Here is a 57,326-nt window from a genome sequence, read left to right as displayed (position 1 = left end):
GCCGCCACCCACACCCGCACCAACATCACCAGCAAGCTCACGCCCTACGACCGCGTGCACACGGTGAAGACGACCTACGACGACGACGGCATGGCCGAGACCGTCGAGGACGAGGGCGACGACTCGATCACCGGCGACGAGAAGTGCACCCGCACCTGGTACGCCCGCAACACCAGCAATGGCATCAACTCCCTCGTCTCCCGCACCCGCACGGTCGCGGCCACCTGCGCGACCACGGACGGCTCGCTCGACCTGCCCACGGACTCCAAGCGCGCCGGAGATGTCATCTCGGACACCGCCACTGTCTACGACGACACCGCGGCCACCACCTGGTCGGCCTCGCAGACGCCGACCAAGGGCGAGGCCACCTGGACCGGCCGCGCCAAGGGGTACGGCAGTGACGGCGCTCCGGCGTGGCAGAAGGTCGCCAAGACCACGTACGACGCCCTCGGGCGTCCGCTGATCGTCGAGGACACCAACGGCCTGGCCGTGTCCTCGACCGCCTACACGCCGAAAACCACGGGCCCGCTGACGTCGACCGCGGTCTCCGACGCCAAGACGTACAAGACCACCACGGCCCTCGACTTCGCGACCGGCGCGACGGTGAAGGTCACCGACCCCAACAGCAAGGTGACCGAGAGCGAGTACGACAGCCTCGGCCGCATCACCAAGCTGTGGCTGCCCAACCGCAACAAGGTGCTGGGCAAGACCCCGAACTACGTCTACACCTACAACGTCACCAGCGCGGACATGTCCTGGGTCTCCACTGGGACCCTGAAGAACGACGGCTCCGGCTACAACACCTCGTACGAGTTCTACGACTCCCTGCTGCGCTCGCGTCAGACGCAGGCACCGACCCCGCAGGGCGGTCGGCTCATCTCCCTGACCCTCTACGACGCACGAGGCCTCGCGGTCGGCCAGGAGGGAGACATCTGGGACAGCACGTCAGTGCCCAGTTCGAAGGCCGCGGAGATCTCCGGCGGCCAGGCACCGATCCAGACCGACACCACGTACGACGGGGCAGGCCGCGCCATCAAGGCGGTGACGAAGGTCCACGGTGTCACCCGCTGGACGACCGACACCACCTATACCGGCGACACCGTCGCCACCACCGCCCCGTCCGGTGGCCAGGCTACTGCTGTGGTCACCAACGGGCTGGGTCAGACGACCCAGCGCCGCGAGTACGCCGGCCCGACACCGACCGGCACGAACTACACCACCACCGACTACACCTACACCCCTGCCGGCCAGCAGGACACGGTCACCGGACCCGACCAGACCAAGTGGTCCTACACGTATGACCTCTTCGGCCGGCAGGTCACGGCGACCGACCCCGACAAGGGCAAGACCAGCAGCGAGTACAACGACCTTGACCAGCTGGTCGGCACGACGCCGAACGATGACGCCTCGAAGAAGCTGCTCTACGAATACGACGATCTGGGCCGTAAGAAGGGCATGTGGCAGGCCGACAAGACCGACGCCAACAAGCTCGCCGCCTGGGGCTTCGACGCGGTGGCCAAGGGCCAGCAGGACACCGCCACCCGCTACGACGGCGGCGTGAGCGGTAAGGCCTACACCCAGAAGGTCACCTCCTTCGACGCGATGTACCACGTGACCGGCAGCCAGCTGATCCTGCCCAGCACCGAGCCGCTGGTGTCCGGCGGCTACATTTCCCAGACGCTGTCATTCAGCACGGGCTACAACCTGGACGGCTCGATCAGCCAGTACTCCGCACCGGCGGTGGGCGGCCTGGCCGCCGAAACCGTCTCCTACACCTCCGGAGCCCTGGGGCAACAGCTCACCGCGACTGGCACCACAGGCTATCTGCAAGGAGCCGCCTTCTCCCCGCAGGGCGACCTGCGCCAGCTCACCCTGGGCAAGGACGGGGCGTCCTCGGCGAAGAAGGCGTACCTCAACTGGGACTACGAAGAAGGCACCCGGCGCCTGACCCGCTCCTTCGTCACCGATGACGTGCACGGCTACATGCCGCAGGAGCTGAAGTTCACCCAGGACGACGCGGGCAACGTCACGTCGATCTTCGACGCCACCACCCAGGGCGGCACGGCCAAGGCCGACTACCAGTGCTTCGCCTACGACGGCAACCGCCGCATGACCGAGGCCTGGACCCCGAAGACCGCGGACTGCGCGACCTCCGGCCGCACGGTCGCCAACCTCGACGGGGCGGCCCCGTACTGGACCTCGTACACCTACACCGGCGCCGGCCAGCGCAAGACGGAGATCCAGCACACCACGTCCGGTGACAAGAGCACGGCGTACACCTACGACGACACCACGGACACCAAGCCGCACACCCTGGACAAGACGACCGGCGCCCGCACCGGCACCTACACCTACGACAAGAGCGGCAACACCATCACCCGCCCCGGCCCCACGGCTCAGCAGACGCTGGCCTGGAACACCGAGGGCGACCTGTCCAAGCTCACCGAGAGCACGAAGGAGACGAGCTACCTCTACGACGCGGGCGGCGAACTGCTGATCCGCCGGGCCAAGGGAGACGGCGACACGATCCTCTACCTGGGCGCCGGCACAGAATTCCGCCTGACGACCAAGGGCACCACGAAGACCACGTCCGGCACCCGCTACTACACGGCGAACGGCCAGACCATCGCGGTCCGCACGGCAACGTCCGGCGTCTCCGGAACGAAGCTGAGCTTCCTGGCCGCCGACCACCACGGCACCTCCAGCATCGCCCTGGACGCCACCACCTACGCGGTCACCAAGCGCTACAGCACCCCCTTCGGCGCCCCGCGGGGCACCAAGCCGACGTCCTGGCCCGACGACAAGACGTTCCTGGGCAAGCCGACCGACGACACGACCGGCCTGACCCATGTGGGGGCCCGCGAATACGACCCCGCCATCGGCCAGTTCACCAGCGTCGACCCCCTGCTCGAACTCGACAAGCACCAGACTCTCAACGGCTACAGCTACGGAGCCCAGAACCCCGCCACCCAGTCCGACCCCACGGGCATGGGACTCGCCTGCGATGGAGCGGGAGGCCAACAGGAAGCCTGCCCCCACCGCCCCGACGGAACCAAGGGCAACGGACGCCCCGGCGAAGGCGTCGACCCGAGCAAGCCGCGTCCATCGCGCCCGTGTAACAGCAGCTGCGGCACCTCCCACACCAGCAGCTCCGGCCACACCAGCAGCGGCGGTGGCGGTGGCTGGCTCGGCGCTGTCGTCAGCACCGTGGTCGACGAGGCAATAAACACCGGAACCTCCCTCATCCAAGGCTCTTACCAGCAGTACCTCACGGAAAAGGGTTGCGTCCTCCATGGCGACGGATGCGACGACGTGGTCGGTTTTCTGCTCGCCAGCAACCCGGCCGCCGCTGGGGATATGGGATTGACCTCCCGTGGTGCTGAAATATACAGCGACTACGCAAACGGCGAGAGTGCCAAAGGCACCGGAAAACTGCTATTCGACCTGGCCTTGCTTTTGGGGACGCGGGGTAGAGGGGCTGAAGCCGAGAGTGAAGTCAGTGCAATCACATCCTTGAAGGCGGGTTGCAGTTTTACCCCCTCCACCCCGGTCCTCATGGCCCACGGCAAGACCAAACCCATCGGCGAAATCAAGACCGGAGACAAAGTCGAGGCCGCAGACCCCGCCAACGGCAAACACAAGGGCCCGCGCAGCGTCACCGCCACCCTCACCAACCACGACTACGACCTCATCGACCTCCGTATCCAACGCGCCGACGGAACCACCGAAACCGTCCACACCAACGCCATACACCCCTTCTGGGACGACACCCTCCACACCTGGGTCCCCGCCGGCAAACTCCGCACCGGCCACGTCCTCACCACCGCGAGCAACCACCACGTCCACGTCGCCGCCGTCATCCCCCGTCCTGGCGATCGCGACATGTACAACCTCACCGTCGACGACCTCCACACGTACTATGTGCTGGCGGGGGCCACGCCGGTTCTCGTTCACAACTGCAATATTGAATACATATATCGCGGCATAAAGTATAGGCACTCGAAGTACGATCACGCCCTAGAAGGTCGGGCGGTTCCGCGTGGCGGCAACGCGGATGCCGCTTCACACAATGGTGGAAATACGGACAGTAATTACACCTCGTGGACCGAGGATTACGAGGGTGTTGCGCTTGACGCTGCCCGAGAGGGGAATGGTCCGGGAATCGTCATGAGGCACCGTCGGGCCGATGTGCAGGATCGTCTAATAGAGGGAACCCAAGACATCTATGGCGAAAGCGAGATTCTGATAGAAGGGGTGATTGAGGGGGCGGAGATCAGCATCAATGGCGGACCATGGCACGTACCTGGGGGGCGGCGTGAATAGAGCACTTCTATCCTCCGAGGCAAGGCGGCTAGGGATGCTTGAGCTTGCTGCCGAAGTCGACAACGAAGGGCTGGTTGTACTCAATGAGAGTACGGTCAGTTCGACGCACCTCATTGACGTATTCAAACGTCGCTTGATTCGGGCCGAAAGGCGCGGCGATATCGAAATCGCTCAATCGGTGCAAAACCTATTGCGCGCGCTGGACTCGGTTGGAGTTGAGGATGTGGCGCTTATTCATGTACGGGTGGGACGTTTCGACGTGATGGTTTATGCGGACAGAATCTCCGATCGACTCCTGGCGATAGTCCTCCTGGGGGAACAGGGTCTGCAGTAATGGCGACCACTCTCCAGCTCGGCGGTCCCGGCATGTTCGCTTCAGTGATCCTCTTTCATCCTGCCCCGGCCGGATGAAACGGGCTGGTCAGGTGGGGTGACGTGGCGAAGCCCTTCGTCGTTGGTGTGGTGATCTCACTCAACACGCCATCAGCCGGGGGGCTTCGTTGGTTCCATATCCTTCCATGCTCGACGTCCCGCACGAGCTGGTCGAGCACGTCTCCTGGCTCATCTACGCCCGAAGGCGTGAACTTCGTTCGGTCTGGCGGAGGTTGAGCTGCTTCAAGCAGGCCCTGCTGGTTCTCGCGCACCTGCGGAAGAACGAGACGCTGGCCCAGGTCGGCGCCGGGTTCGGAGTCTCCGAGGCGACGGCGTGGCGGTATGTGCACGAGACCGTCGAGGTCCTCGCCTCGTGGGCGCCCTGGCTCCACGAGGCCCTCGTCGGTCTGGGCGAAGGCGACTTCGTCATCCTCGACGGCACACTCATCCCCACCGACCGCATCAAGGCGGACGAGCCGTACTACTCGCAGAAACACAAGAAGCACGGCATGAACGTCCAGGTCATCGCGCGTCCCGACGGCACACCGCTGTGGTTCTCACCGGCAACTCCAGGACGGACACACGACCTGACCGCAGCCCGAGCTCACGGCATCGTCCAGGCCTGCCTCACCCGTCAGATCCTCGTCCTGGCCGACCGGGCCTACCAGGGCGCCGGCGCCACCATCCGCACGCCCTACTACGGCCGTGACCTGCCCGAGCAACACCAGCAGTACAACCGCGACCACGCCGGCCTGCGCGCCCCTGGCGAACGCGCCTTCGCCCGCCTCAAGTCCTGGAGACTGCTGCGACGAGCGCGCTGCTCAACCAACCGCATCGGCAGGACCGTGGCAGCCGTACACACCCTCTTGACCTGCCAATACTCAGGATGAAAGAGGTTCAGTGAACCGTTTTCATCCTGTCCTGCAGGGGTGAAGGTGCAGGTCAGCGGTGTGGGGTGACGAGACGAGGCTCCTGGTCGTTGCGGTGGTGTTCTCTACGCACCACGCATCGTCCGAGGAGCCTCGCTTGGTCCCGTATCGTGCCACGATCGATGTCCCTTATGAGCTGGTTGAGCATGTGTCCTGGCTCATCTATGCCCGAAGGTGTGAACGTCGCTCGCGATGGCGCAAGTTGGGTTGCTTCAAGCAGGCCCTGCTGGCGCTGGTACACCTGCGCAAGAACGAGACGCTGCCCCAGCTCGCGGCGGGGTTCGGTGTCTCCACCGCGACCGCGTGGCGGTACGTGCACGAAACTCTTGAGGTCCTGGCCTCCTGGGCGCCCGGCTTACACGAGGCCCTCGTCGGCTTGGGCGAAGGGGACTTCGTCATCGTCGACGGCACGCTCATCCCCATCGACCGCATCGCCGCGGACGAGCCGTACTACTCCCAGAAACACAAGCGGCACGGCATGAACATCCAGGTCATCGCACGTCCGGACGGCACACCGCTGTGGTTCTCCCGCGCAATGCCGGGCCGCACACACGACCTGACCGCAGCCCGCGCGCACGGCATCGTCCAAGCCTGCCTCACGAGACAGATTCTCGTGCTGGCAGACCGCGCCTACCAAGGCGCCGGCGCCACCGTCCGCACCCCGTACTACCACCACCGCGAACAACCCGCCCACTACCAGCAGTTCAACCGCGACCATGCCCGTCTCCGCGCCCCCGGCGAACGAGCTTTCGCCCAACTCAAGACCTGGCGGTTGCTACGGCGAGCACGCTGTTCCACCCGCCGCATCGGCACAGCAGTTCAAGCCGTCCACACCCTGATGACCTGCACATATTCAGGATGAAAACGGTTCAGTGACGGGGAGTGGTGATGCGTGCCCAGACGATCTTCCCGCCGGTGCGGGTCTTGGTGTAGCCCCATTGGCTGGTCAGGGCGTCCACGATGACCAGGCCGCGGCCTGCTGGGGCCAGGTGTTCGGGGAAGCGGTGTGTGGGGGGAGTGGGGCTGGGGTCGGTGACGGCGCAGACCACGGTGCCGTCGATATGGGCCATGCCCAGCCAGGCTTTGGCTTGTTCGTCGCGCTTGGGCAGGGCGTGCTGCACGGCGTTGGTGGTGAGTTCGTTGACCACGTTCGTGAGGTCGTCGGCGAACGCTCGCAGGCCCCAGCTGCCGATGGTCTCGCGGACGAAGCGGCGGATGCTCTCCACGCTTTTGGGGTCCTGGCTGAATGCGTGGGCTGCGAAATCAGCTGTGCTGATGCCCAGTGCAAGTCCCCAGTCCAATGGCCCGGAGTATGCCATAGGGGTATTTCTCAACGGTCCGTGAGTGGCGGGCGAAAGGCCCTTTCCGGGTTCGGCCGCCCGGATCGGTGCTGTCGCCGTGTGTGCTGCCACTGTTCATCCCCCCGGAAGACGTCCAGTTCATGGGGCGGTGGATCTCTGCCCTGACTGGTTAGTATCCGCCGCGTCGTGCTCCGGATGCAATTGCATCGGTGACTTGCATCCGAACGAGACGGGATGGGAACTCTTGTATCTGGCAAGAGGATCAGCGTCAGTCAGAGGTGAGCAAAATTCGGGCAGAATCGAAAGAGGGCGGACATGGTGCGGATAGTCAACGGTGTCTCGGCGGATGCGCTGCGCGGCGTGAGGTGGCTGAAAAGCCGTCACAGTACGGCGGACGGCAACTGTGTCGAGGTGGCGTTACTGGCTGGAGGTGATGTGGCGATGCGTAACTCCCGGGACCCGCACGGTCCTGCACTGGTGTACACGCAGGCGGAGATGGCCGCCTTCATCGCGGGGGTGAAGGAAGGCGAGTTCGACGTAATCGCCAGCTAACGCCAGGCAGAAACAGCCCAATTGGGGGCATGCCCGGGTGGCATCCTGCGAGACTGACGCTTGTCGTCCGTCCGTCACAGGAGACCCCATGCCCGCGTCCGCCCGCCCGGTCGATGCCCCCACGCTGGAGTACTACCTCGCCGTCTCCGCGCGCAGCCCGGTCGCGGTGCGCCTGGTGCTGGGGCACCTGCTGCGCACGCTGCGCAAGGAAGCCGGGATCGACGCGGAGACGGCGGGCCGCTACATCCGCGGTTCGGAAGCCAAGATCTCCCGGATGGAGCGCGCCCAGGTCACCTGCAAACCAGATGACGTGAGGGACCTGCTCACCTTCTACGACGTCACCGATCCCCAACTGCTCACCGAGTTCGGGGAGATGGTGCGCATCTCACGCCAGCCGGGCTGGTGGCAGCGCTTCGACGGTGTGCTGCCGGACTGGGCCGGAAAGCTGATCGGCCTGCAGGAGGCCGCTTCCGCCATCCGCACCTACGAGGTCCAGCTGGTGCCCGGACTGCTGCAGACGCCCGCCTACACCGAAGCGGTCATACGCCAGGCCTACCCCGAGGCCTCGCAGCACGAGGTCGACACCCGGGTGAAGCTGCGGATGCTCCGCCAGAACCTGCTCGCCCGCGACGACGCCCCCCACCTGTGGGCGATCCTGGACGAGGCTGTGCTGCGCCGGCCCATGGGCGGGGAGCACGTCATGCGCGAGCAGCTGCGCCATCTGATCTTCATGGCGGAGCTCGACCACATCACGCTGCAGGTCGCGCCCTTCAACCGTCCCGGCTGCATCGCGGGCGGCTTCCCGGTCACGCACCTGCGCTTCGAGCTGCCCGCCCTGCCGGACATCGTCTACCTCGAGCAGCTGCGGGACGCCGAATACCTCGACAAGCCCGACGAGACCGATCACTACCGCAGCGTCCTGGACGGCCTGGCCCAGGCCGCACTGTCCCCGCAGGAGAGCCTCGAACTGCTCGAGTACACCATCAGCTGAACAGCCAGGCCCCCTCCGGGACATCACCCGGCTGCACCATGGCCACGCCGCCGTACTCGGCCCACAGACGGCTGCCACCGCCCGCCGTGCGGTCGCCGCCCGGCCGCCAGCGACTCACATCGACCAGCCCCGGCGCAAGCGGCCGCAGCCCACCGAAGAAGGGCTCGACCTCGGCGCGCGAGCGCACCCGCCCCCACCACCCGCCCGCCGCCTCCCGCAGCAGCGCGCCGGCCCGCTGCCTCACAACGGGGTCCTCACTGACCAGATGGCTGCCCGCGATAAGACTTCCCGGCGCCAGCATCCCGGCCGTCCGCTCCAGCACCGCCCGGGGCCCGGCAGGTCCGGGAACCGTATGCAGCACGGACACGAACAACACCGCCATGGGCAGCGCAGGGTCGATCAGGGCACGCAACTGAGGGTCCAGCAGCAGCTGGGCCGCCTGTTCGGGCCCGGCCCGCACGACCAGGGTGCGCCGCGGCCGTTCCCACCGGGCCCGGGCGTGGGTCAGCACCAGCGGATCATCATCCGCGTAGACGATCCGGCAGCGCACATCGATGCTCTGCGCGATCTGGTGCACGCCCACCTGGGTGGGCAGCCCCGCACCGAAGACCACGAACTGGCGGATGCGGTGCTCACGTGCCAGATGACTGGTGGCCCGCAGCAGGAAGCGGTGCGCCGCCTGCGCGACCTCCCGCGCCTGCGGAGCAATCCTGAGGAGCCGCTCGCAGGCCTCCCGGTCGGCCGGGTAGTGGTCCTTGCCGCCCAGCAGGTAGTTGTTCATCCGGGCGAGGTTCGGTGCCGCGACATCGATGACGTCCGATCGCTGCACCTGCCCGCGCTCCAATGCGGCACCCCACCCCGTCCCGGCACCCGCAGCACACTGCGTGCTGCACGAACTCCATCGTAGAAACGCCGGCCCCATTCGCGGTAGTTGTTCGTGGAATCACTCACCCCATACCGGCGCACACGACAGAATGACCCACTGCCACCGGCGCATTCAGCCCCCAACCACTGCGCCCGCGCACAAACACCCGGGCGCAGCCGTCAGCTCACCGGGCAGCCAGCGCCCGCTGCGCCATCAGCAACTGAGAGGCGACCGCCGGCGCTTCCACCCCCATCAGCTCCGCCGCCCGCTGCTCACTCAGGCGCAGACGGCAGCGCAGAATCACCGCGTCCGCCTGCTCGTGCGGCAGCATCCGGTGCACGACATCGAGACTCTGTGCGGCGGGTGTGGCCTTGCGGTCCCGCATGGCCGAGGAGATCAACGCGTCCAGCAGCCGCCACGCCACGGCGGCAGGCCGGGGACTGCTGATGACGGTCGGCCAGATCGTGGCGAGATTCCCCAGAACGGCCTGCACCACCTGCCGGCTCATCCACGCATCCTGGACCCGCTCCCGGGTGTAGCGCAGGTAGTCGCCCTGATGCAGCTGGCAGAACGCCGTGTACTCCAGCGGCAGGGCAAGCTCGATCGCCGGTGACGGAGCATCGTCCGGGCCCAGCGGAGGCGACGTTGCCTGCACGGGCCGCTCGCCGCGCCGCCGTAACGACAAAAACATGGCACCCCCTCAAAGGTCAGGGCAGAGAACGTCAGGTTGTCCCGGGACGGGATGCAGGGAGCGGACGGGGCACCTCCTGCGGATCCAGGCAGAGCAGGAACGTGTAGTGGACGGCCTCCCACAGCGGCCGCACATCCGCGGGCCAGCCGCCCAGCGCGGTGACCAGCGCGGAGGTCTGCTCCCAGCCCGGGATCATCTCGCCGCCCAGGATCTCGCTGATCGCCTGGGTGCTCAGCGCGCCGTGCGAAGCCTTGCGGATGACCCCGGCCTGAGGGCGTCCCGCGGCCAGGTGCAGCCCGCGCAGCGCCGCCTGCAGACGCGCCACCGCATCACCCACCGCGTGCCGCGCCGGCGGCACCAGCCCGTGTGCGCTCTCGAACAGCACACTCAGTTCGGCCGCATCCCCGCCGAACAGCTCGGCCAGCGAGCACACCACCTGCCAGGTCGGCTTGCGCTCCCCGGAAAGGATGCGCGAGACGTACGACGGCGACAGCGAGGTCTGCTCCGCCACTTCCCTGATCGTCAGGTCACTGGCCCGGTGCAGATGGGACAGTGCCGAGGCCAGCTTCTGCGAGGCCCGCTCGGCAGCCTTCGACAGTGGACGCCCGCCCGCCGGATCCGGCCCCTCCGCCAGCGGCGCAGACGGCTGGCGCACCGCCGCCCGCTGCGCCGCCCGCTGCTCCAGACGCTCCTTCACCCGGTTCTCGGGCCAGCGTGTGCGCGCCGTCGTGGCACTCACCCGGGCGGCCTCGGCCACCTGATCCCAGCTCGCCCCACGGTTACGGGCATCGTGCACCGCGGCGGCCGCGTAGTGATCCAGTTCGCGGTTGAGTTCGCTCACGCAGTGCATCAGGTCCTTGAGGGCCCGCCCGTCGTACTCGGCCTCCAGTAACGCCGTGGACAGCGCCTGCACGTCCTCGGCGATCCCCCGGCCCAGCGGGAGCGCGCTGCGGACCTGCTGCCGCCCGAGCCGGCCGTCCCGCTCGCGTTGTGCCTTGCGCCGGCATTCGACGCCGCAGTACACCCTTTTCCGCCCTGGACCGCTCGTCTGGGCAAACCGCTCCTTGCAGTAGCGGCAGCTGTCGTAGCGGGGACTGGTGCCCGCCATCGTTCCTCCCACGTGCTGTGACGGTTTCTCCTCCCGACGCGCGCGAATTGTTGCGTGCCTGGAAGAGGAACTCGCTGTTCCCGAAGCCGCATCGGCGGCTGGTGCCCCGGGGCATGGCGGCACGCCAGCAGGCGTACCGCCATGCCCGGGAACCGCTCAGCTCAGCCGAAGGCGCTGGTAGCGGCACTGCGACTGGCGCATGGCCACCATCAGCCCGGCGACCAGCGCTGTGGTGGCCGGTGCCTGCCACCAGCCTCGGATCAGGATCATGGGCAACACGAGGACAGCCAGGAACGCGCCCGCCTGCACCGTGACAGTCCAGGCACTCGTGGTGCGGGTTTCGGGCCCGCGAAGGCGCGGAATGCTAGCGTCGTCGCGAGTTGCCGCCCTGGTGAGAGCGGCTACAGAAAATGGGTCAAGCACAGGGAGCCTGCCTTCCTTTTCTTGGTCTCGTCGGTAGAGGGGCCCCGGAGTTGGTAGCGAGCCTGCCCGGGGTTTCCTCGCGTCAACGGACCGTAGTGCCTCCATCACACCCCGCGCCATATAAACGGTTCATCGCGCAAAGTTCGAATGTCGCAGTGGTGACAAATTGCCGAGCGGCGACGATTCGAACAACTACCTTCTTTCATTTCCGGCGGGACGTGCCCGTAAATGAACGAGTCTGATCGGCCAAGCGATCTCCCTGCGTGAATACGCGGTAACGCCCCCCCCGACCCGTGGCAGGTGCATGTGGCCCAGCGCGCAGGCGCACACCTTCCCACTGCGCTCAAGGTGGTCCGGCGGCATGCGCGTCCTCGCCTTCGCACGGCGTTTGCGCAAACGTGAGCGGCCCTGCCGGCGCATCCGGGGCGGGGCGATCAAAGAGGGGCACGCAGACCGAAGCAGGGCATGACCTCGATCAGGTGAAGTCGCCGAGTAGCCGCACCTTTTCCACCCGACAGCACGTCGTCAAAGACATGAAGCACGTTCAGGACGTACATGTGGCAGAGCCGGGGCTGGTCGTCGTGGAAGTGGCGGCCGCTGACGATGACACCGCATTCGCCTTCCAGTCCGCGCTCGCTCAGCGATGGGCGACCGCCGCAGCCGAGAACACCACGCGGGAACCCGGCGAGCCAGGCGTCCGACTGCGCTGCTACCTGGACCTGCGTCAGGAACTCGACTGAGGCTCCTCGAGCAGACGTCCGTCTCGGACCACCCGCCCGGGTCATGACGGGAGACCTCGGCCATCCAGCGTCCGACGATCTGGCGGCGGCCGCAGATCGTCTTGATGTAAGTGAGGACGTCGCCGAGGGGGCCTGGGCGGCCCGAAGCGAAGCAATCTACTCGAGGAAAGCGGGACTGCCCCAGTCGAGCAGGGTCGGATCGCGGAAGTCGTCCAAGGCCTCGGCGATCTGGGCGCCGAGGCCGCGGTCGCCGAACCGGCGCGCGAGGCTAGGCCAGGTGTCCTGGAATCCCCGCAACGCCGCCTCGAAGGACTCGGCGAAGCCGGATCCGTCGGCCAGCTCGCACGCCAGCAGGGCCCCGAAGACGACGGCAGCTCCCCCGGGGACCGGCCACAGATGCCCGATGACAGCCTGCCGGGGACCGGCGACCGAACGGGCCAACCCGTGATCGTCGTAGGGTCCCTGGGCATTGGCCGCAGCGCTGTCGCATGTGTTGAGAACGAGCAGGCGTCGCTGCGCCGTGGACGGCAGGGGAGCGGCAGCCAGTTCCTGCAGTGGCACCTGCTCGGTGGAGGTCAGCAGGATCGATGCGTCATCGGGATCCATCAGCGGGTGCCGTCCGTGCGCAGCCACCCACAGCACGTCGTAGTCGTCGCGCTCGTACGAGGCCAGGAAGTTGGAGCGGGTCACCTCGTCGCCGTCCACGACATCGCACCGGATCCCCGCGTAGGAGAAGACCGTCTTCAGCACTTCGGCCTCTGCCTGGGCGAAGGGAGCGTCACCGCACCACAGTTGGACCGCCGCGACAGGGCGGTCCGGCAGCGGCTGGCGCAGACTGACGGCAATCGGCAGCACAGGGCCGTGCCGGCGTGCCAGCAGCGACTGGAGGGGTGTCAGAGAGGGCAGGGTCGACACGAACGCCTCAGCCTTCTCGCTAATCGCGTATTCCGCCAGGTTGGCCACGTCGAGGTACGCGAGCAGTGCTTCCTCCAGCTCGGCAACGTACTCGAAGGACTTGCGGCCAGTAGCCGGCGTCGTCAGCGCCGCATCACTCAGACCGTGCGTGACCAGGCTCTTGCCCAGGGCTGCGTTCATCGCCGCGGTCAGCCGTACCAGCGCGGCATCACCCTCGGATTCAGGGGCCGTCTGCGGCCGATACCAGGCGCGGCTGCCTCCGGCCGCGAGCACGATGCACCGACCGCTTCGTCGTTCACCTGGCTCGATGCCGTACCAGACCGACAACCACTGCATCAGCCGCTCAACGTCGCCGGCCTGCAGCAGCGTGTGCACCAGTGGCCCGGACATGGACCACACCCTGCCCCGGTCCCGCGACCGCTGCGCTGCATCCTCCTCCTGCTCGACGAGGGTGACCACCGTCTCCAGCTGGGACACGACCGTGGGAAAGAACGCAGCCAGCTCGGGAGCGCTCATTCGCACCGCCATGATCGTTCTCAAGGCCAGCACCGTGTATGGGTTCAACGTGAGGTGGCCGAGAGCCCAATGAGCGATCCGGTCCGGCTGACGATGGGTGATCGGGGGCTGTTCACCAGCCAGCAGGACAGCGATGGCACCCGCCATGGGATGGCCGGGACGCGCGTACAGCAGCTTCTCCAGCACGTGCCCCAGCTCACAGGCGTCGCTGCGTTGCTCCTGCCGGACCAGGTACTTCACCAGCTGCACGGCCGCCTCCACCACGGGCACGCTGCCACTGGCGATCTGGGCACGGCACAGGATGAGGACGGGCGGGCACAGTTGCCGGGCCAGCTCCTCGGCCGACTGAGCGATGGTGTTCAGATGGAACAGGATCGGGGTCAACATGATCAAGGCAGGCTGTGTCAGTGCAGTCCATGTGTCGCTTTGGAGCGCGCGATCCAACGGCGCCAGATCGAAATCGGCGGTGCCGGCCTCCCGGGTAACGGGATCGCCGAATGCACTGTGCAGCCACCGCCACATCTCCAGCGGCTGCGCGTACTCAAAGGCGCGCCGCGCCGGAGACCAGCACATCAGCATGGCCAGCACGACGCAGGCCGGCTCGGGCACGGCAGGGTCGGCTGCCTTCAGCCGCTGGACATCGCTCAACACCCCGAGAGTGAATTGCTCCAGTAGGAGAGGGGATTCCGCCAGCCGGTCCTGCTGCTCGCGCAGGATCAGCGCCATGGCCAGGACCGCGGGCGGGTCGCTGAGGTCCCCGGTCACTTCTATCCCTGCTGGCACATGCGCGGCCACCGATGGGAACAGCTCGTGAAGACGCATACCCCCCTGCAGCCCCCTTTGCCGTTGGATGCCCCCGTACCCCTAAGGCCTGGGCACATTCCGCCACATCTTCTCACCCCCGCCTGTCCATCCCGCTGCCGAGCCGCAGCGCATCAACATCAGCACGTCGCGGCTGTACTGCGCGCGGCCACCGATCAGGTCGGGCGTGCGATGGGATACCGGGACTCTGGCCGCCGCCCGCCTGCTGGTTGCAGTCAGGATGGACCCTGCGCTGCACGTGGCGTGGTGACCCGGGGGCGGGGAAAGAATTTGAGCTGCTCGGGTGCGAATTCTTCGAGGCCTGAGGCGCTGATGCGGTCGGCGTTGTAGAGGGACAGCTGCACGCTCGTGAGGGATCGGAGAGGGGCAACGTCGCAGGAGACGCGAGAGAGGGCGGAAATCCGAAGTTGTTCGAGGTTGGGGAACCGGTCCGGGATCAGGTCGAGGCGGGCGTCGACGCGGGACACGGAGATCCCAAGGCGCGTGATGCTCGGCATGGTGGCCGCGCAGGTGAGATCAGCGTCGGTTACCTGTAGGTCGGTCAGCCTGGGAAGAGCTGCCAATTCGGCCCATTCGACGGCATCCAGGACATGGTTGACGACGACGTCTTCAAGCGCCTCCCACCGGGTGATGCCGGTGACGGACGCCTCGATTCTGCTGCCGAGCCAGAGCTTCGTCAGGGTTGGCGGGGCGGGAAGCTCTTTGAGGGTTCTCCAGGGCAAGGCGCTGTAGAGGAACAGTTCGCGCAGCTGTGGGAGGTTGCTGAGCGCGGAGTAGGAGAAGCCGTCGGGCACGTCGAGGAGACCTAGGTGAAACAGCGGCAGCCTGGCAAGATCGCGCAGGCCGTCGACCGGTGTTGAGGCGCCGAGTTCCAGCGTACGGAGAGCGTCCAGCGGCCGGACGAAGGACAGATTGTGCAGCGCGGGGCCCGTCATGAGCTGGAGACGTTCTGTGTGTGCGGGGGAGAGATGCTCGGTGATCTCCTCCTGCGTGACTGTTGTCTCGAAAGCGATGTGCTTGAGCGGTGTCAGCAGGGAGAGGGCCTCAAACTGCGCACGGGTCCGGACGACGAGGTACAGACGGTCGCGCACAGGGGCAAGGATGTCGCGGGCGTAGTCGGCTGCCTCAAAGTTCGACCATCCCTGCACCAGCTCATGGACAGGCGCTGATGTGCCGAATGACGAGACGAAACGCTGCAGGTAGGCGTAGCCCTGATCGCCTCCCACGGATGCGGCGGTGCGGGTCACCGCTGAGATCTCGTCATTGTGCAGTCCGTCGGCGGTGGTCGGCAGCAGGTCCAGGACGCCGGGCCCCAGGGCGGACAAGGCATCGGCTTCCCGTTCGGATCGCGGCGGCATCAGAGAAGCAGCGCGCCCAGTGACCTTGCGGCGTACGTCGGGGGAGACCTCGGTGGCGTAGGGGAGGCTGGCTGCGGCCAGCAGATGCAGCCGCGCACGGTGCTCGGCTTCCTCGTCGCCGCGATCAACGAGATCTTCCAGCAGCGTGGCGCGTTCCGCGGGGCGGGCGTGGGCGACGGCCATGCGGATGACGTCTTCCCACTGGGTGTCGTGGGCGTGGTTGGCCAGCAGGGGAAGATCGGCTGCTTCGATGGCGGCCCGTGCGCCGAGGTAGTCCTGGAAGGTGCGGTGGACGAAGTCGACGGTGTCGGCGGTGGGCTGGCGCAGCAGCCCGCTGCGCGCGATGAGATGGGTCAGCACGTCGTCGGGCCCGCCCTGGTCGGTGAGGGCGGGCATGGCCGGCAGGAGGTCGGTGACGAGTTTGCGGGCGGTGGCGTAGCTCATTTCGGTCTGCTGGTTGCGGATCAGCCAGTACGCCAGATGCTGCAGCAGATGCAGTGTCTGGTGTTCGCCGAGGCGGATGCCTTCAGGGTCGGTGATGCTGCGTTCCCTATCGCGACGCACCATCAACATCGACAAGGCCGCCTCATACAGTTCCATGCGGCTGTGAGGCAGGTGACCTCGCCGGTCGCGGTGCAGCGCGCAGATCAGGGCACACAGCAGGGGAGTGGTGGACAGCTGCGCGAGGTCCCGCTGCGCGCGCAGGGTGGCCAGAAGGGATTCCTCGAGGCCATCGAGAAGGACCCGTTCGGTGTCGAAAGACGCGGTGGTTCTGGCCGCCGAGAACCAACGCCCGACGAACCGGCTGGTGTCGGCACCGCCCATGGGCCGGACGGTCAGTTCGCCAAAGCCCAGCCCGGCCAGCCAGCCCTCCGGCACAGCGGAGGGCCGCGTGGTGACGACGAAGGCCGCCGAGCGATACGCCGCGACCAGGCTCGTGAGCCACTCGCGGGCCGCCTGCCGCTGCTCTTGGGGGACTTCGTCGACTCCGTCCACCAGGATCAGCCCCCGGCCGGCCGCGAGTATCCTGTCGGCCCATTCGGCCGGCTGCCCGTGCGCTATAGGCGCGTCGACGGCCGTGAGGAACTCGTGCGGCTGGGGCAGACGTCCCTGGCGCACAAGGGTCCGCAGCGGCAGGACGAACGGGATGTGCCCGTGATACTGAGACAGCTCGGGCGGCAGACTGCCCCGGGCCGTGGAGACGGCCAGCCACTGCAACAGCGTCGTCTTTCCGCTGCCGGCCAGCCCCTTGAGCAGGATACGGCGATGCCCGGCAAGGGCCTGCTCCGCACGGCAGACCAGGATCGCGGCTGCTAGCGGCTCAGGCCCGCGCTCCCAGTCCTCGTTCTGCCCGGACAGCTCGAGACTGAGATACGCTGCGTCCAAAGGCCAGCAAGCCCGCTCGGGGCGGCTGAGATCCAAGCCGACCACCGTCAACTGCGCGTGTCGCGCGGCTACGTAGTCGAGGTAGCGGCCCGCGAAGTCCTGCCGCCCTGGGCGGCCGTCATCGGAGGCAACGGCAGGACCGGTACGTGCGGGACGGGCTTGCTCCCGCAGCGCGAGCAACGGTCCTGCATCCGTGCCCAGCGCTTCGGCGAGGGCGACCAGCGTGGCCTCGGAGGGCACTTTGCTCCCGCTCAGAGCCTGACTGATCGTGGTTCGCCCCAGCCCTGTCCGCTGCTGCAATCCGCCCATCTGCAGCCTGCGTTGGAGCCGCAGAGTGCGTAACCGCCGCGCGAGCTCGGCCAGCGGGTCCTCGCCGACGTCTGCCATATCCCCCCCATGGACCGGGTTGGTTCATTCTCGTTCGCCTGAACCCCGCCGAACACAAAAACCGCGAACTTCTCCTCGGACCGCCTGACGACATCCTGAGGAGACCTCATGACCTCGCCCGCCCTCCGCCTGATACTGCTGATGCTGGTTCTGGCCGTCACGACGCTGTTCGGTCTGCTCACCGCCGGAATGGCAGGCCTTCTGGCGCGGCACACCGGCGCAAGCTATGCCTCCGCTCTTCTGCGGGCCGGAGCTGCCTTCGCCGCCACCACCACGCTTGCCCTCGCCGTTCTCTCCCTTGCTGCCGGCGTGCTGTGAAGAGCGCGCTGCGGTGTGCCCGCACGCAGGACAGCGCAGCAGCCGACGACCCGTGTCGCGTCGGTCGAGCGACGGCCCTGTCCGCTCGCTGGACAGTTTGGCCAGGCGCGGGCAGCGGGAGAACGCCAGTCCCGCTGCCACAGCGCCGCAGCGGCTGGTGGTCGCGGAACATCGCGAATGCGCAGCAGGTCACACTGAATTACACCCCTCCTTCGAATGCGCGTGGCCTTCGCCGAGAAGACCGTCGAGGTGACGACCGTCATCGAGCCCGGCGTCGACAGCACCGAGAAGAAGGCGATCGCCTCGAAGGAGACGGTCACCGCCGCCTCCCCGTACACGAACGGGTGGGCGGTGGCCGTGATGTGCCCGGGAGGCGTCAGCCTCCAAGGAGGTCGAGGACGGCCCGCTGGTAGACCGCGTAGACCGTGGGGAGCTCGGCGAGGTGGGCGCGTTCGTCGATGCCGTGCAGCCCCTCGTACGGCACGCCGAAGCCGGCGGTGGCGGGGATCTGCTTCCCGGCGAGGAGGTTGCCGATGTTCGAGGGGCCCGCGGTCTTCGCCCGGACCGCGAGCCCTTCCTCGGCGGCGGCGCTCAGCAGCGCGGAGGCGGGCTGCTCGTCCTCGGCCAGACGGAACGGCGGCCAGACGGCGACCAAGGTGATCTCGGTGGGCTTCGGGGCGGGCCGTTCCGCGTCGAGCGCGACGACGGCCCTGTGGACCAGCGCCTCGGCGTCGTGCCCGTCGAAGCCGGGGGTGGTGCGCACGTCGATGTTGATCTCGCACCGGTCCGGGGTGATGGAGAAGCCCTGGCCGCCGTGGAAGGCGGTCACCGACAGCTTCGGCGGCAGCGGGAACCCCGAAGCCCCGTCTGCTCCGGGCAGTTCAGCCTCCTCCAGGAGATACACGAGGCGGGCGGCGCGGGAGATGGCACTGACCACGCTCTTGCTGGAGCCGGAGTGCCCGGCGCGGGCATGGACGGCGATCGACGCCCGCCACAGGCCCCGTCCGCCGACCACGACCTCGTCCAGGCCCGGGTAGCCGATCATCACTCCGGCGGGGCGGGCAGCGGACGGGTCGGCGAGGTAGGCGCGGGCGCCGCCGAAGCCGCCGGTGTGCTCGTCGACGTCCAGGAGCACGGCGAGTCCGCCGCGCAGGTGAGCGGCGCGAGTGTGAAGACCGGCGGCAATGTGGCAGAACATCGCGGCGGCCAGCTTGGAGTCGGCCGCGCCCCGGCCGCGCAGCCAGCCGTCCACGACGCCCCCGGAGTCCGGCGGGAAGGACCAGGCAGCCTCGTCGCCGTAGGGGGCGGTGTCCACACAGGCGTCCAGCGTCCACCACGGGCCCACATGCCCGCCGGAGATCTCCACCAGCAGCCCCACCGGATGCCCGGCCTCGTCGTGGAGGCGACGGTGCGGCAGGCCGCGGGCGGAAAGCCAGTCCTCCAGCACCCCGAGAACGGGCCCGTAGTCGTCGATGCCGGCCCGGCTCGGGCACCGGATCAGCTGTTGTGCCAGCTCCACCACGGACGCTGTAAGCGGCTTGTCCTGCTGAAAATTCGCGATCAACGGGTCTCCCCACTACCTCGGTTGTGCCGCACCGACAGTTGAGCCCCCAGCGACGCCAGGCCCTCGCCCAACTCGGCCTGTAAAAGCCGATCTCAGGCGGCGACGCCGAGTTCGGCGTGTGTGCGGCGGAGGAAGTCGCGGACGGCCGGCTCGCGCCGCCAGGGGGCGAGGGCTGTGTTGAACTCGCGTACGTAGTCCTTGGCCCGCGCGGACTGGACGCGGGCGAGGATGTCGACGGACCGGTTGCCCAGTGCCAGGCCGTGGTCGAGGTCGCGGGCCTGGAGATGGGCCGTTGCGACGATCGCGAGACGCATTCCTACCGAGCGGGTGAACACTCCCGGCGGCATGGCGGCGGCCTGCTGGTTCCAGGCGAGGGCCGCCTTGGGGTTCTTCAGGTCCCGGAAGACCTCGGCGGCGTCCGCCGAGAGGCGGGCATGGTGATAGAAGTCGATCCAGGCAGGCTCCAGATCACTGCCGGCGTGCGCCTGGCTCAGGAGGTCCTCCGAGGCGGCCAGGGCCCGTGAGGCGGCCCGTACGTCCCGTTCGCGGGCATGGGCACGGGCCTCGATGAGCTTGGTGAAGGCCAGCACCCTGGGGGCGGCCTGGCCCTTGGCCCGTTCGAAGGCGCCCTGGGCCATGTCGACGGCCTCGGAGGCGAAGCCCCGCATCAGGGCCTGCATCGCCATCGTGGTCAGGACATAGCAGCCGAGCTGCACGTCCCCTCCCGCGCGGGCGAGACGGAGGGCCTGGATGAAGTGCCGCTGGGCGACGTCGTGCTGGCCGACGTCGAACGCGGTCCAGCCGGCCAGCCGGGACAGCTCGGCGGTCACGGAGAACAGCTCCCGGCCGACGTCGTCGGTGAAGGAGCCCCGCAGCAGCGGGGCGGCCCGCTCCTGCAGGCAGACGGTGACGGAGTTGGCCTTCCAGTTTCCGCCACCGTACTTGGAGTCCCAGCGGCGCGCCTCGTCGGCCGCGTTGCGGAGTTCTTCCAGGTCGGCTCGGCCGACCTGCTTGCCGCCGTGGTGGTCGGCGGCGTCGTCGGTGGGGTTGACCAGCCAGCGGGTCACGGGGGTGGTGAATGCGGACACGGCGAAGCCGGATCCGGTCAGGAAGTCACGGCGGTTCACGGAACTCCAGAACGAAGTGGCCACTTGGACCGCCTCGGCACGGTCCCGCGGGAAATCCAACCCGACATTCGCGTCCGGTGTCTCCGCCTGAGCCATGCCGATCTCAGCGAGTGTCACAGGCCGGCCGAGCCGTTCGGCAAGGGCGGCGGCGATCAGCTTGGGCACCGGCCACTTCGGGGTCATCCCGCGCCGGCACCAGTTGGCGACGGAGGTATGCGAGTAGTCCGTGGTCAGCCCGGTGGCCTGCGCAAGCTGGTTGACCCGCAGAGCCAGAGACTTGTGGCTGGCTCCGCTGGCCTCGATGAGCCGGGCTAAATCCGCGTTCGGCGGCCTGCTCCGGCGGACGGTCGATGCCACGACCTGCCCCCCTGACCTTCTCCTTGGGAGCGTCACCCCAGGTCGAACCGGCGCTTGAGCACGAAAAGTTGCACTTCGCTGAGCGCGGAAAGCCGGACGTGACGCCCATTGTCGGTGCACCGAGGGTATTGCCTCGCGGCTCGCAGTGAACCGGATCCACGAGTTGTGAGCCCCCCTGCGAGCCCTCCCCGGCGCGGGGGGCCGGCGGGTGTGATGAGGAGCCCAGGGCGTCACCGGGCCGGGAGGAAGGCCCCCCGGCGGCGGCCGCCGCCAGGCACCACGACTTCACGCTCGGGGGTGAACCAGATGTGCGGAATCGCAGGACTGGCCGGAGGCGACGCCGTCCGGCACGAGGGAACCGTCGCGGCGATGGGCGATGCGCAGTACTACCGCGGCCCCGACGGCACCATGCACGCCGCCGCCCGGGACGGGCGGGCCGTGCTGGCCATGAACACCCTGCTGATCGTCGACCCGCACGCCATGCCCGGCCCCTACCTGGATGGAGGCACGGGGCTGCTCCTGGCCTTCAACGGGGAGATCTACAACTGGCGGCAGCAGGCCACGGCGTGGGGCATCGAGATAGGCGAGCGCGAGTCGGATGCCCACTTCCTGCTCCAGGCCTGGGCCAGGCTCGGCCCGTCCTGCCTGGACGGCCTGGACGGCATGTTCGCCCTGGCCGTCTATGACGCCCGCGTCTCGAAGCTGTTCCTGGCCCGCGACCGGCTCGGTGAGAAGCCGCTGTACTGGCGCCTCGACGGCGGCCGGCTCGCGTTCGCCTCCGAGGTGACCACCCTGACCGGCTATGGGCCGGCCCCGCTGGTCCTACGGCCGGAGGTCACGGCGATCGAGACCCCCATCGGGGTGGACACCCCGTTCCAGGGCATCCAGCTGCTGGCCCCCGCCACTCTGCTGACCTTCGACGTCACCACCGGCTCGATCGACCAGATGACCTGGTGGCACCTGGAAGACCGGGCCCCGTTCACCGCCCCCTACAGCGAGGCCCTGGCGAAGTTCTCCACCGTCCTGGCCGAGCAGATCCCACTCAGGGCCCCGGCCTGCGACTTCGCTCTGCTGCTGTCCGGCGGGCTGGACTCGTCGGTGCTGGCCTATCTGATGCGTCCGCCGGTCTGCGTCACCGTCCGCTACCCGGGCCGGGACCGCCTGGACGAGTCCTCCACTGCCGCGGTCATCGCCCGGGACATCGGCGCCGAGCTGGTGGTTCTCGAGCCGGGCCCGTTCGAGTTCCCCCACGCGCTTCCGCACGTGATGCGGGCGCTGGACTACCCGATGGGCAACGCGTCCACGTTCTCCGAGTACATGGCCTACCGGAAGGTCGCCGATCTGGGCCTGCGGGTCGTGGTCGGCGGGCTGGGCCCGGACGAGTTCCTCATGGGCTACGTCCGCCAGGCCCTGGTCCTCTTCGGCCCCGACGCCGTCCTCAAGGCAGGGCTGGAGGCCTACCGGCCGCTGGCCGCCAAGCTGATGCACCCCGCCGGTGAGCCGATGAGCCCGGATGAGGCAGCCACGAAGCTGATCCTGCGCGGCCCGGACCCGGACGGCCGCATCCGGGACCTGGTCGCCGACGCGATGGCCCGCGCGGGCGGGGACCTGGCCCGCGGCCTGACCCTGGCCGACCTCGCCACGGCCTGGCGGCCGCTGGTGATGACCAGCGACAAACTCGCCTCCGCCTTCGCTCTCGAACGCCGGTCTCCCTATCTCGCCCGTGACCTGGTCGAGCTGTCCTACCGGCTCCCCACCGAGCACAAGACCACCGACCCGGCCCAGGGCAAGAGGATCCTGCGGGATGCCGCCAAAGCGTTGGGCCTGCCCCGCGAGGTCTGGGCCAGCCGGGACAAGATCGGCTTCGCCTCCCCGGTCCCCGCCTGGCTCAACGGCCAGCTCGCCGAATGGGCGGACGCCCAGATCACCGCCGCCCTTGCCGACGCCCCCGCCGCCTTCCGTCCCCTTCTCGAGGGAGGTCTGGCCCGCAGCGGCCGGTTCGACCGCACCCGCATGCAGGCCCTGATGGCAGCCGCCTGGTTTTCGCACCAGACCGTCCGGGCTGCCGCATGATCCCCAACCGCCCCGCTAGCGTGTCGGAATGCACTCCCACACCACCGCGCACCCGGACCCGGGCGCCGCCCGCGGAGCCGTCGCGATCATCACCAACCGCCGCGGCGAACTCCTCCTCCACCTGCGCGATGACCTCCCAGGGATCATCGCCTGGCCTGGCCACTGGAGCCTGCTGGGCGGCGGCTGCGACCCCGGCGAGGACCCGGCCTCCGCTATCGTCCGCGAGCTGGATGAGGAAGCCGCCCTGGCCGCCCGGGACCTGACCGAACTGTTCGAGATCCGAGACGACCGAGGCTCCGGGCAGATCATCACCTTCTTCGCCGGCACCTGGGACGGCGACGAGACCACCCTCCCCCTGGCCGAGGGCATCAAACTCCAGTTCTTCGCCTCCGAGCACCTCGACATCCTCACGATCCCGCCGTTCATCCGAGACGGGATCCACCGCTATCTGGCCGCCAGGTCCTCCTGACACTCCGTCCCCGCCGGGCGAGGGGACAGGGTGGGACCGCCGGCGGCCCACCCGAAGGGACACCCCCCGTCATGAAGATGACCGTCGTCGGATGCGGATACCTCGGCGCCACCCACGCCGCCTGCATGGCCGAACTCGGCCACGAAGTCCTGGGCATGGACTCCGACATCGACAAGGTCCACACCCTGAACACCGGCAAAGCCCCATTCTTCGAACGCGACCTGGACGACCTCCTCACCAAGCACACCGAGCGCGGCCAGCTGCGGTTCACCGCCTCCTACCAGGAGGCCGCCGCATTCGCCGACCTGCACTTCATCGGCGTCGGCACCCCCCAGCAGCCCGGCAGCGACGCCTACGACCTCACTCATCTCTTCGACGCCGTCCGTCAGCTCGCCCCGCACCTCGCGGGCCCGGCCGTCGTCGCGGTCAAGTCCACCGTCCCCGTCGGCACCGCACCCCGCATCGCCGAACTCCTGCACGAACACGCCCCGGCCGGGGACCGCATCGAGGTCGCCTGGAACCCCGAATTCCTGCGCGAGTCGTCCGCCGTCGAGGACACCCTCCGCCCCGACCGGCTCGTCCTCGGCTTCAACACCCCCCGCTCCTGGGCCGAGACGATGCTGCGGCAGGCGTTCGGGAAGATCATCGAAGCAGGAGTGCCGACGATCGTCACCGACTGGGCCACCGCCGAACTCGCCAAGGGCGCCGCCAACTCCTTCCTCGCCACCAAGATCTCCTTCATCAACGCGATGGCCGAGGTCTGCGAGAAGACCGGCGCCAACGTCGCCGAACTCGCCGACATCCTCGGCCACGACATCCGCATCGGACGCCGCGGCATGCGGCCCGGCCTCGGGTTCGGCGGCGGCTGTCTGCCCAAGGACCTGCGCGGCTTCATCACCCGCGCCGTCGAACTCGACGCCGACCAGGCCGTCGGGATCCTCCGCGAAGCCGACACGGTCAACACCCGCCGCCGCCGACGCGTCATCGACCTCGCACGCGAGGAACTCGGGCCCGACCTGCGCGGCAAGCGGATCACCGTCTGGGGCGCCGCCTTCAAGCCCGAGACCGACGACATCCGTGACTCGCCCGCCCTCGCCGTCGCCCAGGCCCTGCACGACCACGGCGCCAGTGTCACCGTCACCGACCCCAAGGCCCTCGACAACGCCCGCAAGCTCCACCCCGAACTCGACTACGCCGACGACCCCATCGCCGCCACCGAGGACTGCGACCTCCTTCTGCACCTGACCGAGTGGCCCCAGTTCGCCCACATCGACCCCAAGCGACTCGCCAGCCGCACCACCAGCCCCAAGGTCATCGACGCCCGCGGCACCCTCAACACTGACCAGTGGCGCAGGGCCGGCTGGATCATCCAAGCCCTCGGACGGGCCTGAGCCACGTCATCCTCACGGGACCATCCCGGCAACGTTCCAGGTCACGGGCCCGTGAATCCTTTCCGACAGCACCAGGAAGGGACAGAAAAGGACACGGCCTTCAGATCGGGCGATCAACAAACGCCTTGCATTCGTCGTCCGGCGTCGAAACCGCCTACGACCCTGACCCGATCAGGGGGCTCTGGCCACGGCCAGAGCCCCTTCGCGCTTTGCCAGGTCACCGGCACTGTGTCAGTGCCGACCACGACCGAAACCGCCCTCTCCACGGCGATGGACGCTCATGGGCAGGCACTCACCGACTGACCCGATTGGGCACGCGGTGACAGCGTCGATCTTGGGTACTACCGAGAAGGCGGGGCGTGCCCAGCGCTGCTTTCGTGCTGTCCCTGCTGTGTGCTGTCCGTCGAGCTGTCGCACCGCGGTTGAGCGGTTGGGGCCCTTGCAGGGCTGTGTCATGCAGTTGCTCCACATGCGTTGCGGTGACCTCCGTGGCGCCGACCACTGAATGCGGCAGGGCATCAACCTCATCTGGAGGACGGATTCGGGAGGCAGTGCCGGCGCCCTAGCTGTGGCGTCTGCACCGTGCGCGACCTAGCACGCCAGGCTCGGGTGGAGCAGAGTTGATGGGACTCGCCCTGCCAGGGCCTACGTGCTGCTGGGCTGGCCAGCTGGCCGCTGTACCGCCCGAAGCAGGGATGACCCCACCGCTCTGCGCGCGGAGGTGCTGTACAGGTCCGCAACTCAGAGGCGGGCGTACGAGGCCGCGCTGCCGGCCACGGCGGCAACGGGTGGCCAAGCGGGCTACGAGGCAGCTCGCTTCGGCCGCTTAAGGACGTACTGGTGGGAGGTGTTCCGCCCTCGCGACGCCGAAGCGCGCCCAGTGATCTGGGCGGGATTGCGTTCGTTGAGCTTTGTGGTGTTGGTCGGGCTGGTGTAGATAGCGGTGCCGTCTCCGTATTCGCCGCTGCGGGTTGTCTCATCGGCTTTGTAGGCCAGAGCGTCACGGATGCCGAGTGAGCGCAGGACGTGCAGCACGCGTTGGACATCCTTCCTGTCGCGGTGGTCGGCGGTGTAGATGATCACGGGGCGTCGTGTGGGATCGCCGTCGAAGTCACTGCCGAGCGTGGCGACCTTGGCTCCTGGTCCGAGCTGTCCGGCTTCCACGGCTGTCTTGATGAGGTGCCATCCTGTGTCGAGGGCACGGACCGGCAGGAACCACAGCCACTTGCCGGCGTTGGCGTATTCCATGGCGGCGGCGGGAGCCAGGAAGTTGACCTCGGGTGCCATGGCCCACTGCCATCGGTTGTGCGTGTCGGCGGATGGCGGCGGCGTTGCGGATGGTTGACCTGTCTGGGTGGGCTCTTTGCGCATGAATTAACAGTATGTGGCATTTGTCATATGCCGTTGCTATGTGTTCCGGTGTGGCTGTCAAAAATGTCGCCGCGGACCAGGAGCGGCGTGACCAGGCGTTGACGGCGTGCTGCATGGCGGCCGTCGCGGAGAGCGATCCGGTGCTGGCGCCCGCCCGCCGGAGCAGACTGCTAATGGACTGCCTGGCGGTACTTCGAGCGGCACACCAGCCGGAGCGGGCGGCGCAGATCCGGATGAAGGAGTTCCGGAAAGGCCTGCGGGGCCCGCTGGGACCTCTGCTCCCGCCGGCCTCGGGCCGACCCGACCGGTTCGACAGCATGGAGCTATTCGACGCACAGGGGTTGGCCCGCGACGCGGTCAAGGACCTGTGCAGCGAGCACCTGGTACCGCTGGCGGCGCTCGAGCAGCACTGGTCGTGGCCCCGCGTGCGTGCCGAGCAGGATGAACAGCGTCTGTTCGGCTTCATGCGGCGCCTCGCGCCGGAGGATTACCGGCACGCCCGCACCCTTCTGGGAAGGCACGCCGCCGGGTCGGTGCGGGAGTTGAGTCGCCAGTGGGACCGGCTGTGGATGCGGTTCGACTTCTTCGAGTCCGTGGCCGACTGGCCGTGGTGCCAGGTCGACGGCTGGTGGTATCCGTGCCCGGTCTGCCGCTGGCCGATGCGGGCCGTCCGGTCCGGGCCGCAGTTCGACGTGCGCTGTGAAGCCCACGCGCCCCGGGGTGTGCACTACCGGTACACGCCCAGCGGAGGTCCGGGCCCGGGAGAGCTGATTGGGACCGGCAAGGCGGCAGTACCGGTCACGCCACTCCCGGCCAGCGCCGATCACCTGGCCGTGAGCCGGCCCGTGTGGCGCTACGGCACCCTTCCCGTGCTCCTCGAACTCCAGCTGCGCGACGCAGTTGTCGACCTGCCGTACGTCGAGCTGGTGATGTGGCCGGGGGAGCAGCGGCCGGACGAGTACGACCTGCACATCACCGTCGCGGTGCCCGGCAAGCGGGTGCGGCACTGGAGGGTGGACGCCAAGGCATGGGAGTCGGTCGTCGCGCTCGGTGCGGCGCTTACGAATCGCCCGGCGTTGCGGAAGGGGCTGACGATCGTGCTGCCGGACCATCAACAAAGTGAGCAGCACTTTCTTGCCGCCCAGGTCCGCGACCGGGGCGTCAAGGTGACCACGGTCAGCCGCCTGGTCAGCGACATCGAGAAGGCATGCGGAGTGGTGCGGTGAGGCCGGAGGACTGGGAGCTGCGCCGCCTGACCGTCTCCGCGGCGCTGGCGCTGGCCGAGGAGTACTTCGGTTTCCGTAACGCCGACGGCCGGGTGGTCGTGCCGCTGGACCAGGCGCATGTTTTTGCGGCCGCTCGCGTGGACCTGTGGGAGCGCTGGTCCCAGGTCCCGCGGCACGTCAGGGAGCTGGTCGGCAGGTACTGGCACGTGCGCCCGGACGACCTGGCCGGACGCTCCATGTTCGAGGCGCTCGCGCGAACCTTTGCGACCCAGGGCAGAGGCCTCTACCGGCTCCCCGATGATGTACCGCCCCGGGAGGCGACCTACCTGCTGGCCGCGCACGCGCAAAAGCCGCTGGAACTGCTCTGGCAGCTGGTGCGTGAAGCCGAGGAGTACCACTACAGCACGCGTGGGCCGCTGCCCGTGGCTGGCCCCGGCCAGTGGCAGTTCGGGGGATCCGAGCCCACGGTGGTGACCATCCCCGACACCGAAGAAGGCGCCAAGGTACGGCCACTGCGGCTGACGACCGCCCCTTACACGGCCATGACGACCGGCACCCGCAAGAAGATCCTGCGCCTGGCCCGGCGCCAGGCCGCAGCCGGGCCCGACCGCCACGGCTGGAAGCCGGGCGTGCTCGCCTCCTTCATCGACCGGCTCCAGGACGCCTCCGGCGACCCCGTCACCCGCCTGAACCTCCCGGTCGGGAAGCTCACGATCGTCAACGCGCCCACCGGCGTGGGCAAGAGCGTGCTGATGAACGCCCTCGCCCCGCTTCTGGCCGACCGCGGCCAGGGCCCCGTCGCCATCGTCGTCAGCACGATCCACGACAGCCTGACCAACGCCGAGAAGATCGCAGCGGACGACGAACTCGTCTTCCAGGTCACCGCCCAGCTCTCACAGGCCACCGCACGCCAGAAGCTGCGCTGCGCACCGCTGGTCACCGGGATCCGGGTCGCGGAACAGGCCGAACGCGCCGCCGAACAGGGCCGCGAGGACCGCCACGACCGGCTCGCCTACGGATGCGATCTGTCCGCATGGGTGACGGACGGGCCCACGGTGACCCGCGGCCGCGAGCCGTGCCGCACGCTGACCAAGGTCACCGATCCCGTGGCCGGCGCCGATGGCGAGGGGCCGGTCGGCCCGCACGCCTGCCCGCGGATGGGGGTGTGCGGGAAGTACGCGCTGTTCCGCGAGGCGGTCCAGGCGGACGTCATCGTCACCAACCACCACAACCTGCTGCGCGGCCTCATCCAAGTCCCGGTCGACACCGGCCGGCATCTTCTTCGGCAGATCTCCGTGATGGAGTTTCTCCACCGGCACTGCCGCACGCTGATCGTCGACGAGGTCGACAATCTCCAGAACAGCTGGTGTTCCACCGGCGCCCACGACTTCTCCCTGGCCACGCGCGGCATCAGCAAGACCTCGCTGCTGTTGCAGGTGGACCAGCAGCGGCAGAGCCTGGCAGCGGCGGCCGACCGCCGTGTGGTCAACGCCTTGTTCAGGGCCCGGGGACTGGGAGAGCAGTTCCTCAACTACGTGCTGGACGGCGAGCTCTGGGTCGAACAGGACGCCCACGAGGAAGAACGTCCTGGCTCCGGGTGGCACGTGCCCGGCATCTGGGACCGCATCCTGATCAGGGATCTGCTCGGCCTCGACGAACATGCCCGCCTCGATCCGGACATCCACAAGGCGTTCCGTGCCATCTTCCCCGACTCCGACGACGACACCAAACCTGACCCGCGCTTCCAGGACCTGGCTGGCATTCTCGCCCGGGCCGTCAGCCGAGACACCAGCGAGGACGAACTGCCCGTCCTCAAAACGGAGATCTCCCGGGAACTCAAACGCCTCAAGATCCCCAAGAGGCGGCACCCGGACGTCACCAACGCGCTGCTCGTGCGCGCCTGGCTGGGCAGCCTCCACCAGAGCCTGACCTACCTGAAGTCAGTGATCGCCGGACTCGGTGCCCAGCTGACCGTCGGCCGCGAGCTGGCACAAGCGCTCGGCTCCTTCAGCCAGAACGGCCCGCTGCCCTACGGGCCCCTGGGCTACCAGCTGTTCGGCTTCAAGGTCAACAAGGACAACCGCGGCGGCGGCGAACTCTTCGTCCAGTCCCTCGGCGGCGACCCCCACACCGGAACCGCCCAGCTCGGCGGCACCATGGCCCTCGCCACCGCCGGCGTCGAGCGCAGCGTCCTCGCCCTGTCCGCGACTGCCTTCTTCCCCCGCGCGGCCTGCGAACACGTGCACACCGAGCCCGCCTACGTCATGACCGACGCCACCCCCGGCGCCGTCACTGCCCTGGTCGGCAACGTCTCCGCCTCGGATACCGTATGGGACCCCATCACCATCGGAGGCATCGCCGAAGCCCACAAACCCGACAAAGTCCGGGAACTCGGGGAGCGGCTGTGGAAGACACGGCTCTCCGAGCACCTGCGGCAGCTGGAGATCGACGACCCCGACCGGGCCAGAGCCATGGTGGTCTCCAACTCCTACAAACAGGCCGCCCTCTTCGCCGTCGGCATCGCCTCGGCCGCCGTGGAGGCCTCCTGGATCGCCGTCGTCATCCGCAAAGACGGCGCCCCGCCCGGCATCCACCTGCCCCCCGGCGTCGTGACCATCACCATCGACCAGCTTGAGGACCTGCCCCGCACCCACCCCAACGTCAAGGTCATCTGCGCACCCCTGCAGCTGGTCGCCCGCGGACTGAACATCCTCGTCCCCGGCACCGAGAACTCCGCGCTGGCCTCGGTGTGGGTCGGCCTGCGCCCCGTCGCCGACCTGCACTCTCCCGAGGCGATGTACGCCAGCATCAACGCAGCCGCCATCCGCGCTGCCTGCCCCGGCCCCGACCCCGCCCGCATGCTCGGAATCCAGAGCCGGGCCGCCCGAAGACATCTGCACACCCTGCTGCGCAGCGACCCCCGTTTCAGCCGTCTGCCCCGCTTCTTGAAGACCGAGATCCTCGCCGGAATCCTCGTCGACCTCATCCAGCTCGCCGGCCGCGCCCGCCGCGGAGGCACCCCAGTCCAGCTCTACCTCGTCGACAACTCCCTCCTCGACACCCGGCTGGGCTCCGACTTCCCCTCGCTGCTGCGCTCCTACTACGACGGCCTCACCGAGGACGAACAGGCCAGCCTCCGCCGCATCTACGGCACCACCCTGACCGCCTGGCTCGACTTCGCCGACGCACCCGACATCCCCCAGCTCACCCACGTCCCCCTGCCCCGCAGCGAAGACCTTGATCACGAAGGTGTCTGATGACCATGGACCAGACCCAGCTGTTCCTGCTGGCCTGCCACACCAATGAGCCACTCCTTGGCTCGGTAGTGCTGTACCGCCTGCCCGAGGTGAAGATCGACACCGCCTGGGAAAAGCTGCGCGAGGAATACCGCGGCATTACCGGCTCCACAGCGAACCTCCCCTACAGCGGGCTGCTGACCGTCCTGCGCGCCATCGGCTACACCAGCGCCACCCTCTACCCCACCTCCAAGACCAACCCGCCGAAGTTCCTCGCCACGACCCGTCCCATCGACCGCGACGACCTGCACGCCGCCATCACCCTCTGGGAGCAGGCGCTGCTGCAGACCCCAGCCGACAGCTTCACCTTCCAACACCCGAGCCAGATCGCCGACCTCATCGCCGGCACCACCCCCGAAGATGTCCCGCTCTGGGACCAGATCACCCGCACCACGGCCTGCATCGACGCCCCCGGCTGGGTGTGGACGGCCGCCGGCTGGACCATCGCCGAGAAGCTCTCGGGTAAGACGTGGACGATCGACGGCAAGACCGTCACCTTCCGCCGCGATCTCGCCAACTGCCTCCAGGTTTGGGACCGCGATCTGCTCTGGAGCAACACCTGGCTCGCCGCCCGCGGAGAAACCCTCGACGACATCGCCGCCGACGGCGAGGAAGACACCGACACCGCCTGGAAGACGGCCACCAGATACGCCACCCTCCGGCTCGACGTCACGATGAAGTCCCACCCCGGCCTGCCCCACCCCGTGGCCGTCGTGCAACCCTCCGTCTCCCGGCTGAGCAACACGCTGCGCAACGCCCGCACGGCCTGGTTCGAGCCCCGCGACGCCAAAGACCCCCTCCTCAACCTCGAACTCGGCGGATACGGCGACCACACCCACCTCAATCACACCACCCGCCTGGCCCTGGACGGCTGGACCCGCCTGCACGGCGAACACGTCTTCCCCCGCGACAAAGACGACGAGTTCCTCGCACCCAGCGCTCTCGACCTGAGCGGCCCACCCGGCAAACTCCGCGCCCTGGTTCCCTTTGCCGTGAGCTACCCGGTCGGCAGGGGTGTGGGCATGTACAGCCAACGTGAACTCGCCCGGCACATCAGCGCCGTCCTCGACCAGCCCCTGGTCGAATGCGTCCAGGTCGCCGGCCGCCGCCCCTTCGCCCACGGCCGTACCACCGTCGAAGGCCGTGATGCGGTCCTGTGGGACGACGAGAACCTGCCACAGATCCTCGCAGCATCCGGATGCCGGAAACTGCGCATCCTCGCCCTCTACAGGACCCAGGCCATGCGCACGCGCATGCAGTTGCTGCTGGCCTACCACTTCAACCGTCCCGACCTTGCCGCCACCGGCATCGGTGAGAACAAGCTCGTCTCGCTCAACGATCACGTCGAGGTCCTGTTCCAGCCGGCACCGGAGCTGCTGGCTCACGGCGATCACCACGCCCAGCGACCCGCCCTGGTCAGGCAACTCCATGGTCTCGATGCCCCCGAGGACACCCGCCTGCTCGCCCTGTGCGAGACCGAGTACGACCCCAAGGCCTGGGCACGCCAACGACGCGCATCGAAGAAGACCGACTCCACCGTCGTCAACCCCGATACCCTGGACGCCAAGCACCGAGTCAACGGCGAACTCGCCAAGCACCGAGTCCTCGCCCAGTTCCTCACCCTGTACAAGCCCGGACGCCGCAACCCCCGCAAGAAGGACCGCGAACTCACCACCGACCTCGAGCTCCTGGGCCTCGAACTCCAAGGACACCACCGTGGCCACATGGCCATCGCGGATATGTCCCGCGTGGCCGGGCTCGTGCACCCCCGGCTGACCAAAGCCCTCAGCTCCGGCCCCCACGGCCTCAAGGAACCCCTCGTCCACGTCGGGCTCCACCTGCGCCAGCAGCGCGGCGAACGGCGCATCGCCACCGACGAGCCGAAACTGATGTGGACCCTGGTCGCCCTCGTCCCCCACGGCCGGTACTGGCGGACCCTCGCCTACCTCCCCTCCGAATACGCTGGCCAGGGCAGCTGGCTCGACTACGCCCCCGCCAACTACCACTTCCGGGCCCGGCCATTGCCCGAGGGACGACGCCACGACGAACTCCTACCCCGACACATCGACCGCGCACTCTACGAGCTGGGCGGGCACGCCGGCCCGGCACATGGATACGTCATGTACGTCTCCGGAGGCGAAGCCCGTAGCATCTGGCCCCTGCTCGCCAACAAGAACCTGGGCCAGACACCCGACGCGGCCGGTCAGATCAACAAGCGGCCGGCACTGCCCGGCTTCACGCTCGCACCCGACCAGCGACCGCGAGCGGTCGTCCGGGTCACCTCCGGCAGCGAGGACGTGGCCCGGCCGGCTCTGATCGAACGGCTCCGCCACCTCCCGGAGTACGACGAGCCCGTCACCGAGGAAGGCAAACTTGCCACCGGCCTGTTCCAGCTGGAAAAGGCCGAGCAGACGTTCATCCTCTGTAACCTCCCCCACCAGTTCACAGGAGGCGCGCGCTACGCCCGCGCCGGCGAGTCCTACACGCGGTGGGGCAGCAGCGACCCCAAGGAACAAGCCGAAACCTGGTACAGCCACACGGCAACCGAGATCACCGTGCTTCATCACCCGGCCGACCAGGCTCTGCTCACCTATGGGCTTGCAGCCGCCCGTCTCTGCGATCACGCCCTTCACTGGGAACACCGCACCCACTACCCCGCACCGGTCCACCTCGGTATCCAGATGGACAAGGACCACCCCGAATACCGCCGCACCGTCGATCCCACCGACGGTGACGACGACGCACAGCCCTGAGCCACGACGGAACGCGAGGCCCCAGCGGATCGACCGAACCGCTGCGCAGCGTCCCCGCGACGCCTCACACAGGAGGAAGGTAATACGGTCACCGTGGACCCGGACGACGTGACGGAATGGGATCACTGGCTCGATTACCTGGTCGACGGCGCAGCTGTACAACTCGTACGACCCAGCGACACCGACCGGCCGACCTGGGCCGCCTACGAAGAAACTCGGTACCTGGGCACCGTCCACGGCCAGTTTGATTCCGACGGACGCTGGCACGTCCAATCCCTGAACGAGCGCCACCTCAGCCTCGACGACGCCGTCCGCGCCCTGCGCCGACCCGCCACCTGGGCAGCCGACCGAGAACGCGTCCGACGGTGGGCCCGCAACACCCTGAGTGACCCGCGCCTGCTCGTCCTCGACATTCAGACCACCGGGCTCGACACGGCTTGGGCCGTACAGATCGGCGTCACCGACCGGGACGGCAACGCCCTCTTCGACGAACTCGTCAACCCGCTGGCAGACATCACGCCCGAAGCCACCGCCCTCCACGGCCTCGCACCGAACCAACTGGCCTCCGCTCCCACCTTCGACACGCTGCTGCCCGACCTCGCCCACCTCCTGGCAAACCAGCGCTGCCTCGCCTACAACGCGGACTTCGACAGAGCAGTCTTGGAACGGGAAATCCATCGCCTGCCGCAGCCTGCACGCACCACTTGGGCGACGCTGCACCCTCGCACGTGGACGGACGTCATGGCCCCCTACGCAGCTTGGAAGGGACTCTGGTCCGCCCGCCACTGCTCCTACCGCTACCAGCCACTTGGCGGCATCTACGACGCCGTCACCAACTGCCGGCGCTTGCTGACCACCATGCACCGCATGCGCTGAACGCGCTGACGCTGCCCCTCATAGACTTGGCGGCCGCTATGCGGCCCCGCGATAGCCGTTGTCTCTGTGCGCCGGGAGCGCAAGCAGGCCGAACCGGCTTCAGATCCACGCCCCAAGAAGGGGCTCCCGCTCCTCCCTCTGGCCACGCGATCTGATCGCTTATCGTCACGGACAGCATTCGATTCGGTGCTGACCGTTGCCCCGTGAAGCAAGTGGTGATCTACTGCCTTTCCGATGTCATTGGGGGGCATAGGTGCGACAGGACGTGTGTGCCGCGTGCACGGAAGCGCTCAGTTGGGGGGCGTCAGGGAGTGCCAATGGCTTTGGCACCTGCTGACGGCGGTAGGCGTAGCCGCCGGGGCTTCGCTTACCAGGATGTAGTCACTCTCCTGGACTGCCTGGACATGCTGGATGGACAGTGGACTTCGGTGTCCTGGGAAGACCTGGAAGACATCCTCTGCTACCGCGATGACGCGCCGAACTACCGCCAGGTCAAGACGATCGAAGAGGCCGGTACCCGGCACAGCGTGGCCAGCGTCTGCAGGCCGGAAACTGCGCAGAAGACAGCAGAGACGAGCTATCTGGGCAAGTTGTTCCTGGACAAGCCCCTTCCGGATGGCACTCGCTTCACGCTCATCATCAACGAGATGCCGCAGCGCGACCTGTATGAGTTCGCGGTGGAACGGGACCGCCCGCGCGGGCCTGTGAGCGAATCCACGCGCAACGACGTCATCGAACGGCTGAGCTGCCTGCAGCTTCCGGACGGCCGCGACGTTGCCTGGTGTGTGGATCGTCTTGATGTCCTCGTCGTCGGCCGCACGATCGAAGACGTCGAACGAGAGGCGCTGCACCGTTTGGCCCCGCACGTCGGTGCGCTCCTGGGCACCGGACCGTTGGTCGCGGAGGTGGAGGAGGTGATGACCCGTCTCATGGAGGGCATCGCCCGCAGTGCCCGGGCCCTGCGGGCGCAGAGCGTCAGCCGCGATACCTTCCGGGCAACCCTGGAAGACAGCGTGCGCAAGGTCACCGGCCGACGCAGCGACGGCTCGACGGAACCTTTGATGACACTGCAGGAGAAACTGCGGCCGGCAGGCGTCTCCGACGTGGAAGCCGAAGCCCAGCACGACGCCATGCTCACCTTCCGCCGCAGGCGCCGGTCCAGCATCGGCACCAGACGGCAGCAGCTCGACGACCTGGCGGACGACGTCCACGCCCTGTGCACCGTCACCATGGCCGAGCGGCGCAGCGGCCTCATCCCTCCAGGCCCCGACGCCTACCAGGCCACGATTCTCAAAGTCGCCCAGATGCCACAGGTAGCCGATCGCACGTACAATCTCGTTGATGCCCTGGCCACCCTCAGCGACATCACCGCACGCTGCCTGAACAGGTACGTCGATGCCTCATAAAATCGGCAGCCGCGTCGTCCCGCCCCTGCACCGTCCCTGGGATCCGGACGACTCCCCGGACTTCCACGCCGCGCGCCTGCTGCTGCTCATCCACCTGTGCGGTCAGCAACCGGGCTCCTACATTGCCGGCCGGACCAAGTTCGCCAAACTCGACTTCTTCCTGCGCTACCCCGGGTTCCTGGAACGCGCCCACGCCGCCATGCCGCAGGTCGTGCCGCTCGGTGACGCCTTTTTGGCCCAGGACTCCACTGAGGTCGAAGCGCCCATGGTCCGCTATCGCTACGGCCCCTGGGACCATCGCTACCGGCAGTTCCTGGCCTTCCTCGTCTCACGCGAGCTGGTCACCGTCACCACCAGCCACAAGCCCGAACGCATCAAGCTCAAGGCCGCCGGCCGCAAGGCCGCGGAGCGGCTCGCGCGCACGCCTCAATTCCAGCCGCTGGTCCGTCGCTGCGAAGCCATGCAGGGCAACCTCGCCAGCATGACCGGCACCCAGCTCAAAGACCTGATCTACGAGCTGTTCCCGGACGAGGTCGGCAACGCGCCCTTCCGCCAGGAGATCCAGCCATGACCAAGCCTGTCATCGCACACCCCGACCGCGGCATCCGTGTCCAGTCCGTCCGGCTCGTGCAGCACACCGGTGAGATCGACGAGTACACCTTCCGCTCCGGCATGCTCAACATCATCACCGGGGTCCGCAACAGCTCCAAGACCACCACGCTCAAGGCGATCGACTACTGCCTCGGCGACCGTGACAGCCCCCGCGACGCCCTGACCATCGCCGTAGCCGAGAAGTACGTCGAAATCAGCACTGACCTGACACTGAACGGCATCCCGCACACACTGACCAGGTCCCTTCAGCACGGTCGCATGAACAAGGTCTACATCGACGGAGACGACCTGAACGTCGACGCCTTCTCCAGCTGGATCCTGCAGGAGCTCAACTGGCCCGACCTGCAGATCCCAAAGGGGATCGTCGCGGAATCAGCCAACCAGCTCACACCTTTGTCGTTCCGCAACACCCTGCGCCACATCTACCGCAACGAAGACTCCTGGACCGACTTCGCCAACAAGGAAGCCGAGTTCATCCGGCGCGCCGTCGTGAGCCAGCTCCTCGGATTCGCCCGCGTTAAGTACTCCAACAAGGACTTCCATATCGCCCAGGCCAGAAAACGCCTGGCCGAAGCCCAGGCCGTCGAACGCGAAGTCCAGGAGAGCACCCTCCAGGCCGTCACCGCCATCTCCGACCGCCTCAACATCCCCGTAGCCCGCTCACCGGAACAAGTAGCAGCCGCTCGCGATGCCGTCCGAGCCGAGCTCGATGCAGCCTACGAGCAGCGCCGACAGCTCACCGCCGACATCAACAGCATGGTCCATGGCGGCCACGAGACCACCGGCGCCGGGTATGACACCACCCTCACCGCCGACTACGAGAACACCTCACGCCGTCTCCAGCGCGCCCTGGACGAGGTGACCGCCCTTGAGCAACTCCACGACGAGCACAAGCAGTCAGCGCAGACGGTCACCGCGGAGATCGGCCGTATGCAGCGCCTCATCACTTCCGTCGATCTCTTCGACACCCTGCCTGTCCGGCTCTGCCCCGCCTGCGAACAAACTGTCGATCCACGTCGTCCCCACGACGACGACGCCTGCTACCTCTGCAACCAGCCCGTCAGCGACGACCAACGCCGACGCCGCGCCCAAGTCGAAATCCGCTCCTTGGAATCGGAACTGGCAGACCTGCAAGACGTCGTCGCCCGCACTAGCGCCGATGTGCAGACCGCCCACGAACGCCGCACTCACCTGGAACAGCAACAAGCCGAACTGGCCAAGCGCATCAACAATGAACGAGCCGCCCAACTGGCCCCCTTCATGACCGCGCTCGAGGACCTCGCCGGAAGCATCGCGCAGCTGGAACAGAAGATGACCGCCTTCCCAGCTATCGAAGAGATCCTGCAACGCCGCATCGATGCCAGCCGGACCGTCGCATCAGCCCAGCAGGCACTGAACGACATCACCGAGGCCCAACCCCCGCACCAAGCCGTCGGCCTCTCCCCGGCCGACCGTTGCGCCCTCTTCGCAGACCGCATGAACTCCTTCCTGCAGACCTACCGAGGACACGGCTGGGTCAAGGGAAGCGTCACCATCAGCGACAGCGACCTCACCTTCTACGTCGGAACCCGCCCCTGGAACCAGATCCTCGGCGCCGAACTACGGGTGCTGTTCTTCCTCGCCTATAGCTACGCCACTCTCTTCCTGGCAAACGACCTGGACGAAGAGTGCGCCTTCCCCGGACTCTTGATGCTCGACAACCCCTACCAGCAGGGCATCGACGCCAGCGTCATCAAGTCCGTTCTGCAGGACCTGGGAGAAGCCGCTCAAGCCACGGGCACACAGGTCATCACGACCCAAGCGCTCCCCGAATCTCTCCGAGGCGAGAACATCCGGCACATTCAAATGCCGCAAGTCTACGAAGCGAATTAAGAGAGGCTGCGTCCGACCAAGCTTCGGGGCGAAGAGCTTCGCAGTCCCGAAAGGCTCTCCACCGCCGTGTCCCATGTGTCCACGAACGTCAGGTAGGCCTGCTGACGCTGACCGGGCCTCTCCGCCCACACCGGCGCGGACATCCGCCGCTGGGCGAAGAAGAACAAGGTCGAGCTGTGCTTCACCCCGACCTACGCTTCCTGGGCCAATCCGATCGAGGCCCACTTCGGCCCGCTGCGGCAGTTCACCCTGGCCAACGCCCGCCACCCCGACGTACTCACCGCCCAACGCAAGGAACGCGCCCGCGTCCGCAGCGAGAATGGCATCCGCTGAGGCGGACGCCCCCTCAACACCGCAGCCTGACCAGCCGCGAACCGCAGCCCCCGAGCGCCGAAGGGGGCAAGTTCAGGAGCAGGACAGCGACAGAAGGATGACTCAGGAGGCGGACGGTTCGATCTCCCCCGCAAAGACGATGACCTGGTCGATGAGGCTCCGCCGCAGATGGACGACGTCCGTTCCCGCCAGGCGGGGACCTCCATCCGGCGTGGTAAAGACCCACTGGTACCGGGCCCACTCGCCAGGCATGTCCACCGCCGAGCAGCGCACCATCGTGCCGGTCCCCGCCGGGTGGCGCCGGATGTCCAGCACGAACCGCTCGACCGCCGCGATTCCTTCGCTGCGACCCAACGGCCCCCAGAAGACCACATCTGAGGTCAGAGCCTGGGAGAGCAGGGCAGTCACATAGCTGTCGTCCGAGGCGTTGAACGCGGAGATGAACGTGTCGATCGCGGAGCGTGCAATCTCTTCCTGCATGCCCCAGTAATACCAGCCGTTTCGCGTGCGCTCGTCCCGCGAGCCGCCTTCCGATCACGGTGAACCATTCCCGGTCACAGCACTAGCCGCGTGCCTCCACTGGCTGCGGTAGCGCCTGTTGCGGGTGGGCTGACCATCGGATTTAACCCTCGATCGGGTGGCGTCGCCTTCGGTGCCGGGCGGGTCGCGGGCGGGAGCCAGTACGAAGATCACGAACTGCCTGTGATCTTCGAGAGGACCCCTGTCTCGTGCGTCTCGCCCGTACCGCTGCCGCAGCTGTCACTGCCTTCACCGCGCTCTTCCTCCCGACCACCGCGAACGCTGCCCCGGCTGTCGCCGCACCCGGTGACACCGTCATCGCTCCCGTACGCGACCTCCTGGCGCAGCTCCCGGTGCGTGCCGAGAACCGCACCGGCTATGAGCGCTCGAAGTTCAAGCACTGGATCGATGCGGACAAGGACGGCTGCAACACGCGGGCGGAGGTGCTGAAGGCCGAAGCAGTCGTGGCCCCGGTGCAGGGGCCGAAGTGCACGCTGAGCGGGGGAGAGTGGTACTCGCCCTACGACGACCGCTACATCGACGGCCCTAAGGGGCTGGACATCGACCACCTGGTCCCGCTGGCCGAGGCCTGGGACTCCGGCGCCTACGCCTGGACGGCCAAGGAACGTGAGGACTACGCCAACGACCTGGGCGACGACCGGGCGCTGATCGCGGTGTCGGCCGCCTCGAACCGGTCCAAGGCCGACCAGGACCCGTCCACCTGGCTGCCGCCCGCCGCCGGCTACCGCTGCACCTATGTCACCGACTGGGTGGCGGACAAGACCCGCTGGGGCTTGAGCGTCGATGCCGGCGAACAGGCCGCGCTCGCCGAAGTGCTCAGCAACTGCCCGGACGTGCCCGTCACCGTGACCCGGGCCCGCTGACCTTAGGCCCGGACCCCGGCCCCGGCCCCTGCGCCCGTGCCGGGGTCGGCGCGTCAACGCCGGTGATTTTTCCCGGGTTCCGTCCCGAACCTGCCGGACGGGCTCCTATGGTCGGCTCGCGTTCGGCGGTGAGAGCGGGGGAGAGCGGTATGAACAGCAGGAAGACCTTCCTCGAGGCACTGCGGGCCCTGCGCGACCATGAGGAGGCGGCCCAGCACGGCTGGGTGCTGCTCGGCATGCTGCGCCCCGACCATCACAAGGCGGTGAAGAGCGCCGCGGGGCAGGGCTTGGTCGAGCTGGCCGGCCGGGAGACGCGCGCGGAGCTGTCCGTCTATGAGGGTGGGACCCGTGGTGTGGGCGGCCCGGCTGACGGGGCACGGCCGGGATGTGCTGGTCTACGCCGAGGCCGGCCCCGCCCCCGACCGCCAGCCCGTCGGGCCGGCTGACGGTGAGCGGCTGGTGGAGCTGCGCCGCTCGGAGATGGACGCGCTGCGCCTGTACGTGCACCTCGGTGCCCGGCTGCGCCTGACGCCGGCCGACGGCCTGGAGGAGAAGGTGCGCACCGCGCGCCAGCTCGGCAGCCGGTGGGTTCTGTACCTGAACGAGGAGCAGATCGAGTCGGTGGCCTACGCCTTCTACCTGCGCTCGGTGGGCGGCTTTGGCGCTGAGGCCAACAGGTTCGGCCGCGAGTACGGCATCACCTTCCGCCCGACAGGCAGATGGCAGGCCGTACTCCCGCGACGGTAGCTGGCCGGCTGGTTTATGGGCCGGGTCCACAGCGCGCAGGTCGCCTTCTCCGGGTGCGGCGGAGGCGACCTGCGGTGTGTGGCCGTCTACTTGAACCAGTAGCGGACGCCGTGGTGGTGGGAGCATGTGCCCTGCGAGTGCCGCGAGTACGACAGAGAGGCGTCCACGCACTTCGCGGTTTCGTACTTGTCCTTGGGCTTTTGATGGTGCGTCCAGCCGCACACGCCAGTGGTGTGGGAGATGCAGTGGTGAGCGGTGTTGGTCGACGGCAAGGTCGCCGCGGACGCGGCCGGTGCACTGAAGAAGACACCGGCCAGGGCGACAGCCACCGCTGGGACGGCAAGACGAACGCGCAAAGGAACCCCCTTTTGGAGTCGAGCAAGTGCAGGGGGACTCTATGCAGGTTTCACCCGCTTACATGCCGTTTTTTGGAATTTTGGACCCGGCGGCGGGCCGCGGAACCCGCGCGATGGAACGGAGCTGCCACGACTCGGCTTCCTCGGCGAGCAGAGGCCGATCGTCAGCCGTCGCGTGAGGGGACGCGGGCGTGATCGGTCGTGCCGAAGTGCTGCAGGACGTCCAACAGTTGGTGCGCCTCGGTGAGTGTGAACAGCGGCAGGCGCGGCTCGTACAACTCCGGCATACCGAATGCGGGATCGAGAAGTTCGCCCATGCGGGGCGCAAACGCACACCACCCCGCGCCGGTTACGCCCGCCGGCCGGTCTCTGACCAGGGATTTACCCCCTTCGCCTCCCGCGTGCTGTGGTGCCCACCCGTCTGGACCCGTGAGGTGTGGGTGAAGGCGGGGTGGGGGAGTTGTCGCATCCAGTCCACGCGCGTAGCGAACTGTTGGCCGACTGCGGTTATCTCGTATGCGCATCTCCAACCCCCCACACCCCTTGGAGAGTTCATGCGCCGTGTCCTTGTCGGCCTGTCCGCAACCGGCCTGCTCCTGGTCGGTGTCAGTGCCGCCCCGGCCCTCGCCGATCCGCCCGCGCCGCCGCCGCTGCAGACGGCCCGCAGCGAGCTGGCCGCGCTCACCGTCGCCCCACCGCATTCCATGGACGGCTACGCCCGCGACAAGTTCGACATCTGGTCCACTCAGCCGGACGGCTGTACCACCCGCCAGGACGTCCTGGCCCGCGACGGCAAGAACGTCCAGGACAAACCCGACCACTGCCAGCCGGCTTCCGGCACCTGGTACTCGGCTTACGACGACACCACCGTCACCGACGTCGCCAAGGCCACCATCGACCACATGGTCCCCCTCGCCGAAGCCTGGCGCTCCGGCGCCGACACCTGGAGTCCGGATCAGCGCAAGGCCTTCGGCAACGACCTCAAAGACCCCCAGCTGCTGATCGCGTCGGAGTCCTCGAACTCCTCGAAGTCCGACAGAGGGCCGGCCGACTGGAAGCCCACCAACCACACCTTCTGGTGCACCTACGCCGAGGACTACACCCACATCAAGTCCATCTGGAAGCTGACCATCACCGACAAGGAGAAGGCAGCACTGTCCTCGATGCTCGACACCTGCACCAACTGACCGACCCTCGACATCAGCCGGAGCGCTCACCGGGCAGTTGGTCGGTGAGCGCGGCCTGCATGGGGCGGAGAGGGCAGGATTCGAACCTGCGTGGACCCCCGTGGGGGTCCGACCTCGAGGCGTGCTCGCTGGTCCCCGATCAACCACTCCGGGCACCTCTCCTCGTTCCCGGCCCCGGTGGCGTCGCCTGGGCCGTTCACGTGAAAGAGATCCCCTGCGTACCCTGGCATTTTCGCCGCCCAAGCGGAGCCGACCTCCCCTCTTCGCGCGGGCCTGTGTCGGCCGTGGGGAACCCTGTGCCAAGATCCGCTGGCATGTCATCTGTCATGTCGTCTGCCATGCCTGCGTTGCCTTCGTCGCCCACGGGCCCCTCAAGAACCGGTCGCCGTCTGCTGGTCGCCCTGCTCGCGCTGCTCGCGACAGCAGGCTCCACCGTGGCCGAGGCCGGCACGCCGTCCGGCCCGGCGCCCGGCGCCGCGGTGAGAGCGGCCGAACCCGCGACGCCCGACCGCCCCAGCTACGACGTGAAGCTGCGCGCCGACGCCGACGGCTCCCACTGGGCGGGCCGGCAGACGGTGTCCTTCCGCAACGCCTCCAGCCGGCCCCTGCGTGAGGTGTACATACGCCTGTGGGGCAATGGCGAGGACGGCTGCGGGACATCCGGAAGACCGTCCCCCGTCCGCGTCTCCCACGTGCGCGGCGGCACTCCGGGCCGCCCCGGCGTGAAGTGCACGGCGCTGCGCATCGCTCTGCCGAGGCCGCTCGCACGCGGTGAGCGGACGGCCGTCTCCTTCGACGTGGCCCTCACCGTGCCCGCACGCAACAACCGCTTCGGCCGCGAAGGCGCGTTCCGCTTCCTGGGCAACGCGCTGCCGGTCCTCGCCGTGCACGACGCGAGGGGGTGGCACCTCGATCCGTATGTGTCGTACGGCGAGAGCTTCTACACCCTGGCGAGCGACTTCCGGGTGCGCCTCGACCACCCGTCCGCCCTCAAGGTCCCGGCGACCGGCAGCACATGGACCCGCCCCGGCGGTACCGGGCGTACGGTCACCCACAGCGTCGCCAAGCGGGTGCGGGACTTCGCATGGGCGGCGGGCCCGTTCCGCACCGCGACCCAGACCTCGCCCGGCGGCGTGCGCGTGAAGTCGTACTGGTCGCCGAACACGCCCGCCGCCGGTGTCCGCCTCAACCGCAAGGACGGCGTCGCCGCCATCGACCGGTTCGGCAGGGAGTTCGGCCGCTATCCGTACGGCGAGATAGACCTCGTGATGACCCCCGGGTTCGCCGGCGGCATGGAGTACCCCGGCCTGGTCATCCTCGGCACCGAGGAGGAGGGCGGCGCCACCGTCCATGAGATCGCCCACCAGTGGTGGTACGGCGTCGTGGGCAACGACGAGTACAACTCACCCTGGCTGGACGAGAGTTTCGCTCAGTACGCCAACGCGCGCTACTACCGCTGGGACGGGTTCGAGTGCTCGCCGGACGACTCCTGGCCGAGCGCCACCGCCGCGCTCACCAACTCGATGGCCTACTGGTCTACACACCGTGGCGAGTACTTCCAGGTCGTGTACGGGATCGGCCCCTGCGTTCTGGCCGACCTGGAGCACGTCCTCGGGGCCGGCACCATGGCGCGCCTGATCAAGAAGTACGCCCACGACCACTGGTACGGCGTCTCCACCACCGTCGACTTCAAGAAGGCCGCACAGTCGATGGCGCACAGGGACCTCGGCCCCTTCTGGCGGAAGCACCGCATCCGCTGAAGTCGCACTCCGCTCGCGGGTGACGGGCGTACCCCGTCGGCGCCACGATGACGGTGACCGACGGGGTACGCGGGCAGGGCGGCGTCGTTCCGGCGGTGCATCCGGGTTGATGGGGCTTCAGGAGCTGGGGCAGGACTGCGGGGTGGTCGGCGGGGGCTGACGCGGAGGCAGGCACGACTTCCGGTGATCATGAGGTGTCGAGTCCCTGATCACCACGACGGAAGACCGTGCCTGCCTGCTCATCCTCGCTCATCCCGCGCCCTCTGGGCCAACTCGCCGACACCGCGCCGACCGTCCACCGGCGCCGCAGACAAGCCTCACTCGGCCGGCTGACACCCGTCGAATTCGAAGCCGTCATGACCACACCGGCTCTCCAGGCCGCGTGACCGAACCTGTCACCCAAACCTGCATCAGACCCGCCGGCCGCCGCCCGGACGGTCAGTGCCTCGCCGGTCGGCAGCTGCACGACAGTGGGCACCGCTTCCCCCTTGCCACAGATAACAGGGCCGCTTCACGTAGCGGCCGGAGAACGTCGCCGCAGGTTACGAATCGCGATGCCGCAGATAATAGGGCGTTATCTGTGGGACGACTTCAGACTGGTCCCGCGACCGACGCACCGTCGGCCGCCCACTAGGGCCGACGAAGGCTTAGCGCACGATCTGACACGGATGTTCCTCGCCCCCCGTGTCCGGGTCCACGGCGTGGCGCGAGGGCGAGAGCTTCGAAGATCGGCACCGACGAAACAGTTGAATCAAGCGGCGGGCGGGGTTGTGTCAGTCGGTGGACAAGAGCGCGGCGTCGTGCGCGGGTCTTTCCGTGTCCAACGAACGGCGCCGGGAGGGGGTTGCTTGTCAGTCCTCGTCTTCGGTGTCCTCGACGGCGTCCGGGTCTCGGAAGGGACGCAAGCCCTGCCCAGGGCGGCTGGTCGCACCGCCGCGATCAGGCAGCACGTCCTGGATAGTCGGGGGATCCGCGGCCCGACGGAGCTTGGGCGACATGACGGCTACAGGCCCGCCCGGGTCAGCAACCACTCCATGCGCTCGACGGGAAGGAACGGCGAGGCACCGGCGGCCTCCGCGACGCGCTCCGAGGAGTCGGCGAGGAGCCGGAACAGCGATGGGAGCGGGACCGCAGCATCGGGCGATGGCGCGAAGGCGGCGGTCGCCCGCCTTCCGGCATACCGCACCTGCTCAGCGCAGGAGGGCCGTCAGCAGGTCTGTGCCCAGCGTCGTCATCTCGGGCAGGTTGAGGGCGTAGTGGACGTAGCGCCCGTGTCGACGGGTGGTGAGCAGGCCCGCGTGGCGCAGGACGGCGAGGTGGCGGGAGACCTCCGGGGGAGTGAGTTCCCAGGCGTGGGCCAGCTCGCCATTGGTGTGCGGGCCGCGGGCCAGGGTGCGCAGCAGCCGTAGTCGTACCGGATGTGCGAGTGCCTCCAGCCGGAGGGTGACCGTTTCCAGCGACACCGGCTCTGACGGATCGGGCTCGGCCACGGGGTACTGCACCACCGGCTGCCATCCAGGCGCGTGGACCACCACCAGGTGCGGGCGGCCGAAGTCACTGGGGATGAAGGTGACCCCGGTGCCGTGGGCGGCGGTCGCGTTGTCCTGCAGCTTGTCCACGACGATGCAGTCGCCGTCCGGCGCCAGGGTGACCGCGCCGGAGACCGAGGCGAGTGCCGCCCCGATGCCCTGGCGCTTCAGCAGGTCGTTCTTAAGACGCAGGTCGGTGGCCAGTTGCACGGCGACGCCTGTCCAGGCGGCGTCGAAGAACGCCTCGGCGCACTGTTCGAGGGTGTGGCGCACCCGCGCCCGCACTGCGGCCGGGTCCGCGAGCAGCCGCTGTGCGAATGCCTCTTGGAGTGCGCCGCGGGCCTGGGCCAGGTCCAGCGCCCGCTCGCGCGCGGCCCGGTCGGCGAGCGGCGACGGCGTAGCGAAGTGGACCCGATTGCTGCCGCACGTGGTGATGAGCGCGGCGCTCACATAGGTCTCGTCGTCGATCCGGTCCACATCGTCCAACTCCTCGGCGAGGGTCGGCCGAGGTCGGGCGGGGACCAGGAAATCGGCTCGTGAGGAACGCCAGAGGAACTCCGCCTCCCTGAGTCGCTCGGCCAGCTCCGGCGGCATCCCGGACCAGACGTCCCCGGCCCAGCCGGCCAGCCGCGGGTGATGCCCGGGTTCGGCCAGGACGTGCAACATCGCGGTCAGTTCGGCCAGCGGGGAGGCGGTGAACCGCAGCCGCTCGGCCGGTAGCCCGGTGATGTCGATGCGCAGCGTCATCCCCACATCATCGCTGGTCGGACGGCCGGCGACGGCGTCGGTTGACGATGTCCGTCAACCGACGAGCCGCATCCGGCGACCCGGCCCGACCGTTGGCGCCATGGCAACCACCACCAGAATCCAGCCCCGCACCCTCCTCCGCGCCTCCGGAGGCCCCCGCTACGCCGTCGCCCTTGCCGTGGACGCGCTCGGTACCGGCCTGCTGCGGCCCTTTCTGCTCCTCTACGGGGTGACGGTGCTCAGGCTGTCCGCGCCGGTCACCGGCACCGCCATGACAGCCGGCGTCGTCGCGGGCCTCGTGTGCATGCCTGCGGTGGGCCGATGGCTGGACCGCGGCGCACGCAGCACGGTCGTGGCGGCGTCGATGCTGGTTCGGGTGTTGGGCGTGGCGCTTCTGCTGGCCGCCCCGACAGGGAACGTCTGGCTGTTCGCCACAGCGGCGCTCTTCCTCGGCATCGGCAACCAGGCATGGCCGGCCGCCCACGCCGCCCTCGTGGCCACGGTCGCCCAAGGCCAGGAACGCGACGCCGCCCTCGCAGGGGGCCGCGCCCTGCGCAACGCCGGCCTGGGCGCCGGTGCCCTCCTCGCCAGCGCATGCCTGACAGGCGGCACCACCGCATTGCAGGCGCTGGCAGCCGTCACCGGGCTCGCCTACCTCGCCGCGGCGGCCCTGGCGTGGTCGGTCGACGTGCACGCTCATCAGACCGCTGTCACGGTCAAGGACGGGGGCGGGGACGGGGACGAGGACGAGGATGGAGACGACGAGCCCGCACCCAGGATGCGCGCGCTGCTCGCCGCCAACGTGATCTACGTCTTCTGCCTCAACGTCCCCGAAATCGCGCTCCCTCTGGTCCTGGTGACACAGATGCACGCCTCCCCGGTGTGGTCGGCGGCCATCTTTGTGGCCAACACGGTGCTGGTGGTCACCCTGCAGGTTCCGGTCACCGTCCTGATGTCCCGCTTCCCGCGCCGGTCCGTGCTGGCAATCGCGGGCGTGGTGCTCACCGCGTCCTACGTCGGTTTCCTCGCGGCCACCTGTCTGGGGCACGGCTGGGGTGCCCCGGCCGTCGCCGCGGTGTCCGTGGTCTGCACCCTCGGCGAGATCATCTACGCAGGCAGCGCCACCGCGTTCGTCACCGCCCTCGCCCCAGCGCACGCCCTGGGACGCACCCTCGCCCGCTTCCAGCTCTCCACGGGCTTCGGCCTCGCCGCCTCCCCAGCGGTCATCACCGCTCTCGCACCCCACGGCCCGGCCGCCCTCTGGGGGAGCCTCGCCGCCGCTACGCTCCTCTCCGCCTCCGCCGTGGCTCGCTGAGCATGATTCTTGTGCCGCGACTTCCCCATGACCATCGGCAGGCTAACCCCGGCCTGGCCGAGGTGGGTGAGGCCGGAGTGCCGGTATCCGTGCAGGCCCCAGCCCGCACCCGGCACGCCACTGAGTGCGGTGTCCTCATCCAGCGGGGCGCGGGCCTGACCGTACGACAGCTGGACGAGCCCAGTGTCCCGGCAGACGTCGCGCGAGCTGACGACCTTTCCCGGCGCTGGGCGGGCGGTGGGCGGCACTGGGCGGGCGGTGGGCGGCGGAGGGTGACGAATACCGGCCCGCTCGCACGGCCCTTGATCAGTCGGCGCAGCAGGCGGGCGGTGCCGGCGTCCCAGACACGGTCTCCAGCACGAACTCCTCGCGTGCGGCGCCACAGCGCCGGGTACGCGGCTGGGCGCCCTTCGCCTTCACCGGGGCCTGGCGCCCGGTGCCATCTCCCACTGCCTCAACTCGATCGACCATCAAGTCGTCATCGGCACCTGGCACAACGAATTCACGATGGCCGGATTCTGCGGCTGCTACGCAACTTGCTCGGGGACGGGCACATGGAGGACTGGATCTGAACCTGGGTGACAACGCTCAGCGGGGCGCCCCCAGGGCGGCGGCAATACGTGGATTGTCGCGGAACACCACTGCTCGATCGCACGAGGGATCTATGTTTGGCCTTGGCAGGGAGACGGGTAGATTTGGCCGGATCGGTGCTGCGGGGACGCCTGGAGCCTGCGGGGAAGGCGTGATGAAGACCGGGCTGATGCAGCAAGTTTCCGCGATCCGAGGGCTTGCCGAACGCTGGTTGGCGGAGGTTGCCGGCGATCCCGCAGTGCGGGCCGAGGACGGGAACTTCGTGTGTTCGCCAACGGGGTTGTGGCTCGCGCTGACTGCTGCCTCGACGGGTGCTCGGGCGGGGACGGCTCAGGAGCTGCGATCGTTGGTGGGCGCCGCCGGGCCGGAGGCCGCCGCGGCGGCCCGCGCTGCGACGGCTGCACTGGCTGGGACGGGCGGACTGACGGTGGCCACGGGGGTCTGGGCGCGGACACCGGTGTACCGGGAATACCGTGAGTCACTTCCGGAGATCCGCTTCGGACACCTGGATCCGAGCGCGCCGGACGCCGCGTCTGCAATCGACACCTGGGTACGAGAAGTCACCCGCGGCCTGATCGGAGGGCTGCCGCTCCGGCAGGACCGGGAAGTGCTGCTCGTCCTGGTCAACGCTCTTGCCCTGCAGGCTGATTGGCAATCCCCGTTCCGACCGCAGGACACCGTGGACCGGCCTTTCACCGACGAGCGCGGGGTCGAGCACCGGGTGCCGACCATGTTCAAGGAGCTGCCCCGGCCGACCCACGCGTGGACAGCCCCCAGCCGGTCCGGAAGCCCGGTGAACGTGGTGGCGCTGCGTTGCATGGCGGGACACGGTCAGGAGCCCGTGCAGGTGAGCTTTGTTCTCGGCGAGCCCGGGCAGCCCGCCGCCGAGGTACTGCCCGCTGCGTGGGCCCCGCACGACCAGCGGCGCCCCATGGAGGCGGACGCGGTCACCTTCGCGCTGCCACGGCTCCGTCTGCGGACGGGACTTGACGTGACGCAGCACCTCCCGGCACTCGGGGCTGCTCAGGCGGCGTCGCGGCTCGCAGATTTCTCCGGGATATCGCCCGAGCCTCTGACAATTGGTCAGTTCGTGCAGGAGTCGGTGCTGAAGGTGAATGAGCGGGGGTTGGAGGCGTCAGCGGTGACGGGCTACAGCCATGTGCTCAGTGCCTCCGTCCGACCTCCTGTCATCCAACACATCGCCTTTGACCGGCCGTTCGGCATCGTCGTCTTCGACGGCAGCGCGATACCGCTTTTCACCGCATGGCAGTCGGCTGCGCCCATGGGCGCTGATCGGGGAGGCGCATGATGTTGGTGCTGGAGCTGCTGGGCCTGCTCGGCATGCCGTTGGTCACCTATTTCGCCGTGAGTCAACAGTGGCGCGGGCGCATCCTGTTGCCCGTGGTGTTCATCCTCCTGGGTGTCCTGCTCTATGTCGGCGACGACATGCACGGCTGGCGCATGGTGTGGTACGGAGCCGACTGGTTGCTGGTCCTGTTGATCTTGCAGGTTCTTCACAGCCCCGCGTTCGCCTCGCATTACGAGGCCAAGCTGTGGGACCGGATGCCGCGCTTCGAGGCCAGCCTGCAAGGGATGGGGCAGGACTTGCACGGTTGGCTGCATGATCCCCGTCTGAGCCATCCGGGGCTGTCGCTGAAGCTTGATCTGAACGGTGACCTGCTGGTCGCGGCGAAGCTGAACGGCCAGGGGGGCGGCGACGTTACACCGCGGTGGAGGCGTGCCCGCACTGCGTACTGGAGTCGCTGGTGAGCGGGCTGGTCGCAGAAGAGCCGGTCGAGGTGCTGGAGGAGTACCGCACCGGGATCCGCAGCGGTGAGGGTCGTGCCGTTGACGTCTACTACGGCGGCCACCTCCACGGCGTCGTCATGCAGGTCACCGACGCCAACTGCGAGTCACCCCCAGCGGGGGTGCAGTGCACGCTCCACAGACGGTGATCCCGTTCCACCTATGAAACAGGGGGCGTTGGCGCCCGGCGATGCCGTGGCAGCTTTTTCAAGATTCTTCAGGGAGAGACCGAACAACCTGGTCCTTCACCGGCACGTGCAGGGGGTCGCACGTCGGCCTGGCCCCGGTGCTCGAAGGCCTCCCGGCTCTGATTCCGCCGATGCCCAGCCTGGCGAAGATGGCCGGCGCGCTGGCACCCCTGACGACGATGGCTGGGACGCTGGCACCGAACGGCTTCGCTATCCAGGCGGGACTGCCGCAGATGGTGCTGGAGATCATTCGCCCCCTCCCGTCGCTGACGGACCTCATCGGCGGCCATGTGGCCGACCTCTTCGCCGGAGTCCGGTCTGTCGCCGACTGGGTGAAGCGGCTGAAGCCGTCCGTCCTCGCCGAGGCCCGCTACGCCTTCCACGCAAATATGAAGGGCGACACGGAGCCGATGAAGGACTTCCTGCGCCGCTGCCTGCGCCTGTGGCCGGTGCTGGAGGACCACTGTCAGGCCCTGGCTGTGGCGATGTTCGAGCGCGCTTGGGAGCGGAGGCCGACCTCACCGCCGACCAGTCGGTGCGCAGGGTCCTGATCCGCTACGCCCGCCAGGGCTGCGACTCCGAGCGCGATCACCAGGTCCGCGGTGCCTCGATTGGTTACATCCCGGACGGGTGGGAGCAGCGGGACACCGTGCCCGGGCCGGAGGATCTGGTGATCCCTCGCCTTGTTCCGTGGGCCCAGCAGTTCGAGACCGCTCCCGTGCGGTACGTGGCAGGCCAGCTCAACGAGCAGGAACAGGCCCTGGTCCGTGCCTGGTCGGAGAACCACCCCTTGCCGTGGCCCAAGGCGTCGGATCTGGTGCAGCAGGATGAGGCGCAAGGAGAGCGGGCCCGACGCAAGCTGATCCGCCTCGGCAAGGAGTGGCGCAGGCGCGAGAACAACCGCCGGGAGCTTTCGTGAGTACGCCGTCCGACCGGTCGCAGGAACCGTTGATGACGGTGCGTGCTGCCGTCATCTTGAGCACCCAGATCGCCGTGGCCGTCGGCGTGCTGTGCGTGCTGGCGGGGAACCCCTGGGCTGTCGCGGTACTGGCCGCCGGGGGTGCCTTCGCCGGCACTGTCGCCTTCGCACGGTCCGTGATCGGCTGAACTGTCCACCCGTCCTCTCGCAGCGTCTGCGGCATTCAACGCGTCCAGGAACTGGCCGGTGAGGTCGCCTGACAAGCCGGATCCCGCAGTCAGGGACGCTGGCTGAGCACGGTGTCGATCCGGGACGAGGCAGCGACCCAAGCGGCAGCATCGTGATCAAGGTACGACAGCAGGTTGTGCACGTCGTTGCGCCGGCCGGCGCAGACGCCCTCTGCCGGGTGTTCGTCACGGCCAGCAATCTGGCTCCGTCCCGGACGCGACGGACTGCTCGATCCATCCGAACGGTCCGGTGGACCCTGAACCGCCTGGCGGGTGGGGCGCTGCCTGTCCGCAAGGGCACATGAGTGATCCAGCAGCTGCCAGCCTTGCCGGACGGGACCCTGCCGGCCGGAACGCGGGACCTGCCATGTCCGGCAAGCCGGTCTGGGCGGCGAGCGGCCGGGACACAACAGTGAAACTGCTGGGACGTGTCTGGTACAACCGGTGCCGCACGTGCGGCGTCATGAGTGTCACACGGCCAATGAGCCGCCCGCGCAGCAGAAGGGCAACCGCGTTGTCAGCTCCACTCATACTCCGGCGAGTACTCCCCGCCACCGCACTCGCCTGTATCGCGGTGATCGCCACCGGCTGCAGCGCGGGCTCGGCCGGCCCCTCCTCCGGTGGCACCGCCGCAGCCGCGGTTTCCGACGCACCGGCTACTTCGGGCGCACCGGCTACTTCGGGCGCACCGGCTACTTCGGGCGCACCGGCTACGACGGCGCCTGCCGCGGCGGCTACAGCTCGGGCCAGCGGTACGGGCACCGGCACCGCGACGCCGACAAGCACCACGCATGGGGGTACCGCCGCCTGCCCGACCCGTTATCTGAACGCCAGACCGGGTGTCAGCCAGGGTGCCGCCGGCAGCGTCTACCAGGTGATCGACTTCACCAACATCTCCAAGACCGCCTGCACCCTGTACGGCTACCCCGGGGTGTCGCTCGCCGGGGGCAGCCCCGTCCGTCAGATCGGCCCGGCCGCCACCCGCAACACCACCACACCCCCCACGCTGGTGACGCTGGCGCCGGGGGCCACCGGCAACGCGCTGCTACGGATCACAAACGCCGGCAACTACCCCGCGGAGCAGTGCCACCCGACTGCCGCGCAGTACCTGCAGGTCTACCCGCCGGGTCAGACAACCCCGATCTACGTCGCTTATAACTCGACTGCCTGCGCCGGGACGGTCGGCATCCTGAGCGTCAGCACGGTCCAGCCAGGCGCGGGGAGCGCGTCGTAGCACGGCGGCCTTCGGCCTACGAGCTACACCACCGTCGTGCACCGGGGGCACGCGGTCAAGAGTGAGTGTCGTCCATGGCCAGCAGCATTCAACTGCCCTGTAATCGTGTGCAACTTAGTGGCCGGGCGAGTTAACCGGCTCCTACGGTCGGGAGTCATGAGAAAACCCCGGCGAGGCGGAGGAGCCTCCCGGGGTATGGCCGACTGCAAGGAGTCGACATGGCGCACGCCACCGCCGCAGCGCCCAGCGTCGCCTTCGGCCAAAGCGACGGCGCTGGCGAGGCTGAATAGCACAATATGTCTCTTCATCGGTGCTTCTCCGGGGTGAGGACGGCCTTGCTCACGCCGGAAGATCACTCAACCAGGACCCCTGTTCGACCTGCACGTTCCAAGATCGGTTGAGAGACGGCTTCTGACGGGACCTTCTACGAACCGCAGCCGTCGGCCTCAGTCACCTGACCTGCGGGTCTGCGAGGAGGATGACCCGATCGGCTTCGACGTCGAAGCCGAGCACTGGATGACCGTAGTCGCCTTCCGGGTCCATCAGCACCGGCTTGCCCAAACCTTGCCCGATCTCCCGAAGGAAGCCACAGAGCACATCAAGTCGGTCCTGGCCCTGCAACTCCCGCAGGTCGACGTCGAAGTCGACTTCATCGTCGGCATGGAAACTGAAGATCGCCAGCACATCGGTGGTCGGCCAGACCCGCAGGTCCGGGCACTCAGCATCCGCCGGGCGGGACAGCACGGCCTCCGCCCGGGGCATCGGAAGCACCGTCTCTCCCTCGGAGTACTGGTACTTCCAGCCCTTCTCCACGACAAGATCGAGGACCGCTTGCCAGTCCTCCACCGAGGCGTTCGGGACACGCACGTCAGGCAGCGACCCCATCAGGTCCAGGTCGAAGAAGCACTTCACGTCATCCCACAGCAGGTCGGCCACCCCGCCATGCTGCCCGGCTCGCCGACCCAACGCACCCCCGTTTCCCTTGACCAAAAACATAGGGGCACCCCCCCGGCTCAAGCGGAGGTGAGTCGGCGAGGGCGGCGTCGACTGGCCAGGAGAAAACGGCCTGGTCTGTTCGTGTGACAGGGGCTGGCGCCGCACGGAGCCCGTCTCTCCAGCCGCCGCATAGTGGCGGCATGACTACCGATCAGGCCGACGACCTTTCCGTCCTGCAAGCCCCCCAAGCGGCGGTCCTGGCACGGCAGCTTGTGGAGTCAGTGGGCAATCACCAGATGAGGAGGGCGACGGTGGTCCTCGCCTCCTTCCGTGGCGGCTACTGGCTGCGCCGGTTCATCGAGGAGCCCGCGCTGGGCGCCGTGGAACCGCACGACCGCCCGACCTCGGTGAACTGGGCGGGTGTCCTGAAACTGCTGCGGACACCCGAGCTGCTGGACGACAATCGCCGAGAGCCCGGCACCATGGGTCCCCACCTGACTGTGCTGGAGATCGCCGCATCGCTTGCCGCAGGTCACCCCCTCGACCTGCGCCGGGCGGCCATGCAGCTTTCCGGGGCGGAATGGAGGGACGTCCTGCTGAGGATGGAGTCGGCAGCCGACTTCGTGTGATGCCCCTGCGGCGCGTCGCCTCCCCGGAGTGATCTAGTACTGCAACGGTGCTTGTCGTGACAGATGGCCAGGTCGATCGTTGGTGTGGTTGTGGGTGGGGACCTGGCTCATGTCAGGCTGTGGGCGCGTGAACTGGATGCGATGCATGAGCGTTTCGTGCACCGTTTCAGCAGGTCGGAGCCTCGGGAGTCGGCACTTGCTTATATGCGGGGCCTGATCGCTCCGCTGCAGCGGAAGAATGGCTGGACTCTGGCCGAGGAAGCCGGCCATGCGGGCCCGGACCGCATCCAGCGGATGCTGAACCGTATCGAGTGGGATGCCGATGAGGTGCTCGACGACGTGCGCCAGTACGTGGTCGGCAACCTCGGCGACCGGGACGCCGTCCTGATCGTGGACGACACAGGATTCTTGAAGAAGGGGACGCGGTCGGCCGGGGTGCAGCGGCAGTACTCCGGCACCGCCGGGCGGACAGAGAACTGCCAGATCGGCGTCTTCCTCGCCTATGCAACCGGCCGTGGGCGGACACTGATCGACCGGCGTCTTTATCTGCCCACCTCCTGGACCGATGACCGCGAAAGGTGCCGCCGGGCAGGTATCGACGACAAGGTCGGCTTCGAAACCAAGGTGGCGATGGCGAAGGCGATGGTCCGCCGCGCCATCACGGACAAGATCCCGTTTCGGTGGGTGACCGCGGATGCCGCCTACGGCTTCTCCAAGGGCTGGCGGTCCGAGCTGGAACGGGCGGATGTCTTCCACGTCATGGCTACCACCCGGCACGACACCGTGGTCACCCGCTGGGCGATCGACCATCCCGTCCACGACCTGTTCAGCGCACCAAGACGTGGAAGGAGTCACCCGACCCAGACCGGGAGGCAAAGCTCGACCGGATCGAGCAGGTGCTGGAACGCTTCCCGGACCGGGTCTTCGCCTTCGACGAGTTCGGCCCTCTCGGGATCACGGCTGTTACTCCGTTGGCGACGACACCCTGTGGGGTGTCAACCGCCGCCGCAAAGGCACCGCCAACAGCCTCGCCGCCTTGAAGTCGATCCGCGCGGCCCGGCCCGACGGCGCCCCCATCTACATCATCCTGGACAACCTCTCCGCCCACACCGGCGCCGACATCCGCCGCTGGGCGAAGAAGAACAAGGTCGAGCTGTGCTTCACCCCGACCTACGCTTCCTGGGCCAACCCGATCGAGGCCCACTTCGGCCCGCTGCGGCAGTTCACCCTCGCCAACTCCCACCACCGCAGCCACCCCGCGCAAACCCGGGCCCTGCACCGCTACCTGCGCTGGCGCAACGCCAACGCCCGCCACCCCGACGTGCTCGCTGCCCAGCGCAAAGAACGCGCCCGTATCCGCAGCGAGAAGGGCATCCGCTGGGGCGGACGTGCCAGGTGCCTGGCAGCGTGAACGAACGACTACCGGCACAGCCCAGTCGCACAGCACGAACCGCAAGGAGCTCCGCATGGACCATCAGGACGTCGACGCCGCCGTGGCAGAGATGCTGCGGGTGCTCAGCCCCCGTACCGCAGAGGACTGGACAGTGCCGGCGGGGCCGCTTGAATGGACCTGCTGGCAAACAGCAGCGCACATCGGCCATGACCTGCTGGCCTACGCAGGGCAGCTGGCAGCACAGCCCGCCGACGCCTACCTTCCCTTCGACCTGAACATCCGCCCCACCGCCTCACCGGCTGAGGTACTCCAGGCCGTCACCGCCTGCGGCGGGCTGCTCAGCAGCGCGTTGGCCACGGCCCACCCGGCCCTGCGTGCCTGGCACTGGGGTCCGTGCGGCCCTGAGGGGTTCGCAGCGATGGGCGTCGCCGAAACCCGGCTGCACACCCACGACATCACGCAGGGACTGTCGGTGAACTGGCTACCACCAGCCTCGCTGAGCGCAGCCGTACTCAGCCGGCTCTTCCCCGCCGCCCCGCCCGGAGACCCCACCCAGGTAATTCTCTGGTGCACCGGCCGCGGGGACCTCGACGGCCTCCCCCGTCAAACCTCATGGAGGTGGGAAGCAGCACTATCGGACTGACCGAGCTGACCCCGGCGAACCTTCCCGGGTCACAGCACTAGGGCGGACGAGGTCCATGGTGGTGGTCCTTCCGAAGGCGGGGCGGCCCGGCCGGCTCAGAGGGCAAGGACTGGAGACGGACGCGCACGCTGCCTGGTGGCAGTCCTGGTCATTTCCTCGATGAACGCACCCGAGGTGTCCCGCGGCAAAACGGACGATAGGCTGAAAAAGGCACCGTACCCACGGGTGGCTTGGCTTCCGCTGAGAATCGACGGAAGCATGACCCCTGTTCAAGGGGTCAGGTGCCCGGCGTGACAGAGCGAGGCTTCCTCCTCGGTGTCCTCACGACCGCTGCTGCGGTGACGGGGTCGTCACGTCTCACCGACAGCTCCCCAGGGAGGTTGAACGATGAACCGGACGCGTCGTCTTACAGTACTCACATTCCTGGTTGCTCCCGCGCTTGCGGTGGGTCCCGCCTTTGCCGCACATGCGTCGGGCGCCACCGTGCCTCGGGCCGTCCCCCGGGCGGCGGCGTGCCATGTCGAAACCGAGTCGAACGGCAAGTACCACCTGTGGGGTGAGGGATTCGCCGGTGGTACCAAGGTGACCTACTCCGGATCCAGCTCTGGCACCGTTTCCACGGACCAGTCGGGAAGGTTTGACATCGGCGGCCTCAACGGGAGCAAGTTCGTCGTCAAGACGGCCGACGGGAAGACGACGCTGACTTGCGCCATGGTCAGCCACTGAGGTGAGGATCCGGGTGGCGTACCGGGTTCCGCCGCCTCAGGAAGGCGCGCCGTCCGGGACTTCCAGCTTCCGGTGTCGAGTAGTAGTAGGCGCCGACCACGGCGAGGGCGCCCTTCGCCACGAGAGGTCGCGGTTGGAGTGCAGCTTGGCGGCCGTCAACTCGGCTTGGGCGCGGCCCATGGTGTCGACCGGGTCGGCGCCGCCGTCCCGGACTGCCTGCCGGATCCCCCCAGACTCAGCCCGCGCACCGTCACACCAGCGGTGGAG

Annotated in this window: 47 protein-coding genes and 6 pseudogenes (1 of these 53 running past the window's edge); 36 read left to right on the top strand and 17 right to left on the bottom strand. The window is 68.2% G+C overall.

Annotated features, from left to right (window positions below; translation table 11 throughout):
* The 4 genes and pseudogenes from ACFYZZ_RS25000 to ACFYZZ_RS24985 form a co-directional block, all read left to right on the top strand.
* Positions 1-4,323, top strand: partial view of a polymorphic toxin-type HINT domain-containing protein gene (locus ACFYZZ_RS25000; RefSeq protein ID WP_389179948.1) — the 3' portion only. It extends 2,673 nt beyond the left edge of the window; 4,323 of the gene's 6,996 nt are visible here — the last part of the coding sequence; its start codon lies beyond the left edge, outside the window; its stop codon occupies positions 4,321-4,323.
* A gap of 34 nt (positions 4,324-4,357) precedes the next feature.
* Entirely contained in the window at positions 4,358-4,657 is a 300-nt protein-coding gene (locus tag ACFYZZ_RS24995; RefSeq protein WP_389179946.1) for a hypothetical protein, read from the top strand.
* Between the two features lie 125 nt (positions 4,658-4,782).
* Positions 4,783-5,585: pseudogene (locus ACFYZZ_RS24990) on the top strand (transposase family protein).
* A 136-nt stretch (positions 5,586-5,721) separates the two neighbouring features.
* Complete coding sequence (locus tag ACFYZZ_RS24985; protein WP_389179943.1) at positions 5,722-6,486, top strand: IS5 family transposase; 765 nt, start codon at positions 5,722-5,724, stop codon at positions 6,484-6,486.
* 7 nt (positions 6,487-6,493) lie between these two features.
* Here the strand turns inward: ACFYZZ_RS24985 and ACFYZZ_RS24980 are convergent, their stop codons facing one another.
* Complete coding sequence (locus ACFYZZ_RS24980) at positions 6,494-6,943, bottom strand: ATP-binding protein (protein WP_389179940.1); 450 nt, start codon at positions 6,941-6,943, stop codon at positions 6,494-6,496.
* Positions 6,944-7,240: 297 nt separating this feature from the next.
* Between ACFYZZ_RS24980 and ACFYZZ_RS24975 the strand changes: the two genes are divergently transcribed.
* Complete coding sequence (locus ACFYZZ_RS24975; protein WP_389179938.1) at positions 7,241-7,477, top strand: DUF397 domain-containing protein; 237 nt, start codon at positions 7,241-7,243, stop codon at positions 7,475-7,477.
* An 88-nt stretch (positions 7,478-7,565) separates the two neighbouring features.
* Positions 7,566-8,468 (top strand): helix-turn-helix domain-containing protein, encoded by a 903-nt coding sequence (locus ACFYZZ_RS24970; RefSeq protein ID WP_389179935.1) that lies wholly within the window; start codon positions 7,566-7,568, stop codon positions 8,466-8,468.
* Here the strand turns inward: ACFYZZ_RS24970 and ACFYZZ_RS24965 are convergent.
* The 3 genes from ACFYZZ_RS24965 to ACFYZZ_RS24955 form a co-directional block, all read right to left on the bottom strand.
* Positions 8,461-9,297 carry an SAM-dependent methyltransferase gene (locus ACFYZZ_RS24965; RefSeq protein ID WP_389179933.1) on the bottom strand — a complete coding sequence of 279 codons (837 nt, stop codon included), beginning with the start codon at positions 9,295-9,297 and terminating at the stop codon, positions 8,461-8,463. The genes ACFYZZ_RS24970 and ACFYZZ_RS24965 overlap by 8 nt on opposite strands.
* A 220-nt stretch (positions 9,298-9,517) precedes the next feature.
* Entirely contained in the window at positions 9,518-10,024 is a 507-nt protein-coding gene (locus ACFYZZ_RS24960; RefSeq protein ID WP_389179930.1) for a hypothetical protein, read from the bottom strand.
* A 31-nt stretch (positions 10,025-10,055) separates the two neighbouring features.
* Positions 10,056-11,132, bottom strand: coding sequence for a helix-turn-helix domain-containing protein (locus ACFYZZ_RS24955; RefSeq protein ID WP_389179927.1), 1,077 nt, complete (start codon positions 11,130-11,132; stop codon positions 10,056-10,058).
* A 956-nt stretch (positions 11,133-12,088) separates the two neighbouring features.
* Here ACFYZZ_RS24955 and ACFYZZ_RS24950 point away from each other — a divergent pair.
* The gene (locus ACFYZZ_RS24950) at positions 12,089-12,295 is read left to right on the top strand and encodes a DUF6207 family protein (protein WP_389179925.1); all 207 of its coding nucleotides are present in this window, start codon (positions 12,089-12,091) and stop codon (positions 12,293-12,295) included.
* Positions 12,296-12,451: 156 nt separating this feature from the next.
* Here the strand turns inward: ACFYZZ_RS24950 and ACFYZZ_RS24945 are convergent, their stop codons facing one another.
* Together ACFYZZ_RS24945 and ACFYZZ_RS24940 are read right to left on the bottom strand one after the other, a co-directional pair.
* On the bottom strand, positions 12,452-14,452 hold the full coding sequence (locus ACFYZZ_RS24945; protein ID WP_389179922.1) for a CHAT domain-containing protein: 2,001 nt from the start codon (positions 14,450-14,452) through the stop codon (positions 12,452-12,454).
* Positions 14,453-14,763: 311 nt separating this feature from the next.
* Positions 14,764-17,679 (bottom strand): NACHT domain-containing protein, encoded by a 2,916-nt coding sequence (locus ACFYZZ_RS24940; protein WP_389179919.1) that lies wholly within the window; start codon positions 17,677-17,679, stop codon positions 14,764-14,766.
* Positions 17,680-17,787: 108 nt separating this feature from the next.
* On the opposite strand from ACFYZZ_RS24940, the gene ACFYZZ_RS24935 reads away from it, so the two are divergent.
* Entirely contained in the window at positions 17,788-17,997 is a 210-nt protein-coding gene (locus tag ACFYZZ_RS24935) for a hypothetical protein (RefSeq protein ID WP_389179916.1), read from the top strand.
* A gap of 376 nt (positions 17,998-18,373) precedes the next feature.
* Here the strand turns inward: ACFYZZ_RS24935 and ACFYZZ_RS24930 are convergent, their stop codons facing one another.
* On the bottom strand, positions 18,374-19,561 hold the full coding sequence (locus ACFYZZ_RS24930; RefSeq protein ID WP_389179913.1) for a M20 family metallopeptidase: 1,188 nt from the start codon (positions 19,559-19,561) through the stop codon (positions 18,374-18,376).
* Positions 19,562-19,653: 92 nt separating this feature from the next.
* Positions 19,654-21,045 (bottom strand): sporulation protein, encoded by a 1,392-nt coding sequence (locus tag ACFYZZ_RS24925; RefSeq protein WP_389179910.1) that lies wholly within the window; start codon positions 21,043-21,045, stop codon positions 19,654-19,656.
* A 306-nt stretch (positions 21,046-21,351) separates the two neighbouring features.
* On the opposite strand from ACFYZZ_RS24925, the gene ACFYZZ_RS24920 reads away from it, so the two are divergent.
* From ACFYZZ_RS24920 to ACFYZZ_RS24910, 3 genes are all read left to right on the top strand, one after another.
* Positions 21,352-23,118, top strand: a complete 1,767-nt coding sequence (locus ACFYZZ_RS24920) for an asparagine synthetase B family protein (protein WP_389179907.1) — start codon at positions 21,352-21,354, stop codon at positions 23,116-23,118.
* Positions 23,119-23,146: 28 nt separating this feature from the next.
* The gene (locus ACFYZZ_RS24915; protein ID WP_389179904.1) at positions 23,147-23,587 is read left to right on the top strand and encodes an NUDIX domain-containing protein; all 441 of its coding nucleotides are present in this window, start codon (positions 23,147-23,149) and stop codon (positions 23,585-23,587) included.
* A 71-nt stretch (positions 23,588-23,658) separates the two neighbouring features.
* Positions 23,659-24,978 (top strand): UDP-glucose dehydrogenase family protein, encoded by a 1,320-nt coding sequence (locus tag ACFYZZ_RS24910; protein WP_389179901.1) that lies wholly within the window; start codon positions 23,659-23,661, stop codon positions 24,976-24,978.
* A gap of 801 nt (positions 24,979-25,779) precedes the next feature.
* On the opposite strand, the gene ACFYZZ_RS24905 is transcribed toward ACFYZZ_RS24910, so the two are convergent.
* Complete coding sequence (locus ACFYZZ_RS24905) at positions 25,780-26,349, bottom strand: putative phosphothreonine lyase domain-containg protein (protein WP_389179898.1); 570 nt, start codon at positions 26,347-26,349, stop codon at positions 25,780-25,782.
* Between the two features lie 50 nt (positions 26,350-26,399).
* Between ACFYZZ_RS24905 and ACFYZZ_RS24900 the strand changes: the two genes are divergently transcribed.
* The 8 genes and pseudogenes from ACFYZZ_RS24900 to ACFYZZ_RS24865 form a co-directional block, all read left to right on the top strand.
* Positions 26,400-27,575 carry a hypothetical protein gene (locus ACFYZZ_RS24900; protein ID WP_389179895.1) on the top strand — a complete coding sequence of 392 codons (1,176 nt, stop codon included), beginning with the start codon at positions 26,400-26,402 and terminating at the stop codon, positions 27,573-27,575.
* Positions 27,572-30,832 carry a hypothetical protein gene (locus ACFYZZ_RS24895; protein WP_389179892.1) on the top strand — a complete coding sequence of 1,087 codons (3,261 nt, stop codon included), beginning with the start codon at positions 27,572-27,574 and terminating at the stop codon, positions 30,830-30,832. Before ACFYZZ_RS24900 ends, ACFYZZ_RS24895 begins: the two co-directional genes overlap by 4 nt.
* Before the next feature lie 5 nt (positions 30,833-30,837).
* Positions 30,838-33,624, top strand: a complete 2,787-nt coding sequence (locus ACFYZZ_RS24890; protein WP_389179889.1) for an RNaseH domain-containing protein — start codon at positions 30,838-30,840, stop codon at positions 33,622-33,624.
* Between the two features lie 93 nt (positions 33,625-33,717).
* The gene (locus ACFYZZ_RS24885) at positions 33,718-34,500 is read left to right on the top strand and encodes an exonuclease domain-containing protein (protein ID WP_389179886.1); all 783 of its coding nucleotides are present in this window, start codon (positions 33,718-33,720) and stop codon (positions 34,498-34,500) included.
* A gap of 317 nt (positions 34,501-34,817) precedes the next feature.
* Positions 34,818-35,906 (top strand): dsDNA nuclease domain-containing protein, encoded by a 1,089-nt coding sequence (locus ACFYZZ_RS24880; RefSeq protein ID WP_389179883.1) that lies wholly within the window; start codon positions 34,818-34,820, stop codon positions 35,904-35,906.
* Entirely contained in the window at positions 35,896-36,477 is a 582-nt protein-coding gene (locus tag ACFYZZ_RS24875) for a hypothetical protein (RefSeq protein WP_389179880.1), read from the top strand. The genes ACFYZZ_RS24880 and ACFYZZ_RS24875 overlap by 11 nt, the downstream gene beginning before the upstream one ends.
* Complete coding sequence (locus tag ACFYZZ_RS24870) at positions 36,474-38,390, top strand: hypothetical protein (protein ID WP_389179877.1); 1,917 nt, start codon at positions 36,474-36,476, stop codon at positions 38,388-38,390. Before ACFYZZ_RS24875 ends, ACFYZZ_RS24870 begins: the two co-directional genes overlap by 4 nt.
* 117 nt (positions 38,391-38,507) lie before the next feature.
* Positions 38,508-38,723, top strand: a pseudogene (locus tag ACFYZZ_RS24865) (transposase); the annotation flags it as partial.
* A gap of 102 nt (positions 38,724-38,825) precedes the next feature.
* On the opposite strand, the gene ACFYZZ_RS24860 reads toward ACFYZZ_RS24865, so the two are convergent.
* Positions 38,826-39,203, bottom strand: coding sequence for a nuclear transport factor 2 family protein (locus tag ACFYZZ_RS24860; RefSeq protein WP_244453817.1), 378 nt, complete (start codon positions 39,201-39,203; stop codon positions 38,826-38,828).
* Between the two features lie 248 nt (positions 39,204-39,451).
* Here ACFYZZ_RS24860 and ACFYZZ_RS24855 point away from each other — a divergent pair, with 248 nt between their 5' ends.
* Both ACFYZZ_RS24855 and ACFYZZ_RS24850 read left to right on the top strand, forming a co-directional pair.
* Positions 39,452-40,126, top strand: a complete 675-nt coding sequence (locus ACFYZZ_RS24855) for an HNH endonuclease family protein (protein ID WP_389179874.1) — start codon at positions 39,452-39,454, stop codon at positions 40,124-40,126.
* A 333-nt stretch (positions 40,127-40,459) separates the two neighbouring features.
* On the top strand, positions 40,460-40,873 hold the full coding sequence (locus ACFYZZ_RS24850; RefSeq protein WP_389179871.1) for a DUF6417 family protein: 414 nt from the start codon (positions 40,460-40,462) through the stop codon (positions 40,871-40,873).
* Between the two features lie 86 nt (positions 40,874-40,959).
* Here the strand turns inward: ACFYZZ_RS24850 and ACFYZZ_RS24845 are convergent, their stop codons facing one another.
* Positions 40,960-41,202, bottom strand: coding sequence for a DUF3761 domain-containing protein (locus ACFYZZ_RS24845; protein WP_389179869.1), 243 nt, complete (start codon positions 41,200-41,202; stop codon positions 40,960-40,962).
* A gap of 191 nt (positions 41,203-41,393) precedes the next feature.
* Entirely contained in the window at positions 41,394-41,546 is a 153-nt protein-coding gene (locus ACFYZZ_RS24840; protein WP_389179866.1) for a hypothetical protein, read from the bottom strand.
* A gap of 237 nt (positions 41,547-41,783) precedes the next feature.
* Between ACFYZZ_RS24840 and ACFYZZ_RS24835 the strand changes: the two genes are divergently transcribed.
* Entirely contained in the window at positions 41,784-42,416 is a 633-nt protein-coding gene (locus ACFYZZ_RS24835; RefSeq protein ID WP_389179863.1) for a DUF1524 domain-containing protein, read from the top strand.
* A gap of 65 nt (positions 42,417-42,481) precedes the next feature.
* Here the strand turns inward: ACFYZZ_RS24835 and ACFYZZ_RS24830 are convergent.
* Positions 42,482-42,578 (bottom strand): annotated as a pseudogene (locus tag ACFYZZ_RS24830).
* A 176-nt stretch (positions 42,579-42,754) separates the two neighbouring features.
* Here ACFYZZ_RS24830 and ACFYZZ_RS24825 point away from each other — a divergent pair.
* On the top strand, positions 42,755-44,176 hold the full coding sequence (locus ACFYZZ_RS24825; RefSeq protein WP_389179860.1) for a M1 family metallopeptidase: 1,422 nt from the start codon (positions 42,755-42,757) through the stop codon (positions 44,174-44,176).
* A 1,003-nt stretch (positions 44,177-45,179) separates the two neighbouring features.
* On the opposite strand, the gene ACFYZZ_RS24820 is transcribed toward ACFYZZ_RS24825, so the two are convergent.
* Positions 45,180-45,362, bottom strand: coding sequence for a hypothetical protein (locus ACFYZZ_RS24820; protein ID WP_389179857.1), 183 nt, complete (start codon positions 45,360-45,362; stop codon positions 45,180-45,182).
* Positions 45,363-45,366: 4 nt separating this feature from the next.
* On the bottom strand, positions 45,367-46,452 hold the full coding sequence (locus ACFYZZ_RS24815) for a DUF5937 family protein (protein ID WP_389179854.1): 1,086 nt from the start codon (positions 46,450-46,452) through the stop codon (positions 45,367-45,369).
* Between the two features lie 100 nt (positions 46,453-46,552).
* Here ACFYZZ_RS24815 and ACFYZZ_RS24810 point away from each other — a divergent pair, with 100 nt between their 5' ends.
* Complete coding sequence (locus ACFYZZ_RS24810; RefSeq protein WP_389179851.1) at positions 46,553-47,767, top strand: MFS transporter; 1,215 nt, start codon at positions 46,553-46,555, stop codon at positions 47,765-47,767.
* A gap of 8 nt (positions 47,768-47,775) precedes the next feature.
* On the opposite strand, the pseudogene ACFYZZ_RS24805 reads toward ACFYZZ_RS24810, so the two are convergent.
* Positions 47,776-48,211, bottom strand: a pseudogene (locus ACFYZZ_RS24805) (site-specific integrase); the annotation flags it as partial.
* Positions 48,212-48,512: 301 nt separating this feature from the next.
* Between ACFYZZ_RS24805 and ACFYZZ_RS24800 the strand changes: the two are divergent.
* From ACFYZZ_RS24800 to ACFYZZ_RS24770, 7 genes are all read left to right on the top strand, one after another.
* Positions 48,513-49,667: a serpin family protein gene (locus ACFYZZ_RS24800; protein WP_389179848.1), complete on the top strand. Its 1,155-nt coding sequence runs from the start codon at positions 48,513-48,515 to the stop codon at positions 49,665-49,667.
* Positions 49,664-50,128: a hypothetical protein gene (locus ACFYZZ_RS24795; RefSeq protein ID WP_389179845.1), complete on the top strand. Its 465-nt coding sequence runs from the start codon at positions 49,664-49,666 to the stop codon at positions 50,126-50,128. The genes ACFYZZ_RS24800 and ACFYZZ_RS24795 overlap by 4 nt, the downstream gene beginning before the upstream one ends.
* Complete coding sequence (locus tag ACFYZZ_RS24790; RefSeq protein ID WP_389179842.1) at positions 50,125-50,313, top strand: hypothetical protein; 189 nt, start codon at positions 50,125-50,127, stop codon at positions 50,311-50,313. Before ACFYZZ_RS24795 ends, ACFYZZ_RS24790 begins: the two co-directional genes overlap by 4 nt.
* Before the next feature lie 188 nt (positions 50,314-50,501).
* Positions 50,502-50,903 (top strand): hypothetical protein, encoded by a 402-nt coding sequence (locus tag ACFYZZ_RS24785; protein ID WP_389179839.1) that lies wholly within the window; start codon positions 50,502-50,504, stop codon positions 50,901-50,903.
* Positions 50,852-51,271, top strand: a complete 420-nt coding sequence (locus ACFYZZ_RS24780) for a hypothetical protein (protein ID WP_389179836.1) — start codon at positions 50,852-50,854, stop codon at positions 51,269-51,271. Before ACFYZZ_RS24785 ends, ACFYZZ_RS24780 begins: the two co-directional genes overlap by 52 nt.
* A 32-nt stretch (positions 51,272-51,303) precedes the next feature.
* Positions 51,304-51,459 (top strand): hypothetical protein, encoded by a 156-nt coding sequence (locus ACFYZZ_RS24775; protein ID WP_389179833.1) that lies wholly within the window; start codon positions 51,304-51,306, stop codon positions 51,457-51,459.
* Between the two features lie 340 nt (positions 51,460-51,799).
* A complete protein-coding gene (locus ACFYZZ_RS24770) occupies positions 51,800-52,732 on the top strand; it encodes a DUF4232 domain-containing protein (protein WP_389179830.1) in 933 nt (310 codons plus the stop codon).
* Positions 52,733-53,182: 450 nt separating this feature from the next.
* Here the strand turns inward: ACFYZZ_RS24770 and ACFYZZ_RS24765 are convergent, their stop codons facing one another.
* Entirely contained in the window at positions 53,183-53,668 is a 486-nt protein-coding gene (locus ACFYZZ_RS24765; protein WP_389179827.1) for a hypothetical protein, read from the bottom strand.
* A 200-nt stretch (positions 53,669-53,868) separates the two neighbouring features.
* Between ACFYZZ_RS24765 and ACFYZZ_RS24760 the strand changes: the two genes are divergently transcribed.
* The 5 genes and pseudogenes from ACFYZZ_RS24760 (at position 53,869) to ACFYZZ_RS24740 (ending at position 57,059) form a co-directional block, all read left to right on the top strand.
* The gene (locus ACFYZZ_RS24760) at positions 53,869-54,297 is read left to right on the top strand and encodes a hypothetical protein (protein ID WP_389179825.1); all 429 of its coding nucleotides are present in this window, start codon (positions 53,869-53,871) and stop codon (positions 54,295-54,297) included.
* 90 nt (positions 54,298-54,387) lie between these two features.
* Positions 54,388-55,218: pseudogene (locus ACFYZZ_RS24755) on the top strand (IS701 family transposase); the annotation flags it as partial.
* Positions 55,125-55,708 (top strand): annotated as a pseudogene (locus tag ACFYZZ_RS24750) (transposase); the annotation flags it as partial. The pseudogenes ACFYZZ_RS24755 and ACFYZZ_RS24750, both read left to right, overlap by 94 nt.
* A gap of 55 nt (positions 55,709-55,763) precedes the next feature.
* Entirely contained in the window at positions 55,764-56,333 is a 570-nt protein-coding gene (locus ACFYZZ_RS24745; RefSeq protein ID WP_389179822.1) for a DinB family protein, read from the top strand.
* 387 nt (positions 56,334-56,720) lie between these two features.
* Positions 56,721-57,059, top strand: a complete 339-nt coding sequence (locus ACFYZZ_RS24740) for a hypothetical protein (protein WP_389179819.1) — start codon at positions 56,721-56,723, stop codon at positions 57,057-57,059.
* Positions 57,060-57,326 lie beyond the last annotated feature (267 nt).

The organism is Streptomyces sp. NPDC001816 (assembly GCF_042892235.1).
Lineage (GTDB): Bacteria > Actinomycetota > Actinomycetes > Streptomycetales > Streptomycetaceae > Streptomyces.
The sequence above is the reverse complement of the archived record's forward strand: the minus strand, read 5'-3'. Positions and strand labels throughout refer to the sequence as shown.

What these genes read in the sequence shown, in the direction of transcription:
- ACFYZZ_RS24775 (WP_389179833.1), top strand. Translation starts at nt 51,304, where the DNA reads ATGACGGTGCGTGCTGCCGTCATCTTGAGCACCCAGATCGCCGTGGCC.
- ACFYZZ_RS24870 (WP_389179877.1), top strand. Translation starts at nt 36,474, where the DNA reads ATGACCAAGCCTGTCATCGCACACCCCGACCGCGGCATCCGTGTCCAG.
- ACFYZZ_RS24945 (WP_389179922.1), bottom strand. Translation starts at nt 14,452, where the DNA reads ATGGCGCTGATCCTGCGCGAGCAGCAGGACCGGCTGGCGGAATCCCCT.
- ACFYZZ_RS24935 (WP_389179916.1), top strand. Translation starts at nt 17,788, where the DNA reads ATGACCTCGCCCGCCCTCCGCCTGATACTGCTGATGCTGGTTCTGGCC.
- ACFYZZ_RS24940 (WP_389179919.1), bottom strand. Translation starts at nt 17,679, where the DNA reads ATGGCAGACGTCGGCGAGGACCCGCTGGCCGAGCTCGCGCGGCGGTTA.
- ACFYZZ_RS24905 (WP_389179898.1), bottom strand. Translation starts at nt 26,349, where the DNA reads ATGCGCAAAGAGCCCACCCAGACAGGTCAACCATCCGCAACGCCGCCG.
- ACFYZZ_RS24840 (WP_389179866.1), bottom strand. Translation starts at nt 41,546, where the DNA reads ATGGGCGAACTTCTCGATCCCGCATTCGGTATGCCGGAGTTGTACGAG.
- ACFYZZ_RS24800 (WP_389179848.1), top strand. Translation starts at nt 48,513, where the DNA reads ATGAAGACCGGGCTGATGCAGCAAGTTTCCGCGATCCGAGGGCTTGCC.
- ACFYZZ_RS24890 (WP_389179889.1), top strand. Translation starts at nt 30,838, where the DNA reads ATGGACCAGACCCAGCTGTTCCTGCTGGCCTGCCACACCAATGAGCCA.
- ACFYZZ_RS24960 (WP_389179930.1), bottom strand. Translation starts at nt 10,024, where the DNA reads ATGTTTTTGTCGTTACGGCGGCGCGGCGAGCGGCCCGTGCAGGCAACG.
- ACFYZZ_RS24980 (WP_389179940.1), bottom strand. Translation starts at nt 6,943, where the DNA reads ATGGCATACTCCGGGCCATTGGACTGGGGACTTGCACTGGGCATCAGC.
- ACFYZZ_RS24920 (WP_389179907.1), top strand. Translation starts at nt 21,352, where the DNA reads ATGTGCGGAATCGCAGGACTGGCCGGAGGCGACGCCGTCCGGCACGAG.
- ACFYZZ_RS24955 (WP_389179927.1), bottom strand. Translation starts at nt 11,132, where the DNA reads ATGGCGGGCACCAGTCCCCGCTACGACAGCTGCCGCTACTGCAAGGAG.
- ACFYZZ_RS24915 (WP_389179904.1), top strand. Translation starts at nt 23,147, where the DNA reads ATGCACTCCCACACCACCGCGCACCCGGACCCGGGCGCCGCCCGCGGA.
- ACFYZZ_RS24860 (WP_244453817.1), bottom strand. Translation starts at nt 39,203, where the DNA reads ATGCAGGAAGAGATTGCACGCTCCGCGATCGACACGTTCATCTCCGCG.
- ACFYZZ_RS24850 (WP_389179871.1), top strand. Translation starts at nt 40,460, where the DNA reads ATGAGGGTGGGACCCGTGGTGTGGGCGGCCCGGCTGACGGGGCACGGC.
- ACFYZZ_RS24950 (WP_389179925.1), top strand. Translation starts at nt 12,089, where the DNA reads ATGAAGCACGTTCAGGACGTACATGTGGCAGAGCCGGGGCTGGTCGTC.
- ACFYZZ_RS24815 (WP_389179854.1), bottom strand. Translation starts at nt 46,452, where the DNA reads ATGACGCTGCGCATCGACATCACCGGGCTACCGGCCGAGCGGCTGCGG.
- ACFYZZ_RS24835 (WP_389179863.1), top strand. Translation starts at nt 41,784, where the DNA reads ATGCGCCGTGTCCTTGTCGGCCTGTCCGCAACCGGCCTGCTCCTGGTC.
- ACFYZZ_RS24785 (WP_389179839.1), top strand. Translation starts at nt 50,502, where the DNA reads ATGGCCGGCGCGCTGGCACCCCTGACGACGATGGCTGGGACGCTGGCA.
- ACFYZZ_RS24975 (WP_389179938.1), top strand. Translation starts at nt 7,241, where the DNA reads ATGGTGCGGATAGTCAACGGTGTCTCGGCGGATGCGCTGCGCGGCGTG.
- ACFYZZ_RS24970 (WP_389179935.1), top strand. Translation starts at nt 7,566, where the DNA reads ATGCCCGCGTCCGCCCGCCCGGTCGATGCCCCCACGCTGGAGTACTAC.
- ACFYZZ_RS24810 (WP_389179851.1), top strand. Translation starts at nt 46,553, where the DNA reads ATGGCAACCACCACCAGAATCCAGCCCCGCACCCTCCTCCGCGCCTCC.
- ACFYZZ_RS24795 (WP_389179845.1), top strand. Translation starts at nt 49,664, where the DNA reads ATGATGTTGGTGCTGGAGCTGCTGGGCCTGCTCGGCATGCCGTTGGTC.
- ACFYZZ_RS24760 (WP_389179825.1), top strand. Translation starts at nt 53,869, where the DNA reads ATGACTACCGATCAGGCCGACGACCTTTCCGTCCTGCAAGCCCCCCAA.
- ACFYZZ_RS24995 (WP_389179946.1), top strand. Translation starts at nt 4,358, where the DNA reads ATGCTTGAGCTTGCTGCCGAAGTCGACAACGAAGGGCTGGTTGTACTC.
- ACFYZZ_RS24880 (WP_389179883.1), top strand. Translation starts at nt 34,818, where the DNA reads ATGGCTTTGGCACCTGCTGACGGCGGTAGGCGTAGCCGCCGGGGCTTC.
- ACFYZZ_RS24910 (WP_389179901.1), top strand. Translation starts at nt 23,659, where the DNA reads ATGAAGATGACCGTCGTCGGATGCGGATACCTCGGCGCCACCCACGCC.
- ACFYZZ_RS24740 (WP_389179819.1), top strand. Translation starts at nt 56,721, where the DNA reads ATGAACCGGACGCGTCGTCTTACAGTACTCACATTCCTGGTTGCTCCC.
- ACFYZZ_RS24875 (WP_389179880.1), top strand. Translation starts at nt 35,896, where the DNA reads ATGCCTCATAAAATCGGCAGCCGCGTCGTCCCGCCCCTGCACCGTCCC.
- ACFYZZ_RS24770 (WP_389179830.1), top strand. Translation starts at nt 51,800, where the DNA reads ATGAGTGATCCAGCAGCTGCCAGCCTTGCCGGACGGGACCCTGCCGGC.
- ACFYZZ_RS24745 (WP_389179822.1), top strand. Translation starts at nt 55,764, where the DNA reads ATGGACCATCAGGACGTCGACGCCGCCGTGGCAGAGATGCTGCGGGTG.
- ACFYZZ_RS24825 (WP_389179860.1), top strand. Translation starts at nt 42,755, where the DNA reads ATGCCTGCGTTGCCTTCGTCGCCCACGGGCCCCTCAAGAACCGGTCGC.